The 57,671-nt window shown below is 58.8% G+C and carries 51 protein-coding genes and 2 pseudogenes (1 of these 53 cut by a window edge); 33 read left to right on the top strand and 20 right to left on the bottom strand.

Annotated features, from left to right (window positions below; genetic code table 11):
- Window positions 1-113 precede the first annotated feature (113 nt).
- The 6 genes and pseudogenes from ahcY to HB630_RS03610 form a co-directional block, all read right to left on the bottom strand.
- On the bottom strand, window positions 114-1,544 hold the full coding sequence (gene ahcY / locus HB630_RS03635; protein ID WP_213770100.1) for an adenosylhomocysteinase: 1,431 nt from the start codon (window positions 1,542-1,544) through the stop codon (window positions 114-116).
- Window positions 1,545-1,668: 124 nt separating this feature from the next.
- Window positions 1,669-2,865, bottom strand: a complete 1,197-nt coding sequence (gene metK / locus HB630_RS03630; protein WP_213770099.1) for a methionine adenosyltransferase — start codon at window positions 2,863-2,865, stop codon at window positions 1,669-1,671.
- Window positions 2,866-2,921: 56 nt separating this feature from the next.
- Window positions 2,922-4,277: a hypothetical protein gene (locus HB630_RS03625; RefSeq protein WP_213770726.1), complete on the bottom strand. Its 1,356-nt coding sequence runs from the start codon at window positions 4,275-4,277 to the stop codon at window positions 2,922-2,924.
- Between the two features lie 175 nt (window positions 4,278-4,452).
- Complete coding sequence (locus HB630_RS03620; RefSeq protein WP_213770098.1) at window positions 4,453-4,830, bottom strand: curlin repeat-containing protein; 378 nt, start codon at window positions 4,828-4,830, stop codon at window positions 4,453-4,455.
- 64 nt (window positions 4,831-4,894) lie between these two features.
- Entirely contained in the window at window positions 4,895-6,013 is a 1,119-nt protein-coding gene (locus HB630_RS03615) for a cobalamin-independent methionine synthase II family protein (protein WP_213770097.1), read from the bottom strand.
- Window positions 6,014-6,072: 59 nt separating this feature from the next.
- Window positions 6,073-6,387, bottom strand: a pseudogene (locus HB630_RS03610) (ABC transporter ATP-binding protein); the annotation flags it as partial.
- A gap of 127 nt (window positions 6,388-6,514) precedes the next feature.
- Here HB630_RS03610 and HB630_RS03605 point away from each other — a divergent pair.
- Window positions 6,515-6,802 carry a hypothetical protein gene (locus HB630_RS03605; protein WP_249780623.1) on the top strand — a complete coding sequence of 96 codons (288 nt, stop codon included), beginning with the start codon at window positions 6,515-6,517 and terminating at the stop codon, window positions 6,800-6,802.
- Between the two features lie 54 nt (window positions 6,803-6,856).
- Here the strand turns inward: HB630_RS03605 and purU are convergent, their stop codons facing one another.
- Complete coding sequence (purU, locus tag HB630_RS03600) at window positions 6,857-7,720, bottom strand: formyltetrahydrofolate deformylase (RefSeq protein ID WP_213770096.1); 864 nt, start codon at window positions 7,718-7,720, stop codon at window positions 6,857-6,859.
- 224 nt (window positions 7,721-7,944) lie between these two features.
- Here purU and HB630_RS03595 point away from each other — a divergent pair, with 224 nt between their 5' ends.
- Window positions 7,945-8,796 (top strand): uroporphyrinogen-III synthase, encoded by an 852-nt coding sequence (locus HB630_RS03595; protein ID WP_213770094.1) that lies wholly within the window; start codon window positions 7,945-7,947, stop codon window positions 8,794-8,796.
- Between the two features lie 130 nt (window positions 8,797-8,926).
- Here the strand turns inward: HB630_RS03595 and HB630_RS03590 are convergent, their stop codons facing one another.
- From HB630_RS03590 to HB630_RS03580, 3 genes are all read right to left on the bottom strand, one after another.
- Entirely contained in the window at window positions 8,927-9,883 is a 957-nt protein-coding gene (locus tag HB630_RS03590) for a GDP-L-fucose synthase (RefSeq protein ID WP_276571578.1), read from the bottom strand.
- On the bottom strand, window positions 9,864-10,949 hold the full coding sequence (gmd, locus tag HB630_RS03585; protein ID WP_213770722.1) for a GDP-mannose 4,6-dehydratase: 1,086 nt from the start codon (window positions 10,947-10,949) through the stop codon (window positions 9,864-9,866). The genes HB630_RS03590 and gmd overlap by 20 nt, the downstream gene beginning before the upstream one ends.
- 249 nt (window positions 10,950-11,198) lie before the next feature.
- Window positions 11,199-12,359, bottom strand: coding sequence for an AGE family epimerase/isomerase (locus HB630_RS03580; protein WP_213770092.1), 1,161 nt, complete (start codon window positions 12,357-12,359; stop codon window positions 11,199-11,201).
- A gap of 322 nt (window positions 12,360-12,681) precedes the next feature.
- On the opposite strand from HB630_RS03580, the gene HB630_RS03575 reads away from it, so the two are divergent.
- From HB630_RS03575 to HB630_RS03540, 8 genes are all read left to right on the top strand, one after another.
- Window positions 12,682-13,590, top strand: coding sequence for an NAD-dependent epimerase/dehydratase family protein (locus HB630_RS03575; RefSeq protein ID WP_213770090.1), 909 nt, complete (start codon window positions 12,682-12,684; stop codon window positions 13,588-13,590).
- A 200-nt stretch (window positions 13,591-13,790) separates the two neighbouring features.
- Window positions 13,791-15,185: a CBS domain-containing protein gene (locus HB630_RS03570; protein ID WP_346656027.1), complete on the top strand. Its 1,395-nt coding sequence runs from the start codon at window positions 13,791-13,793 to the stop codon at window positions 15,183-15,185.
- A 19-nt stretch (window positions 15,186-15,204) separates the two neighbouring features.
- Window positions 15,205-17,124 (top strand): N-acetylneuraminate synthase family protein, encoded by a 1,920-nt coding sequence (locus HB630_RS03565; RefSeq protein WP_213770088.1) that lies wholly within the window; start codon window positions 15,205-15,207, stop codon window positions 17,122-17,124.
- A complete protein-coding gene (locus tag HB630_RS03560; RefSeq protein WP_213770086.1) occupies window positions 17,121-17,822 on the top strand; it encodes an acylneuraminate cytidylyltransferase family protein in 702 nt (233 codons plus the stop codon). Before HB630_RS03565 ends, HB630_RS03560 begins: the two co-directional genes overlap by 4 nt.
- A complete protein-coding gene (locus tag HB630_RS03555) occupies window positions 17,809-18,579 on the top strand; it encodes an SDR family oxidoreductase (protein WP_249780622.1) in 771 nt (256 codons plus the stop codon). The genes HB630_RS03560 and HB630_RS03555 overlap by 14 nt, the downstream gene beginning before the upstream one ends.
- A complete protein-coding gene (locus HB630_RS03550; RefSeq protein ID WP_346656026.1) occupies window positions 18,576-19,424 on the top strand; it encodes a TIM barrel protein in 849 nt (282 codons plus the stop codon). The genes HB630_RS03555 and HB630_RS03550 overlap by 4 nt, the downstream gene beginning before the upstream one ends.
- The gene (locus HB630_RS03545) at window positions 19,421-20,182 is read left to right on the top strand and encodes an SDR family NAD(P)-dependent oxidoreductase (protein WP_213770084.1); all 762 of its coding nucleotides are present in this window, start codon (window positions 19,421-19,423) and stop codon (window positions 20,180-20,182) included. The genes HB630_RS03550 and HB630_RS03545 overlap by 4 nt, the downstream gene beginning before the upstream one ends.
- A 13-nt stretch (window positions 20,183-20,195) precedes the next feature.
- On the top strand, window positions 20,196-21,035 hold the full coding sequence (locus HB630_RS03540; protein WP_213770082.1) for an SDR family oxidoreductase: 840 nt from the start codon (window positions 20,196-20,198) through the stop codon (window positions 21,033-21,035).
- A gap of 11 nt (window positions 21,036-21,046) precedes the next feature.
- On the opposite strand, the gene HB630_RS03535 is transcribed toward HB630_RS03540, so the two are convergent.
- The 4 genes from HB630_RS03535 to rfbF all read right to left on the bottom strand — a co-directional run bounded on the left by HB630_RS03535 (window position 21,047) and on the right by rfbF (window position 25,133).
- Window positions 21,047-22,012, bottom strand: coding sequence for a hypothetical protein (locus tag HB630_RS03535; RefSeq protein ID WP_218625991.1), 966 nt, complete (start codon window positions 22,010-22,012; stop codon window positions 21,047-21,049).
- Window positions 21,996-23,222: a class I SAM-dependent methyltransferase gene (locus HB630_RS03530; protein ID WP_249780621.1), complete on the bottom strand. Its 1,227-nt coding sequence runs from the start codon at window positions 23,220-23,222 to the stop codon at window positions 21,996-21,998. Before HB630_RS03530 ends, HB630_RS03535 begins: the two co-directional genes overlap by 17 nt.
- 79 nt (window positions 23,223-23,301) lie before the next feature.
- The gene (rfbG, locus tag HB630_RS03525; RefSeq protein WP_213770079.1) at window positions 23,302-24,381 is read right to left on the bottom strand and encodes a CDP-glucose 4,6-dehydratase; all 1,080 of its coding nucleotides are present in this window, start codon (window positions 24,379-24,381) and stop codon (window positions 23,302-23,304) included.
- On the bottom strand, window positions 24,363-25,133 hold the full coding sequence (rfbF, locus tag HB630_RS03520; protein WP_213770077.1) for a glucose-1-phosphate cytidylyltransferase: 771 nt from the start codon (window positions 25,131-25,133) through the stop codon (window positions 24,363-24,365). Before rfbF ends, rfbG begins: the two co-directional genes overlap by 19 nt.
- A 263-nt stretch (window positions 25,134-25,396) precedes the next feature.
- Here rfbF and HB630_RS03515 point away from each other — a divergent pair, with 263 nt between their 5' ends.
- The 5 genes from HB630_RS03515 (at window position 25,397) to HB630_RS03500 (ending at window position 30,578) form a co-directional block, all read left to right on the top strand.
- Window positions 25,397-26,338: a glycosyltransferase family 2 protein gene (locus tag HB630_RS03515; protein WP_213770075.1), complete on the top strand. Its 942-nt coding sequence runs from the start codon at window positions 25,397-25,399 to the stop codon at window positions 26,336-26,338.
- 147 nt (window positions 26,339-26,485) lie between these two features.
- Window positions 26,486-27,556: an MBOAT family O-acyltransferase gene (locus HB630_RS03510; protein WP_249780620.1), complete on the top strand. Its 1,071-nt coding sequence runs from the start codon at window positions 26,486-26,488 to the stop codon at window positions 27,554-27,556.
- Window positions 27,557-27,565: 9 nt separating this feature from the next.
- A complete protein-coding gene (locus HB630_RS28255; protein ID WP_249780619.1) occupies window positions 27,566-27,895 on the top strand; it encodes a hypothetical protein in 330 nt (109 codons plus the stop codon).
- Between the two features lie 2 nt (window positions 27,896-27,897).
- A complete protein-coding gene (locus tag HB630_RS03505) occupies window positions 27,898-28,899 on the top strand; it encodes a hypothetical protein (RefSeq protein ID WP_213770074.1) in 1,002 nt (333 codons plus the stop codon).
- Complete coding sequence (locus HB630_RS03500) at window positions 28,896-30,578, top strand: hypothetical protein (RefSeq protein ID WP_213770073.1); 1,683 nt, start codon at window positions 28,896-28,898, stop codon at window positions 30,576-30,578. Before HB630_RS03505 ends, HB630_RS03500 begins: the two co-directional genes overlap by 4 nt.
- Before the next feature lie 360 nt (window positions 30,579-30,938).
- Here the strand turns inward: HB630_RS03500 and HB630_RS03495 are convergent, their stop codons facing one another.
- The 4 genes from HB630_RS03495 to HB630_RS03480 all read right to left on the bottom strand — a co-directional run bounded on the left by HB630_RS03495 (window position 30,939) and on the right by HB630_RS03480 (window position 35,065).
- Window positions 30,939-32,057 carry an acyltransferase gene (locus tag HB630_RS03495; RefSeq protein WP_213770072.1) on the bottom strand — a complete coding sequence of 373 codons (1,119 nt, stop codon included), beginning with the start codon at window positions 32,055-32,057 and terminating at the stop codon, window positions 30,939-30,941.
- Window positions 32,058-32,070: 13 nt separating this feature from the next.
- Window positions 32,071-33,243: a hypothetical protein gene (locus tag HB630_RS03490; RefSeq protein WP_213770071.1), complete on the bottom strand. Its 1,173-nt coding sequence runs from the start codon at window positions 33,241-33,243 to the stop codon at window positions 32,071-32,073.
- A 144-nt stretch (window positions 33,244-33,387) separates the two neighbouring features.
- The gene (locus HB630_RS03485) at window positions 33,388-34,230 is read right to left on the bottom strand and encodes a hypothetical protein (protein WP_249780618.1); all 843 of its coding nucleotides are present in this window, start codon (window positions 34,228-34,230) and stop codon (window positions 33,388-33,390) included.
- Between the two features lie 94 nt (window positions 34,231-34,324).
- Window positions 34,325-35,065: a hypothetical protein gene (locus HB630_RS03480; protein WP_213770070.1), complete on the bottom strand. Its 741-nt coding sequence runs from the start codon at window positions 35,063-35,065 to the stop codon at window positions 34,325-34,327.
- A gap of 563 nt (window positions 35,066-35,628) precedes the next feature.
- Between HB630_RS03480 and HB630_RS03475 the strand changes: the two genes are divergently transcribed.
- From HB630_RS03475 to neuB, 8 genes are all read left to right on the top strand, one after another.
- Window positions 35,629-38,163, top strand: a complete 2,535-nt coding sequence (locus HB630_RS03475; RefSeq protein WP_213770069.1) for a hypothetical protein — start codon at window positions 35,629-35,631, stop codon at window positions 38,161-38,163.
- 79 nt (window positions 38,164-38,242) lie between these two features.
- Entirely contained in the window at window positions 38,243-38,830 is a 588-nt protein-coding gene (locus HB630_RS03470; RefSeq protein WP_213770067.1) for a hypothetical protein, read from the top strand.
- Between the two features lie 334 nt (window positions 38,831-39,164).
- Window positions 39,165-39,929, top strand: a complete 765-nt coding sequence (locus HB630_RS28595) for a DUF6418 domain-containing protein (RefSeq protein WP_213770066.1) — start codon at window positions 39,165-39,167, stop codon at window positions 39,927-39,929.
- Window positions 39,930-40,002: 73 nt separating this feature from the next.
- Entirely contained in the window at window positions 40,003-41,214 is a 1,212-nt protein-coding gene (locus HB630_RS03460; RefSeq protein ID WP_213770065.1) for an HAD-IIIA family hydrolase, read from the top strand.
- A gap of 157 nt (window positions 41,215-41,371) precedes the next feature.
- Complete coding sequence (locus tag HB630_RS03455) at window positions 41,372-42,391, top strand: NAD-dependent 4,6-dehydratase LegB (RefSeq protein ID WP_213770064.1); 1,020 nt, start codon at window positions 41,372-41,374, stop codon at window positions 42,389-42,391.
- Window positions 42,392-42,398: 7 nt separating this feature from the next.
- Window positions 42,399-43,598 carry a LegC family aminotransferase gene (locus HB630_RS03450; RefSeq protein ID WP_213770063.1) on the top strand — a complete coding sequence of 400 codons (1,200 nt, stop codon included), beginning with the start codon at window positions 42,399-42,401 and terminating at the stop codon, window positions 43,596-43,598.
- Window positions 43,591-44,769 (top strand): UDP-N-acetylglucosamine 2-epimerase, encoded by a 1,179-nt coding sequence (gene neuC, locus HB630_RS03445; protein ID WP_213770062.1) that lies wholly within the window; start codon window positions 43,591-43,593, stop codon window positions 44,767-44,769. Before HB630_RS03450 ends, neuC begins: the two co-directional genes overlap by 8 nt.
- A complete protein-coding gene (gene neuB / locus HB630_RS03440; RefSeq protein WP_213770061.1) occupies window positions 44,766-45,839 on the top strand; it encodes an N-acetylneuraminate synthase in 1,074 nt (357 codons plus the stop codon). Before neuC ends, neuB begins: the two co-directional genes overlap by 4 nt.
- On the opposite strand, the gene HB630_RS03435 is transcribed toward neuB, so the two are convergent.
- A complete protein-coding gene (locus HB630_RS03435) occupies window positions 45,830-46,456 on the bottom strand; it encodes an acetyltransferase (RefSeq protein WP_213770059.1) in 627 nt (208 codons plus the stop codon). The genes neuB and HB630_RS03435 overlap by 10 nt on opposite strands.
- 258 nt (window positions 46,457-46,714) lie before the next feature.
- On the opposite strand from HB630_RS03435, the gene HB630_RS03430 reads away from it, so the two are divergent.
- The 10 genes and pseudogenes from HB630_RS03430 to HB630_RS03385 all read left to right on the top strand — a co-directional run bounded on the left by HB630_RS03430 (window position 46,715) and on the right by HB630_RS03385 (window position 57,323).
- On the top strand, window positions 46,715-47,764 hold the full coding sequence (locus tag HB630_RS03430) for a nucleotidyltransferase family protein (protein ID WP_213770057.1): 1,050 nt from the start codon (window positions 46,715-46,717) through the stop codon (window positions 47,762-47,764).
- Window positions 47,761-48,669 carry a Gfo/Idh/MocA family oxidoreductase gene (locus HB630_RS03425; protein ID WP_213770055.1) on the top strand — a complete coding sequence of 303 codons (909 nt, stop codon included), beginning with the start codon at window positions 47,761-47,763 and terminating at the stop codon, window positions 48,667-48,669. The genes HB630_RS03430 and HB630_RS03425 overlap by 4 nt, the downstream gene beginning before the upstream one ends.
- Entirely contained in the window at window positions 48,666-49,382 is a 717-nt protein-coding gene (locus HB630_RS03420; RefSeq protein WP_213770053.1) for an acylneuraminate cytidylyltransferase family protein, read from the top strand. Before HB630_RS03425 ends, HB630_RS03420 begins: the two co-directional genes overlap by 4 nt.
- On the top strand, window positions 49,379-50,197 hold the full coding sequence (locus tag HB630_RS03415) for an SDR family oxidoreductase (protein ID WP_213770051.1): 819 nt from the start codon (window positions 49,379-49,381) through the stop codon (window positions 50,195-50,197). The genes HB630_RS03420 and HB630_RS03415 overlap by 4 nt, the downstream gene beginning before the upstream one ends.
- A 10-nt stretch (window positions 50,198-50,207) precedes the next feature.
- Window positions 50,208-51,731, top strand: a complete 1,524-nt coding sequence (locus tag HB630_RS03410; RefSeq protein ID WP_213770049.1) for an oligosaccharide flippase family protein — start codon at window positions 50,208-50,210, stop codon at window positions 51,729-51,731.
- A 91-nt stretch (window positions 51,732-51,822) separates the two neighbouring features.
- Window positions 51,823-53,220 carry a surface carbohydrate biosynthesis protein gene (locus HB630_RS03405; RefSeq protein WP_346656025.1) on the top strand — a complete coding sequence of 466 codons (1,398 nt, stop codon included), beginning with the start codon at window positions 51,823-51,825 and terminating at the stop codon, window positions 53,218-53,220.
- The gene (locus HB630_RS03400) at window positions 53,217-54,614 is read left to right on the top strand and encodes a capsule biosynthesis protein (RefSeq protein ID WP_213770048.1); all 1,398 of its coding nucleotides are present in this window, start codon (window positions 53,217-53,219) and stop codon (window positions 54,612-54,614) included. The genes HB630_RS03405 and HB630_RS03400 overlap by 4 nt, the downstream gene beginning before the upstream one ends.
- A gap of 10 nt (window positions 54,615-54,624) precedes the next feature.
- Window positions 54,625-55,374 carry a glycosyltransferase family 2 protein gene (locus HB630_RS03395; protein WP_213770046.1) on the top strand — a complete coding sequence of 250 codons (750 nt, stop codon included), beginning with the start codon at window positions 54,625-54,627 and terminating at the stop codon, window positions 55,372-55,374.
- A 118-nt stretch (window positions 55,375-55,492) separates the two neighbouring features.
- Window positions 55,493-55,807, top strand: a pseudogene (locus tag HB630_RS03390) (NAD-dependent epimerase/dehydratase family protein); the annotation flags it as partial.
- Window positions 55,808-56,012: 205 nt separating this feature from the next.
- Window positions 56,013-57,323, top strand: coding sequence for a hypothetical protein (locus HB630_RS03385; protein WP_213770042.1), 1,311 nt, complete (start codon window positions 56,013-56,015; stop codon window positions 57,321-57,323).
- 92 nt (window positions 57,324-57,415) lie between these two features.
- Here HB630_RS03385 and HB630_RS03380 read toward each other — a convergent pair whose 3' ends face one another.
- Window positions 57,416-57,671: the 3' end of an acyltransferase gene (locus tag HB630_RS03380; protein WP_213770040.1), read on the bottom strand. The gene runs 407 nt beyond the window's last position; the window shows 256 of its 663 coding nt (coding positions 408-663); its start codon lies beyond the right edge, outside the window; its stop codon occupies window positions 57,416-57,418.

The raw sequence follows: 57,671 nt of genomic DNA, 5'->3' as shown, positions 1-57,671 counted from the left end.
GCGTGAACGCCGATAGGCAAGAGAATGTCGACCGCAGGCGCGCAACACCGCCGGAGCGGCGCCAAACGCCGCCCCCGGGGTGGGACCATCCGGAAATAACGATCGAGAGAAACTCAGTACCGGTAGTGATCGGCCTTGAACGGGCCCTCCGGCTTGACGCCGATATAGTCGGCCTGGTCGGACCGCAGCGTGGTCAGCTTGACGCCGATCTTGGCGAGATGCAGCCGCGCCACCTTCTCGTCCAGCGACTTCGGCAGCACATAGACCTTCTTGCCGTATTTGCTGTCCGCATTGTTGGCGAACAGTTCGATCTGCGCCAGCGTCTGGTTGGTGAAGGAAGCCGACATCACGAAGCTCGGATGACCCATGGCGTTGCCGAGATTCACCAGACGGCCTTCCGACAGCAGGATGATGCGGTGCTTGTCGGGGAATTCGATCTCGTCGACCTGCGGCTTGACGTTGGTCCATTTCAGGTTGCGCAGGCCCGCGATCTGGATCTCGTTATCGAAATGGCCGATGTTGCAGACGATGGCGCGGTCCTTCATCGCCCGCATATGGTCGATGGTGATGATGTCCTTGTTGCCGGTCGCGGTGACGAAGATGTCGGCGCGCGGCGCGGCCTCTTCCATGGTAACGACTTCATAGCCTTCCATCGCCGCCTGCAACGCGCAGATCGGATCGATTTCCGACACCATCACGCGGCAGCCGGCCTGGCGCAGCGAAGCGGCCGACCCCTTGCCGACGTCGCCGAAGCCCGCAACCATCGCCACCTTGCCCGACATCATGACGTCGGTGCCGCGGCGGATGCCGTCGACCAGCGATTCACGGCAGCCATAGAGGTTGTCGAATTTCGACTTGGTGACGCTGTCGTTGACGTTGATCGCCGGGAACAGCAGCGTGCCCTTCTTCTCCATCTCATAGAGACGATGCACGCCCGTCGTGGTCTCTTCGGAGACGCCCTTGATGTTTTTAGCGATCTCGGCGAACCAGCCCTTCGGCTTTTCTTTCAACAGCCGCTTGATCAGCGCGAAGAAGACTTCCTCTTCTTCCGATCCCGGCTTGTCGAGGAACGCCACATCGCCCTGCTCGGCGCGCAGGCCGTGATGCACCAGCATGGTGGCGTCGCCGCCGTCATCGAGGATCATGTTGGGCGTGCCGCCGCCATGCCACTCGAACAGCTTGGCGGTGTAGTCCCAGTAATCCTTCAGCGTCTCGCCCTTGACCGCGAACACCGGAATGCCGGCTGCGGCGATCGCGGCGGCGGCGTGGTCCTGGGTCGAATAGATGTTGCAGGAGACCCAGCGGATGTCGGCTCCCAACGCCGCCAGGGTCTCGATCAGGACCGCGGTCTGGATCGTCATGTGCAGCGAGCCCGCGATACGCGCGCCCTTCAGCGGCTGCTTCGGGCCGTATTCCTCGCGGGTGGCCATCAGGCCGGGCATTTCGGTCTCGGCCAGCGAGATTTCCTTGCGGCCGAACTCGGCGAGCGAGATGTCCTTGACGATGTAATCGGTGAAGCCGGGCTTCGTGGCGGTGGCGGTCATGTAAGAAATCCTGTTCCTGAGCACGTCATTTCCGGTCGCAAGCCAAACCAGCGAACCCGGAATCCAAAATGTTCGAGATTCCGGGGCTGCGCCTCACGGCGCATCCCGGAACAGCATCGAGAGATCACATCGCGCGCTTGAGCGACTCGGCAAGATCGGTCTTCTCCCAGGAGAAGCCGCCCTCATTGTCCGGCGTACGGCCGAAATGACCATAGGCCGAGGTGCGCGCGTAGATCGGCCGGTTGAGGTCGAGATGGGTACGGATGCCGCGCGGCGTGAGGTCCATGACCTCGGACACCGCCCGCTCGAGCTTGTCCTCCGGCACCTTGCCGGTGCCGTGGGTGTCGATATAGATCGACAGCGGCCGCGCCACGCCGATGGCGTAGGCGAGTTGCAGCGTGCAGCGGTCCGCCAGCCCCGCGGCCACGATGTTCTTGGCGACGTAGCGCGCGGCATAGGCCGCGGAACGATCGACCTTGGTCGGATCCTTGCCGGAGAACGCACCGCCGCCATGCGGCGCCGCACCGCCATAGGTGTCGACGATGATCTTGCGCCCGGTGAGACCGGAATCGCCATCCGGACCGCCGATGAAGAATTTGCCGGTCGGGTTGATGTGCCAGATGGTCTTGCCGTTGATCCAGTCCTTCGGCAGCGCCTCGCGTACATAAGGCTCGACGCGCTCGCGCACCTGGCTGGAGCTCATGTCCTCGATCAGGTGCTGGTGCGAGACCACGATCTCGCGAACGCCGACCGGCTTGCCGTTCTCATATTGCACGGTAACCTGGCTCTTGGAGTCCGGGCCCAGCACCGTCTCGCGGCCGGCATGGCGGGCTTCCGAGATCAGCCGCAGGATCTTGTGGGCGTAGAAGATCGGGGCCGGCATCAGGTCCGGCGTCTCGTTACAGGCATAGCCGAACATGATGCCCTGGTCGCCGGCGCCCTCTTCCTTGTTGGTGCCGGGCTGCAAGGCGTCCACGCCCTGCGCGATGTCGGCTGACTGCGGATGCAACAGGATCTCGATGTCGCATTTCTGCCAGTGGAAACCTTCCTGCTCGTAGCCGATGCTCTTGATCGCCTCGCGGACCACGCCTTCGATGCGGTCGTTGGTGACCGATAACGGACCGCGGGTTTCGCCCGCGATCACCACCTTGTTCGTCGTCGCCAGGGTCTCACAGGCGGCACGGATCGCCCACGGGTCGATACCCGCCTTTGGACCCTCGCGGTAGAACAGGTCGACGATCTCGTCCGATATCCGATCGCAAACCTTGTCCGGGTGACCTTCCGAAACTGACTCGCTGGTGAAGAGATAAGACTCGCGCATCAACTAACCCCTGTTATCCGCCTCCGTTCGGCGGCCCGTTCCTGTGTCCCGAAATGTCAGTCTCGACGGCGCGAGATGACGTAGGATTCATCGTAAAACCAGAGCCCGTTATGCTTGCGCAAAACCTCTCTGGCGGCATCGAGAGTACGGCCGCTTTGGGCCGTTTCCGTCAACCGGTCATCCTCAATCTGGGCGACATACACTGCCGCATTCCACGCTGCAAAGGCCGTCGAGGTCCCGATCGAGCCCGTGACCTCGTTGGGCAGCGCCTCCATATCATAGCGAAAGACCGAACGGTTGTCGGCATAAGCGTTAAAATTAAGGTCGCGGCCGGCCGCCCCCAGTTCATATTTCACTGCGCGCAATAGCTCATGACGGCTGACTGAGAAAGGATTTTCTCCCGGCCATACGGTCTGGATCATCTCCAGGCCCGGATCCTGCCCGTGGGAGTGAATTCCAATCAAACGGCCCCCGGCCCGGAGCGCCCGCGCCAATGGCGCAATAATCCGCTTGGCGCGAAAATTCACAGAAGATTTTGCCCGATAGGGCTGGGACGCGATGATCAGGTCGAAATTGGCCTCGGAACGGCCGGCGCGCGGGATGATCGAATCCAGCAGGAACCGGTGGTCCTCCCGGTACAGCACGATCGCCACCGGCCGCTCATAGACCGGCATGCCGGAACGCGGGCTGACATTGGCCCGCCAGTTCTGCTCAAGAAATGGGCCAAGCTCGGCGATCTGGGCCTCGAACTCGCCCGATGAAGCCCCGCGCAGCGCCACCTCATGCCAGATCATCCCCGCGGCGGCCGCGGGCGAGGCCGGCGTCAGCCACGGCGCCTCGGCGTAATACATGTTGGTGAGCACAAAGACGGTCGCCGGATGCTCGAACAGCCGGTCCGGCACCTTGTCCAGCGTCAGCCGGACATCCTCCAGGCTGAGCTCCTTGCCGACAATGTAGAACGGCATATGCGGAAACCGGCCGTGCATCGAGCGCATCACCCGCGCCAGCACGGTGCCGTCGCCGCAGCCGGCGTCGAACACGCGCAGCGCCGGTGGCCGCGGATGGATACTGGACAATTCCAGCGCCACACGCTCCGCGATCACCCGCTTCTCGCTGCAGGTGTGGACGAACAGCAGGTATTTCTGCCGGTTCTCGAAAAAGCGGAAATTGCCCCTGGGGTCGCGCTTCTCCGGCGGCACGTCGAGGCCGCGCAGCGGCGCTACCCCGCCCGGCATCGAGGCCGCGATATAGGCCTGGATACGGTCCAGCGTATCGATGGTGATGCGCTTGCCCTCGCGCAAACGATTCACCAGCTTGCCGTCGTTGACGGCACGGCGGCCGAAGGTCGATTCCGCCATATCCATCTGGCGGCAGAATTCCGAGATCTGGCTGAGGATCTGGTCGTTCTTCATCGGATCCGGGGATTGGGAAGTCTGGGTGGGCAGCGGCAACTGTCCCAATTTTCCTATCACCGCTTGCCCAACAAGGGAATGAGCATCGTGGCCGGCAGGCGGCCCGGTCCGCTCGCCGTCACCCACTCCCGGCTTGGCTTGTTTGGCTTGGGCTGGATCTAGGCTGGGGTCTCGCTCAGCGCACGCCCTGGCGCTGCGTCACGATCGCCTGGTTGCCCGAGCCGTGTTGAACCACGGCAGACATATTGCCAGCGCCACTGCCGCTTTGAGCCACCGTCGCGAGGTTGTTGGTACCGGACTGCATCACGTAGGAGGCGTTGCTGACAGACCCCGGCGCAAACGGTGCCAGGGATTGAAGCCCGCGTAGCGGAGACGCCAGGGTCGAAGCTGACACCGCATTGGCATAGGACGACGCCGTCGTTTCGGTCGCGGCGACTTGATGCGCAACCTGCGAGATAAAGGCCTCGCTGGCCGAAGCGGGATTGGCCGCCAACATCAGAAACATCGTGAATCCGGTTGCAATGCGCATCGCCTGTCCCTTTCGATGCGGCATTGTCGGGACATCCGATTAACGCCCGGTAACGAAAAGGATCCAGCGTATTTCGCGGCTGGGGCGCCTACCGGCCCCAGACCTCTCTCGCCACTTCGACCACAAGGCGCAATTTCGCCCACTGCTCCTCCTCGGTGAGGATGTTGCCTTCCTCCGTCGAGGCGAAACCGCATTGCGGCGACAGAGCGAGTTGATCGAGCGGCACGAATTTCGCGGCCTCTTCCAGCCGGCGCTTGACGTCGTCTTTTTTCTCGAGCGCGCCGGTCTTGGAGGTGACAAGGCCGACCACAACGATCTTGTTGCCCTTCGGCAAGTAGCGCAGCGGCTCGAAGCCGCCGGCACGATCGGAATCATATTCGAGGAAATAGCCGTCGTAATTGGTGCCGGCCAGCATGGTCTGCGCCACCGGCTCGTAGCCGCCGGAGGAAATCCAGGTCGAGCGGAAATTGCCGCGGCAGACATGCGTCGTGATCGCCATGTCGGCCGGCCGTTCCGCGATCGCATAATTGATGATGCGGGCGTAGATTTCCTGCAAGCCATCGGGATTGTCGCCGCGCTCGCGCGCTTTCTTCAGTTCGTCCTGCGAGCAGAGATAGGCCCACACCGTGTCGTCGAATTGCAGATAGCGGCAGCCGGCGTCATAGAAGGCCTTGACCGCCTTGCGGTAGGTCTTGGCGAGATCCTCGAAAAACCCGTCGAGCTCGGGATATATCTCCTTCGAGATCAGCTTGCGGCCGCCGCGGAAATGCAGCACCGCGGGCGACGGGATCGTCATCTTCGCCGTGACATGGGCGATGTCGCACTGCCGCTTCAGGAACTTGAAATGATCCAGCATCGGGTGATTGTCCGGGAAATCCAGTTTGCCGATCACGCGGATGGCCTCATGCCGGGTCTGCACGCCCGCGAACTGGATGCCTTCGTCGGGGTGGAACAGTTCGCAGCCGGTGAGACCTTTCAGAAAATCGAAATGCCACCATGAGCGGCGAAACTCGCCGTCGGTCGCGAGCTTCAGCCCAGTCGAGGCCTGCCGATGCACGACCTTCTCGATCTCCATGTCCTCGGCCTTGCGCAGATCGGCGGCCGTGATCTCGCCCTTCTCCAGCCTGGCGCGCGCTTCCTTGATGCGCGGCGGCCGCAACAGGCTGCCGACTTCATCGGCGCGGAACGGGGGTTTGGTTCGCTGCATGGGTTTTTGCTCCCGAAATCAATCGTCTCTCATGCAATGACGGCAGACGTCCGGCATGGTCAGGACTTTCCCGCTACACCCAGATAGCGCTCGAGCGCTGCAGGATCGGCCTTCAGGTCAGCGCTCGCGGCATCATGCACGATCGCGCCGCGTTCCAATATCACAACGCGATCGGCAAGCCTGAGAATCTTTTGTGCATTTTACTCGACAATGATCGAACAGCTGCGACCGGAGCGGGTGATGCCGGGCACTTTTAACAATTCATCAACGATGATCGGCGCCAGCCCCTCGGTCGGCTCCTCCAAAAGCAACAGTTTCGGATTAAGCGTGAATACGCGGCCGATCGCCAGCATCCGCTGCTCGATGCCGGACAATACCATTTGCTTCGTTTAGCAGCAGGTTGCAATTTCACCGCATTCTTGTCCGACCACACGCTGGCTGTGCCTCACCGCGCCAACGCGTCAGAAGGCAACCCACTCCGTCAGGCCAACCCATAGCTCAATGCCGATCCGTAACCGCCCCGTCGCCATCCTGCTCGCCATCACCCTTTCAGCCTGCGTGCTGAGCGGATGCGGGACCATCAACGAGAAGCTCTCGGCCGGAATGGGCGATTACGTCCCGCAATGGCTCGGCGGCCTGCCTGCCGACGCGCCGCCCCGGCCCGGCACGCCAAAGTATGATGAATGGATGAAGGAGCGCGACCGCCAGCGGCTCGAGCCCGCGCCGCCGGCCGACACCACCAATCCGCAAGCGTCTTCGAGGCCCTCCGGGTCCAATCCCGCCCACTGAGTGCGCGCTCTTCCTTGCGCAAACCGGGCATGCCGGTTCGCGAAAAAACGGGCGTCAGCCCATGAACACGATGGTCTTGCGGCCGTTGAGGAGCACGCGGTCCTCCAGATGATGGCGCATCGCGCGCGCCAGCACACGGCGTTCGATATCGCGTCCCTTGCGGACGAGATCGTCGGGGGTGTCACGGTGGCTGATACGCTCGACGTCCTGATCGATGATCGGGCCTTCGTCGAGATCGCGGGTGACGTAATGGGCGGTGGCGCCGATCAGTTTGACGCCACGTTCATGCGCCTGATGATACGGCCGCGCGCCCTTGAATCCCGGCAGGAACGAGTGATGGATGTTGATGCAGCGGCCGGACAGCTTTGCCGAGAACTCATCCGACAGGATCTGCATGTAGCGCGCCAGCACCACGAGATCGGTCCCGGTTTTTTCAACCAGATCCCAGATCGCCGTCTCCTGCTCGCGTTTGGTCTCTTTCGTCACGGGCAGGAAGTGAAACGGGATATCGCCGAAATCGAGACCGCCATAGGTCTCGCGCGGATGGTTGGAGACGATCGCGGTCGGGATCATTTCCAGTTCGCCGGTGCGCCAGCGATAGAGAATGTCAACGAGGCAGTGATCGGATTTCGAGACCAGCAGCATCACCCGGCGGCGCGTGGCACGGTCGCGCATCTGCCAGGCCATGTTGAAACGTTCGGCGATCGCCGCAAACCCGGTTTGCAGCGCCGCCAACTCAACCGAGAGATCGGCGGCGGCAAAGACCACACGCATGAAGAAATGGTTGGTTTCGACATCGCCGAACTGCTGCGCATCGAGGATGTTCTGCCCGTTATGGGCGAGGAACGTCGACACCGCGGAAACGATGCCGGGGCGATCCGGGCAGGAGAGCGTCAGGACAAATTGAGAATCGGGCATGGGTCACTTGACCGGAATTCGGGGAGGGGAACAAACGCAAATTCGCGGTCCTGCTCTACCACTGCCAGCGCCCTTGCGCCAATCCCGGTAACGGCGCGAAGATAACAAACCACGGATAATATCAGGTAGAGAGCGTTTACGAGCGAAAGCCTGCCCTGGACTTGGATAGCGGGGTGGCGTCCGGTTCGCGTGGAGAAAACGCCTCAAAACAACAGAGCAAGATCATGGCTGACAGGCTCACTGGCTACCGCATCCTGATCCTGGAAACGCGCGAGGAAGCGCAATTCTCCCGCCTGCTCGCCGAGCAGGGCGCCGAGGTGGTGCAGTGCCCGATGTTCACGATCCACGACGCGCCCGATCCTGCGCCGGTCGAGGCCTGGATCAGGCGGTTCATCGACAAGCCTTGCGACGATCTGGTGCTGATGACCGGCGAAGGCCTGCGCCGGCTGATGAAGGGCGCGCGGCGGATCGGGGTCGAGAACGCCTTCATTGCCGCGCTCGGCCAGTCGCGAAAATTCACCCGCGGACCCAAGCCCGGCCGGGCGCTGCGCGAGATCGGCCTGGAACCGCAGGTCACGACGGAAAAGCCGACCTCCGAGGGCATCGCCGAGATGCTGTCGCGCTTCGACCTCAAGGGACATCGCTTGGGCTTGCAGCTTTATCCGGACAAGGACCATAGCCGGCTGACCGGCGCCATCACGGCCCAGGGCGCGCAGGTCGATGCCGTCCTGCCTTACGTCTACGACCCGCAGGCGGCCGAAACCAACATCATCACCGCGATCGACGAGATGGCCGAAGGCCGCATCGACGCCATCGCATTGACCAGTTCCGGGCAGATTCGCCGCCTGTTCGAGGTGGCCCAGGCCCGCCGCTGCGCGACACGGTTGCGCGAGGGACTGGCGCGCACGCCGATCGCGTCGGTCGGTCCGGTGGTCTCCGACGAGCTTGAAACGCTGGGCTTGCGCGCCAGCATCTCGCCGGCCGACGGGGCCTATTTCATGAAGCCGCTGATATCGGCAATGGCAGTGGAACTGGCGAAAAATCCGCCGCGGGCGGCAGTGAGTAATGAGAGTTGAAGTCATTCCGGGACGATACGAAGCATCGAACTACGATGTACAATCGCACATCGGAGAATCTCGAGATTCCCCGATGCGCAATTGCGCATCTGAGGTCTGGTGCTGGCGCACCATCCCGGAATGACAACAATTACTCGGCCGCCTGCCGATGCTCGCTCAAATACGCCTGATAGGCGAGCCTGATGCCCTCTTTTAGCGATGTGCTTGCACGCCAGCCCAGCCCGGCGAGACGGCTGACATCGAGCAGCTTGCGCGGCGTGCCGTCGGGACGCGATGGATCGAAGCTGATCGTGCCGCTATAGCCGACGGCCGCGGCGACCACGCGCGCGAATTCGGCGATGGTGATGTCCTCGCCGGTGCCGATATTGACCAGTTCGTCGCTGGAATAGGTCTTCATCAGGTGAATGCAGGCGTCGGCGAGGTCGTCGACATAGAGGAATTCGCGCCGCGGCGTGCCGGTGCCCCAGACCGCGACATTCGCGGCGCCGGAAACCCTGGCCTCATGAAACCTGCGGATCAGGGCGGCGACGACGTGGCTGTATTCAGGATGATAATTGTCGCCGGGCCCATATAGATTGGTCGGCATCACGCTGATGAAATCGGAGCCATACTGGCTGCGATAGGCCTCCGCCATCTTGATGCCGGCGATCTTGGCGATCGCATAGGGCTCGTTGGTCGGCTCCAGCGGTCCGGTCAGCATCGAATCCTCGCGCAGCGGCTGCGGCGCCAGCCGGGGATAGATGCAGGACGAGCCGAAAAACATCAGCTTCTCGGCACCGTTGATATGGGCGGCCTGGATCACATTGGCGGCGATCGCTAGGTTGTCGTAGAGAAATTCGGCACGCAGCGTGTTGTTGGCGACGATGCCGCCGACCTTGGCCGCGGCCAGGAACACCGCCTGCGGGCGCTTTTTGGCGAACCAGCCGAACACGGAGGCCTGATCGCGCAGATCGACCTCGGTGCGCCCGACCGTCAGCAGTTCGACGCCTTCGCGCACCAGCCGGCGCACCAGCGCCGCTCCGACCATGCCGCGATGGCCCGCGACAAAGACCGTCTTGCCTTTCAGCTCAAACGGAGTTCTTGCCATTGGCTGCCTCTTGCCTTGCGATCGCCAGATCGCCCGCCATCATTTCCTTGACGAGCGCGCTGAATGTCGTCCTCGGTTTCCAACCGAGCTTTTCGCGCGCCTTGGAAGCATCGCCGATCAAGAGATCGACTTCGGTGGGACGGAAATAAGTGGGGTCGATACGCACGATGGTCTTGCCGGATTTCTTGTCGACGCCGGTTTCATCGACGCCCTTGCCGCGCCATTCGATAGTGCGGCCGACCTCGGCAAAGGCCAGTTCGACGAATTCGCGGACCGACCGGGTCTCGCCGGTTGCCAGCACGAAATCGTCCGGCGCAGCCGCCTGCAGGATCAGGTGCATCCCCTCGACGTAATCCTTGGCATGGCCCCAGTCGCGCTTGGCTTCGAGGTTTCCGAGATAAAGCGTGTCTTCGAGACCGGTCTCGATGCGGGCGACGCTGCGGGTGATCTTGCGGGTCACGAAGGTCTCGCCGCGGATCGGGCTTTCATGGTTGAACAGAATCCCGTTCGAGGCATAAATGCCGTAAGCCTCGCGGTAATTCACCGTGATCCAGTAGCCATAGAGCTTGGCCACGCCGTAAGGCGAACGCGGATAGAATGGCGTGGTCTCCTTCTGCGGGATCTCCTGGACCAGGCCATAGAGTTCGGACGTCGAAGCCTGATAGAACCGCGTCTCCTTTTCCATGCCGAGAATCCGGATCGCTTCCAACAGCCTGAGCACGCCGAGCGCGTCGGCATTGGCGGTATATTCCGGGCTCTCAAAACTCACGCCGACATGGCTTTGGGCGGCAAGGTTATAGATTTCGGTGGGACGGATCTGCTGCATCAACCGGATCAGATTGGTCGAATCCGTCATGTCGCCATAATGCAGCAGGAACGGCACATTGCCGGCATGGCGATCTTCATAGAGATGATCGATCCGCGCGGTATTGAAGGAAGAAGAGCGCCGCTTGATGCCATGCACCGTGTAGCCAAGGCCGAGCAGATATTCGGCAAGATAAGCGCCATCCTGGCCGGTGACGCCGGTGATCAGCGCGACACGCCGCTTTGAATCCTGAACCGCCATGTCTTTGACCCCCATGTCTTCTCCAATAACGCACAGGGACAGCCCTGGGAATAACCGCCGCAAAAGCAGATAAAAATGCCGCTAAATCGCGCCCAGCCCGCTGGAGCCTCCGCGGCGACGGATACGGCCCTCGACCATGTCCAATTCCGGCCTCAAAGTCGATTCCAATCCGGCCCCTGAAGCGGCCGCGGCGAACGCCACGGTTAACATCCCGGCATCAGGTGAACAGGACCGATCGGTCCGAGTTGATCACCCCAGCACCTGTTCCGCTTCCACGCAGGCGCATAGCACGTGATAGAACGACGACGCTGGGATGGTGGCGATCAGCGACTTTCCTTCGCGGTCGAACTGATCATACCAGCCGCCGGCGACGGGATGGCTGAGATAATGCCGGTCGAGGCGCGACAATGCGGCGCGCGCTTCCTCCGCGGCCCCCGCCTCGCCCGACTCCGCCTGCGCGATCCATGCTTTTGCCATTTCGGTTTGCGGCCAGCAGCGCCGGCTGTGACGCTTGATGTGGCCGCCGGAATCGCCCTCATCGATCAGGCAGCCTGTTGCCTCGTCGCGATAGCGCTGCGCCGAGGCCAGCAGTTCGGCGCGGTAACGTCCGGTCGGGCAGCCGGTGATGCGCTCGAAGCCTTTCAGCAGCCAGACCCATTCCGCCTGATGTCCGGGCTCGACGCTGACCGGTTCGATCCTCGACCAATCGTCCTCGAAATATTCGCCGAGCACCTGTTTCTGCTTGTCGTAGAGATTGGCCAGAAACAGCGCGAAGAACTCTCCGGCGCGGTTTTGAAACGCCGGCTCGTGGGTCGCATCGAAGGCGGCGATCATCGATTCGAACAGATGCATTTGCGGGTTCTGCCGGCGCGGCATCGCCGCCGGCCATCCCTCGAGAAAGCCACCGTTCGGGGAGCGCAATTGGGTGTCCAGGAACGACAGCAAATTGTCGATTTCAGCGCGGACCTGCGCATCCCGATCGAGTGCATAGACGCTCGCGAGAGCCAGCAGCACGAAAGCATGGTCGTAGGTGTCGCGCAGCGGATCCAGGATCGAACCGTCATGCGCCAGGGTGTGGACGTAGCCTGGCCGTCCGTCAGGGCTTTTGGCCCTGGCCAGGAGATGCTCCAGGCCCTTCAGCGCGATCTCGCGACCCTCTGGATACCAGCCGATCTGCGCCACCTTGGCGAAGCAATAGATCTGCCGCGCCTGCACGAACACCCGCCGCGGCGCCAGACGGTCGGCGCGGCCCTCCGGCGTGAGCCGGTCGATGAAGCCGCCGCTGGTCCGGTCCCAGCCTTCCGTCGACCACAGCGGCAGCGAATGCTCGAGGATGCGGCGCTTCAATTTCCCGACGATATCGCCGGAACCAGACCGATCGGTCGCCGCGCCGGCATTTGTCTCAGTCATTGCGTCCCCTGAAAGGCTCCCAGCACCGCGAGAGACCGTCTGATATCATGTAAAAATCCGGGCGCAACCGGACCGGGTGGGCAGCCGCTCACGGTCAAACATGGCAAGGCCCGCGAAATGCGGGATTCCGTCAAATGCGAGGCGGAGCTGCCTTCGCGTCTGCCCAGCACCTTGAGCAAGCCGGCCGCCGGATGGCTTCCCTGACCGATAAACCCTGATTGCCGTGAAAAACCGGCGCGGGTATGAGGTGGTGAAGTGCCATTAAATTGACGATCTTCTGGCAACCTTCGCCGTCGGCTTCACTTCCAAGGTATTGTCCCAGATGAGCGACCAAAGCAGAGTTCTGGTGACGGGCGCCGATGGTTTCGTGGGTCGTCATCTGGTGCCGTTTCTCGCGAAGCGAGGCTACAGGGTAGTCGCAGCCTCGCGAGCGGCCGTCAGGTTCGATGAACCTACCGTCGTTAATGTCGAGCTTCCGGATCTATCCAAGCCCTTCAACTGGCAACCGTTGCTTGGGCAATGCGACATCGTGATTCATCTCGCCGGAATCGCGCACAAATTTGCGGTGGACGAACTCTATGATCGCGTCAATCATCAGGCGACGGCGACGCTGGCGTGCGCCGCTTCCAGTTGCGGCATCAAACATCTGATCTTCATTTCATCGATTGCAGCCCAGTCCGGGTCGTTCTCGGAACATGATCTGACCGAGACAGACCCCCCAAGGCCGAATAACGCCTATGGCAGGTCAAAGCTCGCGGCGGAAAAGGCGGTGCGGACCGCCGGAGTGCCGTTCACGATCCTGCGTCCGGTGGTAATCTACGGCACGGGAGAAAAAGGAAATTTCGCGACCGTCCACAGGATCTCGCGGCTGCCGATTCCATTACCTTTCGGCGCCTTGAAGGCGCAGCGGTCCGTACTGTCGATCGAGAATTTCAACTCGGCCATCGAAACCGCCCTGATCAATCCCGGCGCGCGCGGCGAAACGTTCATTATCGCGGATCCAACGCCCGTGACCGTTGCCGATCTCATTGCACGCTACCGCGTTAGCCTGGGAAGGGAATCGCAACTGCTGCCGGTTCCAGAGCGATGGCTTGAGCTATCCCTCAAAGCGATCGGCCAAGGCGCGACGTGGGAACGGCTCGGCCGCCCGCTGGTCGCCTCACCTTCCAAGTTTCTCGCAATCGGCTGGAATCCAACCCAGCCTTCGTCAGTTCGTTCGGCGGTTTCGTAACCAGCAAGTTGGGCCGTGGAGAGGCATTCAATCCAGCGGAGCAGCTCTCTACCGTCGACGCAAAAAGCAGGACGAATGAGCAACTTGCGCGCTTCTGATGGCTGCCGTATTCAATTGTCGGCGACGGGCCCATGGCTTCCCGAACGCGGCTATTTACCCCTCAACCGAGGCCGGATCGGCCCTTTTGGACCCGAAAACTGGTGGATCGCACCCTCCTCACCATCTCCGAAACTGAGACGATCGAAGAGGCGTTTCGGCGGCTCAATCTCAATATGCTCGGTATCCTGTTTGCGCAGGACGCCGGCGGTCGCGTGATCGGCGCGGTCACGGATGGAGACATCCGCAGGAAGCTGCTCGGCGGACTATCGATCCGCGACCAGGTCGCGGCCTGCGTCAACCGCGATTTCGTCTGGGCGCGGGCCGGCGCACCGCGCGAGCAGATTCTCAAGCTGCTCGACCAACGCGTGCATATCGTCCCTATCCTGGATCCTGAGCGGCGCTTGGTCGACGTTTTCAGCCGCGATCTGTTCCAGATCGGCGAGGAGAGCGAAGTATTCGCGCGGGCGCGCTCGCCGGTGCGGATCAGCTTCTCCGGCGGCGGCACCGATCTCACCCATTATTTCGTCGACCATGATGGCGGGGCCGTCATCAATGCGACGATTGCGATGTATGCCCATGCGACCTTGCGGCGGCGGAGCGACGGCCGGATCCGGATCTATTCGCATGATTTCCGCCGGACGGTTGAAGCCAAAAATCTCGAGGAGCTCGGCAGCGACGGCGAACTGGCCTTGATCAAATCGGTGATCCGCCTGATTAAGCCGTCTTATGGGTTCGATCTCGATGTCTCTGCGGACTTCCCGGTCGGTTCCGGCCTCGGCGGCTCTGCGGTGGTGTCATCGGCTATCATCGGCTGCTTCAATGAATTCCGTTCCGATCAATGGGACCGCCATGAGATCGCGGAAATGGCGTTCCAGGCCGAGCGATTGATGCTGAACATTCCCGGCGGCTGGCAGGATCAATACGCCACCGTGTTCGGCGGCTTCAACCACATGGAATTTTCGTCGGAGCACAATACGATCGTTCCGCTCCGGCTCGATCCCAACATCGTCGCCGAACTCGAGGAGAGCCTGGTTCTTTGTTACACTGGGTTCAATCACGACTCCGGCGACGTCCATCGGGACCAGAAATCGCAACATCGGAAGGCTGATGCTATGGCCGCGGCGGCCCGGCAAAAGGAAATGACGCGCGAAATCCGGCACCATCTGCTGCGCGGTCAGCTTTTGGATTGCGGACGACTGATCGACGAAGCCTGGCACGCCAAGCGCCGGATGAGTTCCAAGATCAGTTCAACCGAACTGGATGCGATTTACGACCATGCGAAAGCGAATGGCGCGGTCGGCGGCAAGCTACTGGGCGCCGGCGGCGGCGGCTATTTCGTCTTTTTTGTTCGTCCGTTCGAGCGATATCCGCTCATCAGGGCGTTGGAAGATAAGGGCCTGCGCTGCTCGCGCATCACGTTTGAGGAAAACGGTTTGCGCACCTGGAAGTCGCGAATCCCCGCAACACCGGCTCGGAATGCCGCCGCGTCCAATTGATTAGATCGAGAAGACGAGAATGAATTCAACCAACCAGGCAATTTCCACCCGGATCGGCGACCGTTTGATCGGCGACGGCCAACCCTGCTTCGTCATCGCCGAAGTCGGCAACAACCACAATGGCGACTACGATCGCGCGATTGCGCTGGTTGATGCCGCGGTTGCAGCCGGCGCCGATTGCGCCAAGTTCCAGATGCGCAAGCTGGACGAGGTCTATCGCGCCTCCAGCCTGTCCGGAAAAGATGACGATCTCGCCGTCGAATACACACTCGACCTGCTGCGCCGTTTCGAACTAACGACTGAGCAGCAATGCCGCATCGCGGCCTACTGCGCCTCGAAAGGCATTCGGTATCTCTGCACCCCCTGGGATGCGTCCAGCGTCGCGACGCTGGAGACGTTCGGGGTTCAGGCCTACAAGGTCGCGTCGGCCGACCTGACCAATCTGCCGCTGCTGGCGAAACTTGCCGCGACCGGAAAGACGCTGATTGTCTCCACCGGCATGAGCACGACCGAGGAGATCAAGGCTGCCGCCAAATTCCTCGACGATCGTTCCGTCGCTTACGTGCTGCTGCATTGCCAGAGCACCTATCCGGCCGCGCTCCACAACATCCACCTGCGTTTCATGGAAACGCTGCGAACCATCCACCCACTCGCCGGCTATTCCGGCCATGAACGCGGCATCGCGGTTTCGATCGGCGCGGTGGCGCTGGGCGCTGTGGTGATCGAGCGCCACATCACGCTTGATCGCGAGATGGAAGGCCCGGACCATGCCGCGAGCCTCGAACCGGACGAATTCAAGGCGCTGATCAGCGGCATTCGCGAGGTCGAGGCCGCACGCGGCGAACCATTGGCCGAGCGCGCGCTGAGCCAGGGCGAATTGATCAATCGCGAAAATCTAGCAAAAAGCCTCGTTGCCGCTCGCAATATCGCGGCCGGTACCGTCGTGACCGAGAACGATATTGCGGTGAAGAGTCCGGGTCAGGGCCTGTCGCCACTCAAAATGCCCGAACTGATCGGCAAGCGGATCGGACGGGCGATGGCGGCGGATGATTATTTCTTCCCGAGCGATCTCAGCGAAGGCGCTAGCAAGGCGCGGCGCTATCGCTTCGGCCGTCCCTGGGGCGTGCCTGTGCGCTATCACGACACCGAGCGGTTCCTCGACATCTGCCAGCCCGATCTCATCGAGTTCCACCTCAGCTACAATGATATGGAACGCGATCCGGCCGCCTATCTCTCTGGTACCTACGATCTCGGCTTCGTGGTGCATGCGCCCGAGCTTTTTGCCGGCAGCAAGCTGATGGATCTCGCCACGCCCGACGAGGCTCTGCGCCGCTATTCGCTGGAGCAGACCCAGGCCGTGATCGACATTACGCGGAGGCTAAAGAAATTCTTCCCCAAGACAAAGCGCCCGCCGATCGTCGCCAATATCGGTGGTTTCACGATGGACGAGCCGCTACCGCCGGATCAGAAAGCAGAACGGTATCGTATCTTCGCCGCTAGTCTCAGTGAACTCGATCTCGACGGCGTCGAACTGATCCCGCAGACGATGGCGCCCTTCCCCTGGCATTTCGGCGGCCAGCGTCACCAGAACATCTTCATCTTTCCGGAAGAATCCGCTGCGTTCTGCGCCGAGCATGATTTGAGGATGTGCGTCGATATCTCGCACACCAAGCTTGCGGCCAATCATTTCGGCTTCGACTTTGCCGAGGGCCTGGCGAAACTCGGCCCGCATACGGCGCATCTGCATTTCGGCGACGCCAAGGGGCTCGACGGCGAAGGCTTGCAGGTCGGCGAAGGCGAGATCGATTTTGACGAGGTCGGCGCCGTACTGCGCAAACATGCGCCCGGCTCCTCCTTCATTCCGGAGATCTGGCAGGGCCACAAGAACATGGGCGAAGGTTTCTGGACCGCGCTGGAGCGCCTTGAGGGCCGCATATGAGCACGCCTGCCCCCGAACGCACGCTGGCCGTGATCGCGGCGCGCGGCGGCTCCAAGGGAATTCCGCACAAGAACCTGATCGACCTCTGCGGCAAGCCGCTTATCGCCTGGACGGTGATGCAGGCCGCTGCCGCCCGTGGCGTCGATGTGGTTGCGGTTTCCTCCGATAGCGATGCCATCCTTTCGGCGGCTGAAGCCGCCGGCGCGGTCGGGGTGCGCCGCCCCGACAGGCTTTCGGGCGACCTGGCATCGTCGGAGGCCGCCTGGCTGCACGCGCTGGACCAAATCGATGGTCGGCTGGGCCCCTTCACGCGCATCGTCGCCCTGCAGGCGACCTCCCCGATCCGCGAGGCCAGCGATATCGACAACGCGCTGGAGGCCTTCGAGCGGGACAAGCTCGACAGCCTGCTCTCGGTTTGCGAGGTCGAGGATTATTTCAACTGGCGCATCGGCAAGGATGGTCCGGAAGCCATCAATTACAACTATCATGACCGGCGCATGCGCCAGCAGATCGAAAAGCGATACCTCGAAAATGGCTCGTTCTACGTATTCATTCCGCGCCTTTTGCGCGAAAAGAACAACCGGCTCGGCGGCAGGATCGGTTTCCATGTGATGGAGCGCCACAAGATGTTCCAGATCGATCGCCCTGAAGACATCAAACTGTGTGCCGCCATCATGCGCAGCTATGGCTATGCGTAGTCTCGATCCATTTTCGCTACAGGGACGGCTTGCCATCGTCACCGGTGCATCGCGCGGAATTGGCGCCGCAATCGCAACCGGCCTCGCCGGGGCCGGCGCCCGGGTGGTCGGCTTCAGCCGGTCCGGCACGGCACCGGCCGGTGTCGAGCCGATCTCCTGCGATCTGTCCGATGATACCGCGGTGTGCCGCGTGTTCGAAGAACTCGCAAAACACCACGACCGGCTCGACGTGCTGGTCAATGCCGCCGGCATCAGCCTGCCCGCCTCCGACGCGGCAAGCGAACTCGACAGGTTCCGGCAGACCATCGCCACCGACCTCACAGGGGTCTACGCGACGATTCTTGCCGCCTATCCCCTGCTCAGGAAGGCCGGAAGCGGCTCGATCATCAATGTCACCAGCATCAATTCGGTACGCGGCTTTCCCGGCAATCCGGGTTATGTCGCCGCCAAGGCGGGCCTTGCCGGCTTGACCCGCGCGCTGGCGGCCGACTTCGCCGCCGACGGCATCCGGGTCAACGCGCTGGCGCCCGGCTATGTCGCGACCGCCATGACGGCCAAAAGTTTTGCCGATCCCGCGATGCATGAGGAACGCCGGCGCCATACCATGCTCGGGCGCTGGGGCGATCCGGACGACATGATCGGTGCAGCCATCTTCCTGGCATCATCCGCTTCAACCTATATGACCGGGCAGGAACTGTTCGTGGACGGAGGCTGGACCACCAAGGGGCTCGCCGTCAGCACAGGTGAGAAACCGTGAAAACACCCAACGAGCGCCTTGGTTTCATGCAGGGACGGCTGTCGGCGCTGGTCGATGGCAAGATCCAGGCGTTCCCCTGGAACGAATGGCGCGAGGAGTTTCCCCGAGCGAAGGCGCTCGGCCTTTCCCGGATGGAATGGACGATCGACCAGGATCGGTTCCGCGAAAACCCGCTGACGACCGAAGCCGGCCGTAGCGAGATCCAGCGTCTTGCGCGCGATAACGCGATCGCCATTCCAAGCCTGACCGGCGACTGCTTCATGCAGGCGCCGTTCTGGAAAGCGGCCGGCGACGCGCGTGAGGCTCTGGTAGCCGATCTCGATCTGGTGATCGCCTCCTGTGCCGCACTCGGAGTCGAATTCGTGGTGATTCCGCTGGTCGATAACGGCAAGATCGAGACGCCGGAACAAACGGAGCTGCTGCTGCGCACGCTGCTCGATCGTTCCGCGTCGCTGTCAAGGCAAAACGTCAAGATCGTTTTCGAATCCGATCTGCCGCCGGCCGATCTCGCACAATTCATCGCCAAATTTCCACACGAGGTTTTCGGCATCAATTACGATATCGGCAATAGCGCCGCTCTTGGGTTTGATTGCGGTGAAGAAATTGCCGCCTATGCGCCCCGCATCCTCAACGTGCATGTCAAGGATCGCCTGCGCGGGGGGACCACCGTACCGCCCGGCACCGGCGCGGCCGAACTGGCAAAGGCAATCCGGCTGATCGAAAATAGCGGCTATGCCGGCCAATATATCCTTCAGACTGCTCGCGCCGCAGATGGCGACCATTCAGGCGCGCTGGCGATATATCGCGACATGACGGTGCGCTGGATCGAGGACGCGGCCCGATGAAACTGGAACTGGAGGGGCGTGTCGCTCTCGTCGCCGGCGCCAGCCGCGGCATTGGACTGGCGATCGCGCGGATGCTTGCTGCGGAAGGGGCGCACGTCGCGCTTGCCGCGCGCGGTCGCGACGATCTCGACGCCGCCCGCGCCAAAATCGGCGATAACGCTTCGTCCCACACCGCCGACGTCACCGATCCGGCCGCGGCGCTTGCGATGGCGCGCGAAGTGGAGAGGCAATGGGGCCGAATCGACATCCTGATCTGCAATGTAGGCAGCGGCGCTTCCGTGCCCCCCGGACAGGAGACATCGGCAGAATGGCGCCGCGTCATGGACGTCAATCTGTTTGCGGCAACCAACATGATCGAGGCGGTGCGGCCGATCATGCAGCGCGGCAACGGGGATCGCGCCATCGTCTGCATTTCCTCGATTTGCGGCCTGGCCGCGCTCGGCGCGCCTGTGACCTACTCCGCGGCTAAAGCCGCGCTCAACGCCACCGTGCGCGGCCTCACCCGCCCGCTGGCGCTCGAGGGCATCCGTATCAACGCAGTGGCGCCCGGTAATATCCTGTTCAATGGCGGCACCTGGGCGCGCAAGCTTGCCGAGAACAAAGCCGGCGTCGAAGACATGCTGGCGCGCGAAGTCCCACTGCGCCGGCTCGGCTCGCCCGAGGAAATCGCAGACGTCGTAGGCTTTCTCGCTTCACCCCGGGCGGCATTCATCACCGGCACCGTAATCGTGGCTGACGGCGGACAGTTACGCGCTTGAAGAGGAACCGTTGATGACATCTCTCTCCTCTCGTTACGATCTGAAGGGCCGCACCGCGCTGGTGACCGGCGCCGGCGGCCTGCTTGGGCAACAACACACCGCGGCCTTGGCCGATGCCGGCGCACGCGTGGTGGTCACGGATATCGGACTGGCGCCGTGCGAGGCGGCAATCGCCAAGATCCGGGAGATCATCCCTTCAGCCAATCTTGTTCCCGTCGCGATCGATGTCACGTCGCAAGAATCGGTTCATGCGGCCGTGATCGATCTGGCCGGCCGCGGAATTCAAATCGACATTCTCGTCAACAACGCGGCGATCGACCCCAAGGTAACTTCGACGCCCGGCGTGATGCATTCGTCCCGCTTCGAGGCATTCCCGATCCCGCAATGGCAGATGGAAATCGCAGTCGGCCTCACCGGTGCGATGCTGTGCTCGCAGGTGTTCGGCGGCGCCATGGCCAAGCGCGGCAACGGCGTGATCCTAAACATCGCCTCCGATCTCGGCGTGATCGCACCGGACCAGCGGCTCTACCGGCAGCCCACTATCACGCGCAACGAAGAGCAGCCGGTCAAGCCGGTAACCTATTCGGTGATCAAACACGGCCTGATCGGCCTCACCAAATATCTCGCGACCTACTGGGCCGACCGCGGCGTCCGCGTCAACGCCATCTCACCTGGCGGCGTTTTCAATAACCAGGATCCTGCTTTTGTCGAAAAGCTGACACGCCTGATCCCGATGGGCCGCATGGCGAAGGTCGACGAATATCGCGCCGCGATCCAGTTTCTGTGTTCGGACGCGTCGAGCTATATGACCGGCCAGAACCTTGTGATGGACGGCGGCAGGAGCGTGTGGTAGCCGGCTTGCTACTATTTCCAGGCGATCGACGGCACCAGCAGACGGTGGGATTTTCGCTCGACACATGCCCAGAGCGCCAAAATAGATTTTTGACGCTCCGCATGATCTTCGTCTGGCTCTCCCAGCGACCGGCATAATTGTTCAAGCACGCCGACCCGCGAATCCTGGATATGTCGAGCATCGGAACGGTCTGAGGCAAACGGATCGGACTGATCGACGAGCGTCAGCTCTGTTTTCTCCGGCCGGCGTGCGACAATCCTGAAGGAGGTACTCTCCGCACCACTGTTGATTTTCAATTCAAACGGGCAAAGACCGCGTCCGGTAAATGTGGCTTCCCACCGCGCCGTCTCGGCCTCCGCAGGGCCCCATATCGTCGAAACGGATACATCGTCGTAGCCCAGTTCCGCGAGCAAGGCGATTGCGTGGATACCGTAAAATCGAACGGCGCCCCCGCCTGCAGGATCGGATCTTTTCCAGTTCGCAAGGCCGGCACGGTAGTGGTGTGCCAGAAAATTCCAATCCAGACGGATGCTGTTCCGAGGCTCGGCAAGCGCCGCTCTGAGTTGGTGTGCCCAGGGTGTAAAGCGAAACGTATAGCCTACCCGATAGCGCCTTCCAGCCTCCTCGACAGCCGCGAGCAGAGACGCCGCCAACTCGGGAGTTGGTGCTATCGGCTTTTCCAGGATGAACTGGCGGATGTTCGGCATCCGCACCAGACGAGGAATCCAAAGTGCTTGATCGTCGGGACGAAGCGCGACGATCACCCCGCTCGATCTGGCCAAAGCGCCCTCCACATCGGCACACCAGATAATTTTTTTGACAAATTCAGAGAGTTCGGGCCGTGCCGCCAAAGTCGATTGATAGCGAAATGGCAACACCACTTCCAAACCCAGTTGCATAAGCGCCGGCAAATATCCATACATCCCGAAGCCGGAACCGAGGACCGTAAATACGGCGGCCTCAGGCACGGAAGTCATCGGCACTCAGGACGTCGATAACCGGTCCCTTGTAGCCGTGTTCGGAAAGATATTGCCGGATCTCACCCGATATATGCCATGCGAGATTGAGCAGCGGCTTGGTCTGGGGCTCGAGCGCGAATAACGCGTCGTCCGACACGATGGGAATGCGGGTACCGGGTACGTAATGACCAACCTTGATCGAACCCGGCTTCTCGTGAACCGCAACGATCTCTTTTTCGGTCAACCCAAGAAGTTTGACCAGGATTGCCGCCCGGCCTGGAAACGCCTTGGCGCGAATGGGCCCGTGCTGCGCGAATATCTGCTTCAGTTCACGTCCCTTGCTGCCTTTCCAGAGATCGACATCGCGGGCCAATTGGCGGAAATCCTGGAAAAAATTCTTTTCCCGGGCAGCAACATCGGCGGCCACCGCGCCTCCCTTTATGCTCTGCGCACCACAGCCGAGAACGATGCGAATATTGCCGCCGTAGCGGGCAGGAAATTCGACGTCGACGATGTCCAGGCCAAGGGACTTGGCGATGAAGTCGAATGATCGATACGAATAGGTTCTGGGATGCTCGTGGTAAAAGGTGTCGAACTGGTGCCGATCCAGCACTGCGCCCAGATAGTGATTCTCGATCACGATAGACGTTTGGGGTCCAAGAAGGGATTTCAGGGCCGACAGCACACCTGACAAATCCTCGATATGCGCAAAGACGTTAGTGAACGTGATAATATCCGGTATGCCCACACCGCTGCTGATCGCGCTGGCGGCCTGATGGCTGAGATAATCCTGCACCACGAAATGGCCTTTCGCGGCAGCATCCCGGCCCGCACCGGTAGGCTCGATGCCTGCGGTCACCGCTCCTGCCTCGCGAAAGAAGTCGAGCAAGCTTCCGTCATTGCAGCCGACATCGAGCACAATCTTGTTCGCCAGCGAACCCAAGCGTTCCTCGCAGGAGGCAACGAGGCCCCGCATCCCTGACAAGACGTCCGCGGTAAAGCGCGAACGATAATGATAGTCTTCCGGAAAGAGATTTTCCTTCGGAACCTGAAAATGTTGGTGCGCCGTGACGCAGGTCGGACAAAAATCGATGTTGATCGGATATTCAGGACATCGACGCGGATTACCAACCGGAACGAGATCGTCGCAAAGTGGGTGCTTTCCGAGATCGAGGACCGGCACCAGCCGATCGTTGCCGCAGACTTCGCAGCTTTTGATCTCCGACATCGGCTTTCCCGCCGGTTCGCTTGCTGAAGTAACCACCATGTCAATGTATCCGATTTTTCATCTGGGGAGCTGGGAAGAGCTAACTATCCCGCTTTGTGTTCATGAAAGCGGCGATCTGGTCAGACATAACGGGTCTGACAGGAGCACCGCGGTCAAACGCCTTATACCAATCCACGACGGCCGCGGCAGCACGATCCAGATTCCATCGCGGCAACCACCCCATATGAGCGCGAGCTTTGGCGCTATCCAGCGCCAGCAACCGCGCTTCGTGTGGATGTTGACCGGGTTGCACCATCCACCGCGTGGTTACTCCCCAATGACCTGCAATACGGTCTACCAGCTGTTGAACGGAACAAACACTATCCGGATCGGGGCCGAAATTCCATTCGCTTGAAAAGCCTTTCGGATCCTCCCATAAACGCTGCGCAAGCAGCAGATAGCCAGCCAGCGGTTCGAGCACATGCTGCCATGGCCGGACCGCATCGGGATTTCGAATCGGCACCTGCTGGCCGCTGCGTAGCGCGTTGATGACATCAGGAATCAGACGGTCCTGTGCCCAGTCGCCCCCCCCGATGACATTACCCGCCCTGGCGCTGGCGATCCCGATCTGATCGGAGCCGCCGAAATACGAAGCCCGGTAGGCCGCGGTCACAAATTCCGCACAGGCCTTGCTGCTCGAATAAGGATCCTTTCCGCCGAGCGGGTCCGTTTCGCGGTAACCCCAGACCCATTCCTTGTTGTCGTAGCACTTGTCGCTCGTAATATTGACCAGCGCACGTACCCCAGAGGTGCGGGCGGCTTCGAGAACATGAACCGTCCCCATTACGTTGGTCGCATAGGTTCCTACCGGATCCTGATAGGAGGCTCGGACGATCGCCTGCGCGGCAAGGTGAAAGACGATTTCGGGACGAAATTGCTTGAACGCAGCGTCAACGGTTGACAGATCGCGGATGTCGCCAATCATCGAGACGATGCCGTCTCCGCCCTGCGCCAAATCGAACAGGCTGGGCGTAGTGGAAGGCGGGAGTGCCAGGCCGGCCACTTCGGCCCCGAGCTGGCGCAGCCATATCGTCAACCAATTGCCCTTGAAACCAGTGTGCCCGGTGACGAGTACACGCTTGCCACGCCAGAAGGCCGCATTCATTCCCAGCGCTTCCATGGTGCCTGCCCGGTCTCCCAGAGGTGCTCGAGGTGTAGCTTGTCGCGAAGCGTGTCCATCGCCTCCCAAAAGCCAGTGTGGCGATAAGCAGCCAGTTGCCCATCCTGCGACAGGCGCTTGAGCGGCTCCTGCTCCCAGACGGTCGTATCGTCGCTCAGGTAGTCGAAAATCGCCGGTTCGAGGATAAAGAAACCGCCGTTGATCCAGCGGCCATCACCGCGCGGCTTCTCTTCGAAATTCAGCACCATATGCTGATCGATATCCAGAGCGCCGAAACGCGCCGGGGGCTGGATCGCGGTTACCGTCGCATACCGTCCATGAACGCGGTGGAATGCCTTGAGCTGCCCGATGTCCACGTCCGACAACCCGTCTCCGTATGTCATACAAAACGTGTCGTTTCCGACGTATTTCTTTACACGCCGCAGCCGGCCGCCGGTCATGGTGTTGAGGCCGGTATCGATCAGCGTCACCTTCCAGTGTTCGGCGGACTTGTTGAGAACTTCCATGGAATTGGTTTCGAAATCGAAGGTGACGTCCGCCATATGCAAAAAGTAATTCGCGAAATATTCCTTGATCACATACGATTTGTATCCACAGCAGACGATGAACTCGTTGATACCGTGCGAGGAGAAATTCTTCATGATATGCCACAAGATCGGCTTGCCGCCGATCTCGATCATGGGCTTTGGCTTGACGTGACTTTCTTCGGTGATGCGCGTCCCGAAACCGCCTGCCAGAATAACCGCTTTCATGATCCACACCGGAAATATGCCTGGAGCCGCGGACACCATGGATAACGATTGCTCTTTCTTGTCAAGATGATACGGCAGCAATCGATCAATTCCGCCAGTTGAACTTATAGGCCTGCCTGATAGAGATAACACCATCCAGGGAAGAACCTCCTTCAGCCGCGCCGCCCTTCCCGATCGCCGGAAACACGACCGGAAACCGACTTCCCACAGGCGCGTGGGCGGATCTTTTGCCCATCAATTCCCAAGCGTTTCGGAGCCACTCAATGCGAAAAAAAATCAGCCTTGTGACCCCCTGCTACAACGAAGAGAGGGGCATTCGCGAGTGCTACGAAACGGTCAAAGCCATCATGGACGCGGAATTGCCGGATTATGATCGCGAGCACATTTTTTGCGACAACGCTTCTTCGGACCAGACCGTCAATATCCTGAAGGAAATCGCGGCAGCCGATCCGTCCGTCAAGATCATCATCAATGCCCGAAATTTCGGCGTCTTGAGAAACACCTATAACGGCGTCATGGCCGCGACCGGCGACGCCACCATCCTTTTCATGCCAGCCGACTTGCAAGACCCGCCGTCGCTGATCCCGACCTTCGTCAAGCACTGGGAGGACGGATATGAAATCGTATTCGGCATCCGGGCGCGGCGCGAGGAGCCCTTCCTGTCGCGCTCGGCGCGTCATTTATATTATCGCATCATCAGCCGGATGTCTTATGTCGACTACCCAGCCGACGTCGGCGATTATCAGTTGGTCGACCGCAAAGTCCTGAACGCCATGAAGCTGTTCGAGGACGTTCAACCGTTCATGCGCATGATGCCGTTCGAATGCGGGTTCAAATCGATCGGCGTGCCCTACACATGGCAGTCGCGTAAATACGGGTTCTCCCAAAACCGCATTTCAAGCCTGATCGATCAGGGGCTATTGGGCGCGATCAGCTTCAGCACCGTCCCGCTTCGAACTGCTTTCTTTTTTGGGCTATTCATATCCTCGATCAGCTTCGCATACGCGCTTCTCGTCTTCCTGCTTAAGGTTTTTGGCTTCGATCTCGGACCGCACGGCATTCCAACCATCATCGTCGGCCTTTTCTTCTTTGGCGGCGTTCAACTATTCTTTCTGGGCGTGCTCGGCGAATACATCGTTGCGATTTTCAATCAGGTACGCCGCCGGCCCATTGTCGTGGAACGCGAAAGGGTCAATTTCGAGTAAGCGCCAGATGGCCAGTGGCGATCAAACGTGACAACTTCGCCCCCCGTCGGCAGGCCACTTCATCACGCACGGTATTTTGCGTCAGCTCGCGCGCTGTGTTAATCATCATGCAAACGAAGTGCCCGAACGAAAATAAAGCGAAAGCTGATGCTGTTCAACTCCACAGATTTTCTCTTTATTTTCTTTCCAATTATCTTCCTGGTCTTTTTTATACTTGGCGGAATTGGCCTTCACAGACTGGCATCGGCCTGGCTGTTTGTTGCGTCGCTCGCCTTTTACGGCTGGGACGACCCCTATTTTCTTATCCCGCTCATACTCGCTTCCATCACCTTCAACTACTTCGTCGGCCGTGCGATCGGGGCAACGCACAAAGGCTCGACACTCGCCTTCGGGATCGTCGTAGATCTTGGATTGCTGGCATATTTCAAATATGCAAATTTCATCGCTGAAAACCTTGCATTCCTGGGCGCACCGCCGCTCCACATCGCGCTGCCGATCGGCATCTCGTTCTTCACATTTACCCAGATCGCTTTTCTTGTGGACTGCTATCGCGATCAGACAAACGAATATAACCCTCTGCACTACGGGCTCTTCGTGTCGTTCTTCCCGCACCTGATCGCGGGCCCAATACTTCATCACAAGGAGATGATGCCGCAATTCGCGCGCCCGGAAACCTACATTCTCAACTCGGCCTCATTGCTGACCGGCCTCTGCTGGTTTGCTGTCGGCCTTTTCAAAAAGGTCGTCCTCGCGGATGGCATCGAGCCACACGCCAGCGCCGTCTTCAGTGCGATCGATCACGGTCAAATATTGAATTTCGTGGAAGCATGGTTAGGAGCGCTGGCCTATGCTCTTCAACTTTATTTCGACTTCTCAGGCTACTCCGATATGGCCATCGGTTTGGCCCTGATGTTCGGCGTCGTTTTTCCCGTCAACTTCAACAGCCCGTATAAGGCCGTATCCCTGATCGACTTTTGGCGCCGATGGCACATGACCCTGTCGCGCTTCCTTCGCGACTATCTCTATATCCCATTGGGCGGAAACCGGCTGGGCCCATTGCGACGTTATCTAAATCTTTTCGTGACCATGCTTCTCGGCGGCATCTGGCATGGCGCAGCATGGACGTTCGTGGCATGGGGCGCCCTTCACGGGCTTGGACTTCTAGTCAATCACGCTTGGCGCTCTACCCGGCTTCAGCTTACCCCCATCATCGGATGAGCTATAACCATGATTTTCGTCGTCTTCGCGTGGGTGCCGTTCCGGGCCTCCAGCCTGAAGTCAGCCGTGGCGCTCTGGAAGGCGATGCTCAGATTCCACGGCGGCGGTCTCGCCGCCCACGCAGTCGGCTTGACCTGGGTAATCGCACTCATCGCAATAGCGCTCGCGCTTCCCAATACGATGGAGATTTTCACGCACAAGGGCGAGATGACTCCTCCAGCTCGGTACACGTGGAAACCAACCGCACAATGGGCAGTATTCGGAGGCTTAGCTTTCGGCGCGAGTCTGGCCGCCATTCTCGGTGGACAGCCCACGACATTTCTATATTTTCGCTTCTAGCAATGCGCAATTTCCGTCTCTTCCTGTTGTTCACCACGACAGCCCTGCTGGCTCTCGCAGTAAGCCCATTTTTGTTCTGGGCTCCGAAAGTGCTGGCATGCCGGGTCGATTTCGATCCATCAACTTTCCTGGCTTATTGCAATGGCAATGGCTACGGCGACTACGAACACGGCGCACTCTTCTGGAATCTTGAGCCCGACGCGGTAAAATCTCTACGGGCCGCTCGTATTCTCTTTCTTGGAAACAGCCGCGTGCAATTTGCGTTTTCGACTGACGCTACCCGAGCTTACTTCCGGGACAAGAATATCCCCTATTATCTCGCCGGGTTCACCTATTATGAGAACATGATGTTCATGCTCCGGCTTATGGACAAATATCGGCTGCACCCTGACGCCGTTGTAATCAATTCCGACACCACGTTCTTCGATGAGAAATTGATGTCGACCCCCGCGGCAATGTTCAGACCGAGAACGGAATTGTTGTTCTGGACGACATTTTACGGCTATTTATTGAAGGGTGGTTTTACACGGATTGTGCGACCAATTTGCTCGCAGTTGCCCTTCGTATGCTCGGAGACGCTGCAAACGCTTTGGCGCAAACGAGAAACGGGCGAGTGGATGTGGCGCGATACATTTGCTGAAGCGAATAGGTCACTTCCAATCAATCCAGCCGCCCGCTCACCAGCGCCCGACGAATCAGCGATGCAAGACTATGAAAAGGCCGCCCAATTATTCATCGGGAGCCTTGGCCTACCTCGTCATTGCATCATCCTTACAGCTATCCCGAATAGCTTGACCACAGACGAACCTATTGCAGATCGCCTGGGAGCCCGCTTGCAACTTCCGGTGATCATACCGCACGTAAATGACCTTGCGACAATAGACAACAGCCATTTGAACGGGCCGAGCGCCGACCGCTGGTCGGATGCTTTTCTGCGTGAATCTGCTCCTGCGCTCGACCGTTGCCTCGCAGAAAGTAACAATCAGACGGGTGGTAGAAATTGACGCAGGCAGACGCAAAAGAAGACCGCGCAACCGAGAATTTTTCTCATTGGCGCGATGTGACCCTCTTGGTGTCCGCGCTTGCCGTCGTCCACATTCCTCTGCTGCTGAACGACGGCCTGTTTGGCGAAGACTGGCTTCTTTTTGAGATCAAGCCAGGATATCCAACACAACTGGATTTTCTGCTCCATGGCGCAGGCCATCCATTTCTCTATGCCTATTGTGCAATTGCCAATCTATCGGGCCATCCAATTGCATTCATGAAAGCCCTCGCGTTGACTGGCATCTTGGTCGGTGCCGCAAGCCTACGGAGCTTTCTGCTGCACCTGCGCTGGTTTTCCGGCTTTGAAGCTACCGTCTTCGCGTTTTTGGTATGGAGTTACGCCGGATACGAAGATTGGGCGACCAAGCTTACAGCTACCTACATCTTCAGCATGGCGTTGCTTTGCCTGGGACTTAATATCCTCTCCATTCTGATACGAAACAAACGTCCAAACCTACTAATGCGTTTATGTGGTCTTGCTTCAATTTTTTGCAGCTTTTCACTTAATTCCATGATTTTCGCATATGGGCTTGGGTTTGTCGCTCTCCTCCTCGGAGAGCGGTCCGATCTCGGTAACAAAAGGAGCGGAAAATGGAGCAGACCTACAACGATAGCATTGCGTTTCGGCGATTTTCTTGCCGTACCCATCGTTTACTGGATCTCGATCAATTATTTCTTTCCGAAGATTGGTCCGTATCAGCAATACTATTTGATCAGGATTCCGACCGGCGCAGAACTTCTCTCAAGGCTAAGAGATTTTTGGCAATGGGGTTACGTTCACCTAGTAACATCAGGCCTCTTTATTATAAGAACGATGCCGAAATTGCTGCTGATTTCGTTTTCAGGTGCAGGAGCGATCGTATTATTTGCAAGCGGGACAGTGAAGCGTGATTCCGATGGGATATCCGAGCTAAGGTCTGCTGCCTGGTTGCCCCTCTTCGCTATAGTGGCGTTTGTCGTGTTGGCGGCCCCCTATATCGTTTCCGGCATAAGTCCCACCGGGCAGTTCTACGAGTCGCGTCACCTCGTACTTTTTGGTATACCGCTGGGACTAGTATCGATAGCTGGATATCGCATTGTAGCCGCCGTCTCAGCTAAAGATGCTGTTGGTCGCGCCGCAATAGGTTTAGTGATCGCCCTGAACCTCTGCGCACTATGGAATAATTACCTCTTTCAGCAGGCAAGATGGCTTCGCCAAGCGGCGCTTATCGATGACCTTCGGCGAAAATATCCAGAACCGCCCGCAGCCGTATTCAACTTGGTTGACGGTTTTGCCGATCACGGCCATGCCCTCTTTGGAATGACGGAGATAACCGGCGCCTTGCATACAGCATGGGATGCAAGGCCGCTTTTTGGCTTCTGCCGCAGAGCTGAACGTTCCACCATCCTGCAGGAAATGGAGCCGCTTGTGAACAAGGAAGGAAGCGCGTTCCGTGACATGGATATCTGGGGTCCGCAAGCCACGATCGACTTCGTTCCAAATCCACCAATTTTGACCTATTATGCGCTTTCCCTCGCCTACTATCGCGACCTAGTTAGCGTTAGCGCACACGACACCGAGTCGCTTATCGATACATTAGCTAAAGTAAACGTACAGGTAAGCCCGATCACCAACTTGGCGCCGCGAAGCGCCCAATAAGGGTCTCCTCGCCCCCACAGCTTCCCGGGGAGACGATGGGCTAAATGAACCAAGCGCAGAGCGTTGGTCTGGCGCGTTTTGCAAGATGCCGCCCAGCTACTCGACCGCTGCCTGACCGAGGAGCATCGTCATAAGCCGGACGATCAAGGAAATTGACGAAGGCGCAAAATAAGATTCTGCAGCGATAAGACAACGAGACTTTGGGTGCCTACCGCATTCTCTGCCAAAACGATCATCCTATCAGGAGAGGAGTTGCGTCTCTTCCGGGGATCAAGTTCAAACTACGCCGCCTTCGCTTCATCACCGATCCATTGATCAGCCCCACCCGGTATCACAGGCAAACTCCGGGATCTTCGGTATTTAAGAAATACCTGTAACAGCGTCCTGACGGCCGGTGTCGACCGCATCATGATCCAGCTTGGACGAAATTCTCTTGCCGGATCTTCCAAGAAGAACTTTTATTGCTGATGCAACCTGACGATACCGACGTTCAAAAACGAAGGCGAAGACAATTGCCAAAACGTTCGACACAACAATGCCGATCAACGTTCGCGCCACCGATGCCTGAGGGAAAAGAGCATAGATAACCCTAAGGATCGTCAGATGAATCAGAAACAGCGAAAAAGAATAATCAGCAACCAAGGTGATCAGCTTACCGAGCCGCTCCGGAATCAATCTGACCGCCTGTGAAACAACAACGATGCTGAAAAATGAAAATATCAGCATCGGATATTGCCTAATGTTCCAATCGTCACCAGGCGTCCGTTGACGTATCCAGACGATAAGACAAACCAGAAATGCAAACACGAAAAACGGAGCGCACTCTCTATAGCCGCTCATTGACCTCACCGTGAAATACGACGCGAAGCCGAGCAGCCAAAGAACAAATAACGCATGATCGGATTGGGCAATACCTGCGAAGTATGCCAATGGCATCGTTGAAAAAAGAACTGCGACGAGAAAGCAAAGAACCATATTCTTTCGCCGAAGCAAAAAATAAATCGCTCCTACAAAAAAATAGATATGAAACTCGACAGCGACCGACGTCAAATGACCAGCCGTTCCGAAGGTTGAAACCCTCCAGCAGCACGGCACGTTTTGCAGCATCACCAGGTTGCCGAGGTATGTTCGCAAATTTGTCGGGTCACCCCGCATCTCTATGCCGTATCGTTCGGCAAGAACCGTAACGGCACCGATGAGAAGCAATGCGGGGAGGTATGCCGTGTATATTCTCGCGACACGTTCAATACCAAAATCGATAAGACCGTAAGATTCCAATCCTGATTTTGTATCCAGCGTGTACGCAATCAGAAACCCCGACAAAATAAAGAACAGAAGAACGCCATCATTCGGAACAAACGTGTAACCTGTACGGCCGAAATTCATCGCATGCCCAACACAAACCATTTGAGCAGCCATCGCACGCAATAAATCAAGCGTTACTGACGTATCATTCTTTGATCTGTCGAGGCTAAACACAGAATCTCGCCCCTTACACTGCTGACTTAGGATTAATTTCGCTATTGGGCGGCGACTGCAGAACATTCGCCAGACGCTCGGCGCATAAAAGTCCTAACCCACCCAAAAATGGACCGAGAAGACGTGTCTCAGTGAAATCAGCGATCAAGAATACGATCGACAGGTGGACTATAGCAGGCAGTAGAGCAATCGCTGTTGTGCGCGAAACCCCGAGCGGCCGGGTAACAGCAAGAATCATAAATAGCGGAGATGCCAAGCCTATGGCCGTCGTGAGCCCTGAAATATTACCCCACGGTTTCGCAAGGTAATCTCCATGAGTTATTAGGAATGATGAAAAATCCGGAGGAACAGGATTTAAGGAGATCAACATCTGCGGGACAACGATTGAAATGATGATCAACGACGCGAATGTCGTCCATTCCTTGGGCGATGGCCATCGTTTCTCTATCCACGAGATTCCCAGGACGGCAAACGCCGTTGCAAACACCAGGTCGGTCCGCATAAAGCTCATAACAATGCCAGAGATAATCGCGGCAACAAGACGTCCGGACGCTAACAGGAAGAGTTGCCACAAAAAACCACCGGCGAGGAACATTCCGCCCATCCGGCCGCCCCCCAATACAAATGATGCCTGCCCGAAGAATGCGACGGTAAACATATAGAGCCACGCGCCGACAGGCGACACAACAACCGTAGCCAATGCAAACGCCGATATTAGCGTCGCTGAATCGAACATATAATTGATGGCAATGTGCGTGACATAGGTCGATCCTCCTGTTTTGTCATCTCCGAGGATCCAGACATATACTTGGACGATCCAGGCGATCATCGGCCGAATTACACCCTCGACAACATTGTCCGTCAGATAGGAAATTTCGTGATCGAGACTAAATTGCATTTTCTCACGAAGAAAATTTGCCTCGTTGCTAGCAATGGACAAGGCCAAGCCGCAGCAGACCAACAGGCCGGCCATCATCGGTTTAAGAAAATACCTTCGAAAGAAAAACAAAATTGCAAACGGAAGAAGCCAGTCAATCACATCTATTGTTCTATTTATGACGATCCACGAGATGCCAGTCAGTTCATGAATGCGTCCTGACTGACGATCGGCGGTAAACCACAGAATTACTGCGATGTTCGATACGATCCAAAAGCCGAACAAAAGCTTGAGCGTAGGCGTTCGCAAATCAGTATCCTCAACAATCAGACGTCGCCGTATCCATGCTTGCGGGGTAGTTGTACTTCAAGGGTGTACAACGTCAAGGCTTGTCGGTAGCTGCGATCCGCTCGATGCGGGATGTCGCTTGAGGGCACCAGCAAAGCCCAACCATCAATGCTGCAGAATGCCCGCAAGGTTCATGTGCGCTGGACGAGAGTGTTCGATGCCCAAGAGCGTTCTGTGATTGTCGTTGGAGCGCTGCAGGTGAAGGCTCCCTAACGTAACCCCCTGGCAGGTCGTGACGGTGGTCGCCCTGCCGCCAAACGGTTTCAGGAAATCGAAAACCCTGCTCCCGAAAATGTCCACAACAGACATCTCTCGCGCACCGAGCGCAGGGATTTCGCCAAACTCCCTTTCGAGTTGCTCCCCATCCTCTCGTATCAAGATGGAAGCGGGATGCGCCGTTACCGCATATTCGGGATCGGACGAATGGTTGATCAGCATGAGGCTGCTCACGACATCCCTCGTCGCAATTATCTTCGGATTGATGCCCGTGAATCCGACGTGAGCCTTGAGTCTGCCCTCGTTCAACGGCCGGGCGAATGCACCAGTACGATAGATTGCGACGTTATCCTGATCGATGTAAGTCATCGAGAAGCTTGCCGGCGACGAGCGATAACCGTCCATCCGGCCTCGCGACATCACAGCGACGACGAGATAATCCTCGACCGGCAACTTCAGGTCTTTCAGAAGCTTGGTGAAGTCGACGTCAACGGAGGCACCTGGCTTGTAGCTCAAGGGAAGCTCATAGCTCGCACGATACTCGCCATCACGCGAGAGAATATGAAGCCTGAAACGCAGGTTCTTGCTTAAGCCAGACATCGCCAGACTGCCCAGCTCCGGGACCAGATCCTTCACCGTTTCGAGAAAGTTTTTTCTCAGGCTGCCCGCGACAAGGCTTCGGAGATACTTGATATCGACCGGTCGATACCAGGCGGGGATGGAAAATCCCATCCGGCATTCAAGCCCCGAAAATGTCGGGAATATGAATCTCGGCTCATAGGGCCGCCAGGGGCTTGAAGGAAATCGGCTCACCGGACCACCCCTCCTAAAAATGATGCAGGCTAAACTTGCCGTTGGCAAATTCGTAATAGCTGAACGGGCTTGCGATATTTGTGCCCTTGAATTCCATCGCAAAACTGTCGGCATGGCCAACGAGACGCCGCGCATCGGGAAACAAATCCAGGGTACTTATACGGCAAGCTCCCATCGGTGAAATGCGGGGAAGCGTCCGCTCGGCTAAAACCGTGCCGTCCAATGCAACAAGCGCTGCCGTTCCCACGGCCGCTCCATCCAGAGCTAGGCACGGGTTGACAAGCACAACACCGGACCATTCCAAGAAGCGGGCCAGATAGGTTTGAACCCACGCGGAGGTTGGAAAAGACTCTGCCGCAACCGGCTCGCGCTCATGCGACAACGTAATCGCGCCGTGCCGCGAATAATATTGTGCATAGTAGCCGGTGGTAACCTTTTTGCCCGACCGGACCTTCGCCTCGTGCTTCGGCATCAAGGTCATTGCCACCGTGCCCGAAACGTTCGAACTGAGGTCAGAAGTGTTCAATTGCAACTGCCCATTCAGCCCTAGATCTTTGTGAAAATAACCTGTCTGGTTACCCGCACCATCGAACAACCAAACATGGGCAGCCGCTTCAGGGTGCTCTTTCAGGAAAATCGAGAAATAATTGAAGGCGCATACTTCCGTCGTGACGATTTCATCGTTCCGGAGGTAAAGCACCGCAGGAGGATACCCACGGGTGACCGCTTCATCGATCGTCAAATCACCGGACATTCAGAAAACCCCGCATAGGAAGGTGCCGGCGCTTATCCGATTCCATTCCATATCCGCGCAGACACCCACGGCAAAGCCGATCTTCGGCATTCATCAAGACGTTGAAGTCCCGCAGCAGAAGGCCTCCTTACGCTCAGACACATCGAGAATCAACCGGGAACGACGGACCATTGCTTGCCTGTCTAAAGCGGGGCGTGACAGGTCCGTTGACAGCGAATATCCAACGGCGGAGATCAGTCCAAAGAGACCAAAAACGCAATACTACCGGCCAATTTGGGATTCCAGAAGCCGGGGGCAACGGAACTCTGCGCGTCCCCTCATCGGCGTCGCTACAACGGCCGTCAACATACGGCTGACCGCCTTGGCGGCTTAACAAGCTTTGGGGTAATTCCGGGACGAAAAAAGTGCCTTTAGGGATAACCACCACAAGAGCGGAATCACGTGAATACTTTATAACACAGATAGCGTTGCGACGACGGCATCCAAACCCGCCATCGGGCGAAATCTGAACCTTGCGGCTCTGGGCAATTCGCGTGCCTGTCAGCCCTCTCGGGATCATGGATATGTGGATCGGCACGATTTTGTTGACGTTGCTTTTCTTCCTGATCTGTCTGGGGTTCGGATTGTTCATCCTGGCGATGTCATCAATCGCCGTGATCGAAAAGTCCCACCTGACGAAGCTCGAGATGATCGTGCTGGGGCTTACCATTGGTGGCCCCGGCACCAGCATCTTCCTGCAACTGCTTTCTCTCATTTATGAGAATCTGTATGCCGATCTCGGCATTCTTCTGCTCATTTCATTGGCGGGGTTCGCGGCAACCACAAACATTTGGCTTCCGCGCCGAGAAGATCGCGACGAACTCGCGCTATGGGCTACGCTCTCGATCTCGGCAGCATTGATAACTTGGTGGTGGTCGTTTGGCGCCTTTTCCGACTTCCCCTTCGGCGACATCGGCGCGGACGTCCACTGGATAAAGACCGCCCAGGAATATGCCGACACTGGAATAATAAATCCTTATGCAAGCCAATCCTACCCTGACCTTCGCTCAGCGCTCGCTGGCGCCCTCTCCGGCACGTTCGGCCTCGACCTGTTGCAATTCAACTGGTCCTATCGTTACTTTTCGATCCTTTGTCTGATGATTTTTTTCTATTCGATCGCCGATGGACTGTTCCTCGATCGTCACAGGAAGTGGTTTGCTTTCTCTTTTGCGGCCGCAACCAACACACTCGGGCTATTGACCAATGGCAGTCTGGCGGTGGCAAGCAGCTTCGTCTTTCTGAGCGCGCTGATCAAAACCGGCGCGAAGACGGATCGATCGAAGGTTCTCTCCGTGTCCACCTTGACTGCCGCCGGCGGCGCATTCTTATCCATCCTATCCGCTTTTCTCCTCAACAATAATGCGCTGATGCTGGCGCTGATGGCCGCGGCCGCGCTGGCCTTTAACGTTCTGAACCGGAGCGGAAACATCGCGAAGAAGATCGCTTCTAACGCGTTTGTAAGCGTCATGTGGTCCATGGCGCTAATGCTCGCTCATCGCGGGGCTTACCTGTTTGTTCCGATCTCAATCTTCGGGTGGCTTTTTTACATTGGCGTCGTCAATGTTATTTCCGGTTCGTTCTTACGATCGAAAAAAGCTCTCTGGATTCTGTCACTGGCACTTCCATCCATTTGTATGTTGGTGCTGGCCAACGTCGTGGCCACACGTCTCGGCTATATTCCCGCGGTGCGAGGCGACGAGTTCTTCTCACACATCACACTCCTCGTGTTCGGAAAGCCGATCGAGCCCGGGGACGATATGGTGCTCGGGGCCGGATCAGACGTCGCAGCGATAGAAATCAGCCGGGCAATCGGGCCGCTCTTTGCTGCGGGAATCGGATTGATGATTGCTTGGTGGTGTGCCACCCATCGGCCTGCGCGTTTGGCGCAATCGATAAACTCGCAATCCCAGGGCAGAAACATTGCCCTACTGTTTTGGTCGTGGATCTCTGGTTGCGTTCTTTGTATGGTCGCCCTCTCCGGCTTCCCATTTCTGTATCGCATCGCTTTCATCATATCCGGCCTTTTCACAGTCACAGCGACCGAGTTATTTTTTCAATTATTCAAGGATCCGATCGCTGCTAATTCGAGCGGACGACGGATCGTCGCTGTAATTACCGCGGCTGTTGTGGCGGCACTTGTCATCGGCGTTTACTCGTTTAGCTGGACACCAAACTTGGGATATAGCGGATATCAGGCGATGCTGCGGCCCTTGGAGATGACCGGCGTCGCCTTGGTTCTGCTTTCCGCCACCCTCACATTCGCACCGGTTCGCCGGCTCCAGATCTTCGGTCTCGCCGTGGTCATCGGCCTCAGCGTCGTCGTTGATCGATCGGGAATTTCTGCGCTTTTCAAGGTTTATAGCTACGGCCAGCTTCCGGACCATGCGACAGCGGTTTCGCATTACGACGCAAGCGATCTGAAAACGGCCCTCTGGCTGCATAACAACATCCGCGATTTCGTCATTGTTTCGGACCCGTACACCCTGGGGTTCGCGGAGGCCATCACCGGCGCACCTGGAATCTACCTCTTCTCGAATCTCGATACCGTCAATGAAATGACCGCAAGCCGGGTCAAACGTGTCATTTCAGCGATCACGGAGACCACCAGCGACACGGGGGGTCAAGCACTCCGGGCCTGCAAGTCGCTGTTCCCACTCCTGGCAAGCCTGAACGAGGAAATTCGGGCGCAAATATCTGGCAAAAATCTCGCTCAAGGCGTTCTCAAGCCGGTCAAGCCCACGGAATCCATCGATGAAAGGCAGCTACTGGAAAAAGACATCCCGCACAGCGGGGCCGACATCCTGCGCCAAATGCAAGTCCTCAATGGCGCAGAGAAGAAATGGAATATAGTAACGATCGTCAATCCCCGAACCATTCAATGGCTCCATTTGAACAACAGCGAACGGCTATCCTATTTTCCGATCGACGAACCGCTCAAAGAAGTCTCGAAGGCGTTGGGCGGCGGACCTTTCCGCACGCTTTTCTCGGATAACCAAAATGCGGTCATCCTGATTGAATGTACCAAGGACACGATCGGTTCATACGGCAAGGCGTTCTAGCTATTGCCTAACGTAGTTGGGGATAGCAATAAAATGACTCCACAGCACGTAGGAGGAACCCAATCGCGCTGTCATAGCCTTGATCTCTACTCCTCTGTTCCGGCAAACGATCGTCGACACCAGCCAATTCGAACACGACAGCGCCGCACTGTCCAAACGATTGGTTTTTGATATGCCTCGGACACACGCTCTAACTGACGACAACATCGAGATTGAGCTGACTGCTGCGTCGGCTGCCGACTGCCGCGCGGCGTATTGCGCTATCGCCGATCGAATAGAACAGCGGCACAACGTTCTGTTCGACCAAAACGCAAAGGTGTTGCAAGCAGCTATTGACGATTACCGGGAGCGATCTATCCAGCTCAAGAAATGGGAAGACGGAGACTTACAATTGGGTTCTCAGTCGTCCGCCGGAAAAGATTCGAAATCTGGGCTTGGCATAGCCTGGAACGATACCAAGGAGCGGCTGCGTCGCCTTGAGGCAGTCAAGCTTCTCGTAACAAGAACTATGTTCCCTGCAGAATCCGAAGTTTATATGAACGGGCCTCTGTCACACAACACGGTTCGGCTATCCGCTCTCGCGGGGCTCGCCGTCGTTCTTTCCTCGTTGCTGCTTCTGCTGGGCCTAGAGCTACGCCGATCGACCGCAAGGAAACCGGAGATATGATCTCGACAGCGGAGCACATCGCCGTTTTGTGCTCGGGCCTCGCGTTTTTACTTCTATTATTTTACATCGTTAGCTGGCGGCCTGTAATATTCGTCAGTTTCTTTTTCATCATCTTTACCTTGGCGTGGCGAACGTTGGCCACGATCTATACTGGCGGCTCGCGCACCATCTCATCTCCGAGTATGGAGTCCTTTTTTTCATTTTGGATCGGATTGATGTTTGCTGCCGGATATCTCCGCGAACATAGATTTCACGTCCGCATGGTTGCTCTCTTGTGCGCCATGCTGGCATATTCATTCCTGACTGGAAGCCGATTTTCGGCGTCCTATAGTTTGTGCAGTTTTTTCATTTTACCTTGGGCAGCCGTGCTCGCCGCACAGCCGCGACTTGCGGATCGTTCGTTTTCCTGATTGGTCAGACCTTTGTCTCACACAGATCGCGCCTCGTTGGCGTCGGTTTCGTTATCTCCCTGACGATGGTGATCTCTTTCGCGCTGTACAACAACCTTACCAATGTCAGAGGTTACGTAGGCGACCAAGTCTGGCACGAACTCTTTGAACGGGTATTGATTCAGCCAAGCGAGATCGGGTGGGCATCATTCGAACGGGTTTTCGAGAGCGGACAATTCGAACCCTCGGTAGCCTTCAACTTCCTGTTTCAAGATCCAATCGATCCGAACCGAAATACGACAATTCAGTATTTAATGTTCGCAACCATTGGCGAACCTCGGACCACCGATCAGGTGTTGACGGGGTTTCAACTGGCGGGCGGCTTTCCCGAAATCTTCTTCGAACTGTTTGGGTCATATCTGGCGTGGCCCTTCTTGCTTGGCGCCGGTTGCATTGCAGCAGCCCTGACCGGCTACGTTATCAGGGGAACAATGCTTGGCCACTATGCTTCGGCCCTCTTGGGCGTCTATGTCTTATACGGGTTCTATGTGATGTATATCGAAGGCATGCTGAATTTTGTAATGCCGTGGACCTATTGGGTGAAGGTGGCAGCATTTGCCCTGGTCTTGGCTATCGAGCATAGCCTGACCAATGGAAGGCTATCCCTGGCGCCCGAGAATTTGCTTACAAAATTGAGATCAAAGGCTTGACTTCAATGGGTCCGCAACCCTTTGGTAAAATACAAACCATCGGGCCCAGGCCTGACGGCGGCAAGGACATACTGTGCTGAGACAAGCCGTCATTCTGGTCGGAGGACTCGGCACGCGGCTCGGGGAGCGGACCAAAACAGCGCCGAAGCCGATGCTGCATATCGGCGGACGGCCGTTTCTCGATACGCTGATCGATGAACTGGTACGCTACGACCTGTTCGATCAAATCCTGCTGCTTGCCGGTCATAAGGCCGAGAGCATTCGAGCGAGGTACGAAGGTGCCGTCAGGGGGCGTGCATGTCTTACCGTTTCGTTGGAGCAGACCCCGCTGGGAACCGGCGGCGCACTACTTCACGCGAGAGAGTTGCTGCAAGATCGCTTCCTGCTTCTCAACGGCGATTCGTTTTTCGACTTCAACATTCTCGATCTTATTTCGCGCGCAGGCTCCAGTCTCGTCCACATGGCGCTGCGCGCCGATGTCGCCGGTGACCGGTATGGCCGCGTTGTGCTCGACAACGGCATGATCCGTGCGTTCATCGCACCGGGTCAGGGTGCAGCCGGCCCCGTCAACGCCGGCATCTACGTCATCGACCGGTCGATCATTACCGAGATCAAACAGCTCCCGGCCTCGCTTGAGCAAGACGTTTTCCCCGCGCTTGCCGCCAGGGGCGCCATGAGCGGGACAGCCTATCGCGGCTATTTCATCGATATTGGCATCCCCGAGGATTTTGCGCGCGCCGACAGCGAATTGAATGCACGATTGAGAAGGCCAGCGGTGTTTTTCGACCGCGATGGCGTGCTCAACCATGATTCAGGCTACACCTTCGAACCAAACAAGCTGCAATGGATCGAGGGGGCCAGGGAAGCGGTGAAGGCGGTCAATGACGCCGGATATTTTGCCTTCGTCGTCACCAACCAGTCAGGCGTCGCCCGGGGCTTTTATCAAGAAAGCCACGTGCAAGCCCTGCACCGCTGGATGGCGGACGAAATGGCCGTGATCGGGGCTCATATCGACGCCTTCGAATATTGCCCGGATCATCCCGACGGAACGGTAGAGCGGTATCGCCGCGTCAGCAAGCGGCGCAAGCCCGCCCCAGGGATGATCACGGATCTGATGGCCCGCTTTCCCGTCAACACAGCCGACAGCCTTCTGATCGGTGACAAGGAAGGCGACCTGCAGGCGGCGCGGGCGGCGGGTGTGCTAGGCTATCTCTTTTCCGGCGGTAATCTTGAGGTCTTTGTGAAACGACACTTGCCCATCAGGCCCGATTCCAAGCCAAAATAGCTTCTCCGACCCGCCTCGCTGGCTCCCTCAGGATGCGGGACAGCCCCGAACTGGCCAGATTTCAGCAACTGATCAAGGCTTGGTTGCGCCCGGCAACCGATGTGCTATAGCGCCATCGCATTGCGAACACTTGAATAATCGCCTTTTGGGGTCCGATATGAACGATCTGAAGGACGCCCGGGTACTCGTCACCGGCAGCGACGGATTCATCGGCTCGCACGTGGTCGAAGAACTGGTCAGAGCAGGCGCGACGGTCAAAGCCATCGCCTATTACAACTCTTTCAACTCCTGGGGCTGGCTCGACACCGTTCCCACCGACGTCATGAAATCGGTTGAAGTCGTCGCCGGCGACATTCGCGATCCCCATTTCATGATCGCGGCGGCGGCCGGATGCACCGACGTCATGCATTTGGCGGCACTGATCGCGATTCCATTTTCCTACATCGCTCCCGACTCCTATGTCGAAACCAACGTCCGCGGCACGGTGAATGTGCTGCAAGCCGCCCGCCATGCCGGCGTGCGCCGCTTCGTGCAGACATCGACCAGCGAAGTCTATGGCACCGCGCAGTTCGTACCGATCAAGGAGAGCCATCCACTGGTCGGACAATCACCCTATTCGGCCTCGAAGATCGCCTCGGACCAGATGGCGCTATCGTTTCACGCCTCCTTCGACATGCCAGTGGTCGTCATCCGGCCGTTCAACACCTACGGGCCGCGGCAATCGGCGCGCGCCGTCATCCCGACGATCATCAGCCAGCTTGCGTCGGGCAAGCGCAAGATCCGCCTTGGCGCGGTCGGCCCGACCCGCGACTTCTCGTTTGCGACCGATACCGCGCGTGGCTTGATTGCAGGGCTCACGGCGCCCGCCGACCAGACCGTCGGCCAGACCATCAATCTCGGCAGCGGCTTCGAGATATCGGTCGGCGACACCGCCAGCATGATCGCCGAAGTCATGGGAACCGAACTCGAGATCGAGACCGACGAGGCGCGGCTTCGACCCGGCAACAGCGAAGTGGAGCGCCTTTGGGCCGACAATTCCAAGGCCCGCCAGCAATTGGGCTGGTCGCCTGAATTCGGCGGGATCGACGGCCTGCGGCGCGGACTGGAAAAGACCGCGCAATGGTTTATGGACCCGGCAAATCTCGCGCGCTACAAAGCTGACGTCTACAACGTATGAGGAGACGGTGAGCATTCCGACAGCGAAATCCGACCGTTTTGACGTGCGAGCGGTCGTTGCCGCCGTCCAGCGCGCCGTGGGAACGCCGAATGGCACCCTTGCTCTGCACGAGCCGGTATTCGCGGGAAACGAACTTGCCTATCTCGATGAATGCATCAAGAGCACATTCGTATCGTCGGTCGGCAAATTCGTCGACCGCTTCGAGGACATGCTCGCGGAATATACCGGCGCCAAGCGCGCGATCGCGGTCGTCAACGGCACCGCCGCCCTGCACACCTGCTTCAGGCTGGCCGGCGTTGAGCCGGGCAACGAAGTCATTTCGCCGGCGCTGACCTTCATTGCCACCACGAATGCGATCGCCTATTGCGGCGCGACACCGCATTTCATCGATAGTTCGCTCAAGACACTCGGCATGGATGCGCAGGCGCTCGGCACTCGCCTTGATGCGATCGCGCAGCGAAAGCCTGAGGGCACGATCAATCGCGAAACCGGCCGCCGAATCGCTGCGATCGTTCCGATGCACACGTTCGGTCATCCGGTCGATATGGACGAGATCTCGGCGATCGCGCGGCAGTGGGAAATTCCTCTGGTCGAAGACGCCGCTGAATCGTTGGGATCGACCTACAAGGGCCGTGCGGTCGGCTCACGGGCACAGTTCGCCGCGCTAAGCTTCAACGGCAACAAGATCGTAACCACCGGAGGCGGCGGCGCCATCCTCACCAATGACGAGGAACTCGGCCGCCGGGCCAAACATATTACGACCACAGCAAAGCTGCCGCACAAATGGGCGTTCGTGCATGACGAAATTGGCTTCAATTACCGATTGCCCAATCTGAATGCGGCGCTCGGCTGTGCCCAGCTCGAACAGCTCGACGGCTTCCTCAAAAACAAGCGCCGGCTTGCCGACGCCTATGATCGCGCTTTTGCAAACATTCCCGGCGTTCAATTCGCGCGCGAGCCGGAAGGAACCAGCAGCAATTACTGGCTGAATGCCATCCTGCTTGATGAAGCGCATGCTTCCCTCCGCGACGAAGCGCTGACCGAATTGAATGCCGCAGGTTTCGGAGCACGCCCGGCATGGACACTGATGCACCGGCTTCCCATGTTCAGCGAAAGCCCGCGCGGCGACCTCAGCGTCTCGGAATCGATCGAACGGCGGCTGATCAATCTGCCGAGTAGCGCCAGTATACAGGCCCGCGATGACTAATACTTCCCGCAAGATCTGCTTTGTGACCGGCAGCCGGGCCGATTTCGGCCTGCTGGTCTGGCCGATGCGGGCGATCCGTCAGACAGCCGGGCTGACACTGCAACTCGCAGCCACCGGCATGCATCTCTCGCCCGAATTCGGCTATACTGTCAGCAATATCCGCGATGAGGGGTTCAACGTCGATGAAACCGTCGAAACCCTGCTCAGCAGTGATTCCGGTGTAGGCGTCGCCAAGTCGGTCGGGCTTGGCGTCATCGGCTTTGCCGATGCGTTCGCGCGGCTAAAGCCGGATCTCGTCGTCGTGCTGGGCGATCGCTACGAAACACTGGCCGCGGCACAGGCGGCGATGTTCATGCGGCTGCCGATGGCGCATCTGTTTGGCGGCGACGTCACCGAAGGCGTGGTCGATGAATCGACCCGCCACACCATCAGCAAGATGGCGCATTTGCATTTCACCAGCAACAAGGATTCGACACGGCGGCTGATGCAGCTTGGCGAGCACCCGTCGCGCATCCATACCATCGGCTCGCCTGGGATCGACGCCATCAAGCGCTTGGAGCTGATGGACCGCGAGACCATCGGACGCGAAGCCGGAATGGCGCTCGGTCCGCGCAATGCGCTCGTTACCTTCCATCCGCTGACGATCGAGGCCGGCCGCTCCGTCAGCGCTCTGGACGAACTGTTCGCGGCGCTATCGACGCTCGATCCGGAGTTCCGTCTCTTCTTCACGCTCTCCAATGCCGACGCCGAAGGCCGCGCGCTGAACGGACGGATCGAAGCATTCGCGGCAAGCCGCCCGAACACCGCCGCGGTGGCTTCGCTCGGGCAGCTTCGCTACATCAGCCTGATGAACCAGGTCGATATGGTGATCGGCAACTCCTCCAGCGGTGTGCTGGAAACACCCTCACTCAACGTCCCCACGGTCGATATCGGCGACAGGCAAAAGGGGCGCGAGCGCGCGGCTTCGGTTTTCAATACACCGCCCGAGCAAAAGGCGATCGCCGCGGCGATCTCGAAGGCGCTGCTCCGCGGCCGGCAGCCCACCGTCAGCCCCTATGGCGACGGCGAATCCAGCAAGCGCTTTGCCGATGTAATCGCCGCCATTCCGGACTTCCGCCAGTTGCTGAAAAAAGGTTTTTACGACATGCCGCCTGGCGGGGATGTTTCATGACAACGCCCCGCACGCTGATCATCGCCGAAGCCGGCGTCAATCATTCCGGCAGCCTGGAAACCGCGCTCGCGCTGGTCGACGCGGCCGCGGATGCCGGCGCTGACGTCGTCAAATTCCAGACCTTCAATGCCAGTGCGCTGGCCGGACGTTCGGCGCAAAAGGCTGATTACCAGCAGCGCGCGACCGGTTCGTCGGAAAGCCAGTTCGCGATGCTGCAACGGCTGGAATTGCCGCAATCCGCGCACCATGCGCTGATCGCACATGCCGGGAAACGCGGCATCGAGTTCCTCTCGACGCCGTTCGATCATCCATCGCTCGAATTTCTGCTTTCGCTGAAACTGCCACGCATCAAGATCGGATCGGGGGATCTGACCAATGCGCCGCTGTTGCATGCGGTTGCCGGGGCCGGCATGACGCTGATCCTATCGACCGGCATGGCGACGCTGGGAGAGATCGAGGAGGCGCTGGGCGTGCTCGCCCACGGCTATTCAGGCAGTGGCGGAACGCCGGGTATCGCGGCATTCCGAGCGGCATGGCGCGATCCGGCAGCGCGTCAGCACCTGGCCCGGCATGTCAGCCTGCTGCATTGCACGACCGAATATCCCTGCCCGACCGCTGACGTGAACCTTGCGGCCATGGCGGCGATGCGCGGCGCGTTCCAGTTGCCGGTCGGCTATTCCGACCACACCGATGGCTTCGAGATATCGCTGGCGGCCGTCGCGCTCGGCGCCGGCATCATCGAAAAGCACCTCACCCTCGACCGCAACGCCGAGGGACCGGATCATGCGGCGTCGCTGGAACCTGACCACTTCAAACGCATGGTATCGGCCATCCGCAATATCGAAGGTGCGCTGGGCGACGGCGTCAAGGCGCCAAAGGCTTCCGAGGTCGGAAATATTCCGGTGGCACGAAAAAGCGTCGTCGCGGCTCGGCCGCTCAAAGCCGGCGAAATCATCGGCCCCGCCGATATCACGATGAAACGGCCCGGCTCAGGCCGTCCGCCGATTGATTATTGGTCGCTGATCGGGACGGCTGCGGCGCGGCCCTATGACACGGACGATCAGCTATGAATTGGCACGGCCGCCGGCTTGGCGGGGAATCCGCTCAGCGCGGACGCCTCCGGACATGAGGCCGTGACAAGCGCGCCCATCGCCACAAACGAATCCCTACCGATCGAGATATGATCGCGCACGCGGCTGCCGAGGCCGATGAAGCAGTTCTCGCCGATGATGGATGCGCCACCGATGACACTTCCAGGGCAGATATGGGTGTAGCTATCGATCCTGACATCGTGTTCGACGACTGCGCCGGAATTGATGATGCAGTGATCTCCGATCGTGGTTCGCGCATTCACGATGGCCCCGGGGAGCACGGCGGTACCGACACCGAGCTTCGCGAAAGACGAGACGATCGCGCGCGGATGCACCAGCGATGCCCATTTGGTAATTCCCAGCCGACTCACGAGGGTCTTGCGCGCGCCGCCCGCCCGCATGGCGCCGACCCCCAGGATGAAATGCGCGTCGGGATATTTATTGATGACGGCATCCGTTCCGAGATAGTCAGCCTCACCAAGCTCACCGGGTTGCCTGTCGATGAAACCGACGAGGCGGAATTTGTCGGATTGCATCGCCAGTTCATAGACCATGAACGCGTGCTCGCCGCCGCCAATGATGATCAGATCGTCCATTCGTGCTCCCTGCAAAGATGGAGTTTAGCCGCGAAAGGCTTGGCGTTCAAACGGCTGGCCCAAGGGAGCGAAAAGGCCAACGCCGCCCGCTCCAAAGGCTGAAAAAAAGGCGATCTCAAACCAAAACCGGCATTAACGGACGGGGGTCATGAGGCAACGTCCCGCCATTTGGGATTGACGCCGCCATTTGCAGCCGCGATATACCGGAATCCACCGTCGAACGCCGTCAATATCTGGCGATTACGAGGCGAAATAGCCATGAACTCCTGGCGCAAAGCCATCGTTGGAACGCAGGCGACTGTAGGCGAGGCGATTGCTGCGATCGAGAGCGGCAGCATCCAGGTCGCTCTGGTGCTGGATGGCTCGAATCGCCTGCTCGGCGTCGTCACCGACGGCGACGTCAGGCGCGGCTTGCTGCGCGGAATTACGCTATCGAGCCTCGCCATCGAGGTGATGAATCCCAGGCCCGTGTCGGCATCCGCGACGCTGACGCGGGAGGAACGGCTGCATCTGATGCGGCAAAAATCCATCAAGCAGCTTCCGTTGCTTGATGACAGCGGTCAGTTGGTCGACGTCGAGACGTTCGATGAGTTGCTCGAAGCGCCGAACTATCCGAACCCGGTTCTCATCATGGCGGGCGGACTCGGCGAACGGTTGGGCGCGCTGACGCGCGACCGTCCCAAACCGATGCTCGATGTCGGCGGACGACCATTGTTGGAAACCATCGTCCGCAATGTCGTCCAGCAGGGCTTCAGGAACGTCTTTATATCGGTGAACTACAAGGCCGAGATGATCGTGGATCATTTCGGCGACGGCTCGGCGCTGGGCGCCGCGATCCAGTATATTCATGAAACGGAGCGGCTCGGAACCGCGGGCGCGCTGGGGCTATTGCCGGAGCCTCCCGGTCTGCCGATGGTCGTCACCAATGGCGACATTCTCAGCACCATCAACTACAGCGCCCTGCTCGACTTCCATAACGGCACGCCTGCAGACGCCACCATGGCCGTGCGCGAGCACAAGGTTCATGTTCCCTACGGCGTCGTCTCCGCGTCCGATGGCTATCTTCAGACCATCCGGGAAAAACCGACCGAGTCCTGGTTCGTGAGCGCCGGCATTTACGTGCTCGGGCGCGCGGCGTTCGATTATGTCGACCGCGGCGTGCGGATCGATATGCCGGCGGTGCTGGAACGCATCGTCGCCAACAACGGCCGTGTCGCTGTCTATCCGATCCGGGAATACTGGCTCGATATCGGCCGGATGGAAGATTTCGAACAGGCTCACGCAGAGTTCAACGAGGTCTTCCCGTGACCCTGCCGGATACCGTCGTCATCGGTCTCGGTTCGATCGGGCAACGGCATGCGCGCGTGCTGCAAGAGCTTGGATGCCGCGTCGCGACCGTGAGCCGTCGCGGCGTCGGTGACTATCCTACGATCGCCAGCGCCATTGCTGCGAGCCGCCCGGAATATGCGGTGATCGCCACCGAGACAGCGTGCCATGCCGACTCGCTTCGCGAACTCGCCGATGCCGGCTTTCGCGGATCGGTGCTGGTCGAGAAGCCGATTTTCGCGCATGCCGGGCCGGTTGCCGATTATCCGTTTGCCAGCCTCTCCATCGGCTACAATCTGCGTTTCCATCCGGTGATGACGGCATTGGCCGAACGGGTGCGCGGACGGCGGGCAATCACGGTCTCAGCCTATGTCGGCCAGGACATCCGCGACTGGCGGCCGGGGCGCGACCATCGCACGACGGCGTCCTCAACGGAGGAAGCCGGTGGCGGTGTGCTACGGGATCTCAGCCATGAACTGGATTACCTGATATGGCTGTTTGGGCCGTGGCGCCGGGTGGCCGCGCTTGGCGGCGCATCGGGCGCCCGGCAGATCGCCGTGGACGATCACGTTAGTCTGCTGCTTGAGATGAGCCATTCGCAGGCCGTGCAGGTACACATGGACTATCTGGATCGGCCCGGCATCCGAACGATACGGGTCAATCTGGAAGACGAGACAATTGAAGCTGATATCGCTGGCGGACGGCTCACCATCAATGGTGAGCCTCGTGATTATCCGAGTGAACGCGATCGGAGCTACAAAGAGATGCACCTTGCCGCGATCAAGGGCCTTGAGCCGACCTGTTCCTTGCTGGAAGGGCTCGCGGTGGTGGATCTGATCGATGCCAGCGAACGTGCGCTACGTGCGCAAGCCTGGATATCGGCATGACCCTGCTCTGCACGATATGCGCGCGCGGCGGCTCCAAGGGCGTGGTCGGCAAGAACAGCCGCGATCTCCTGGGCAAGCCGTTGCTGGCATGGACCATCGGGCAGGCTCGGGAGACCGGTCTTTTCGAGGCGATTGCCTTCAGCAGCGATTCCGACTTTCTGCTCGATGCCGCCTTGAAAGCCGGCGCGGATATCGCGATCAAGCGTCCCGACGAGATGGCGACGGACGCCGCCCCCAAACTTCCCGCGATACGCCATTGTCTCGAGCAGGCCATCGCCCGCACCGGAAAGCTCCCCGAGATCTTTGTCGACCTCGACGTCACCTCGCCGCTGCGGCTGCCCTCCGACATCACCGGCACGGTCGAACTCTTGAAGTCATCCGGCGCGCGCAACGTCATCACCGGCGCGCCCGCGCATCGTTCGCCCTATTTCAATCTGGTGGAAGCGCGCGCCGACGGCACGGTAGGCCTGTCCAAGGTCGCCGATCCGCCAATCGTACGCCGCCAGAATGCGCCACGCTGTTTCGACATGAACGCCTCGATCTACGCCTGGCGCGTCGGCACATTCCTGGAACATCCGGCCGTATTCTATCCGGACACACGGTTGTTCGAGATGCCACAAGAACGCTCCGTCGATATCGATTCCGACCTCGATTTTACGCTGGTGGAACTCCTGCTCCGGAAACGGCTGGCGTCCACGGGGATCAAGCCATGACTGGATTCAAGAATCTGTTCGACCTCAGCGGACGTACTGCTGTTATCACCGGCGGATGCGGAATTCTGGGACGCCGTTTTGCCGAAGGCCTCGCCGAGTTCGGCGCCAAGGTGGCTCTTCTCGATCTGGACGGGCCCGCGGTTCAGACCGCCGCATCCGAACTGTCGGCGCCCTTCGCCGGCCAAGCGAAGGGCTATGCCTGCGATATCACGCAGCCCGACGCCATTCGCCGTGTTGCAGGGGCGGTCGAAGCCGATCTTGGGCCGGTCTCGATCCTGCTCAACAACGCCGCCAGCAAGACCCGCGACATCGACGCCTTCTTCGCACCAATCGCAACCTTTTCGCTGGAAACCTGGCGCGAGATCATGGCGGTCAATCTCGACGGCATGTTCAATGTCGCCCAGGTTTTTGGGACCCTGATGGCCGAGCGCGGCTATGGCAGTATCGTGCAGACCGCCTCGATTTACGGGCTGATGGCGCCGGATCAGCGCATTTACGAGGGCTCCGAATATCTGGGGCGCGCGATCAACACACCGGCGGTCTATACGGCTTCAAAAGCCGGCGTCATTGGACTGACGAAGCATCTCGCCACCTATTGGGGCGCCCAAGGCGTGCGGGTCAACACGCTGACACCTGGCGGCGTCGAGAGCGGACAGAACGACACCTTCAAGCAGCGCTATGGCGCACGCGTTCCGCTCGGCCGGATGGCGCGCGCCGACGAGATGGTCGGCGCGGTGCTGTTCCTCGTGTCCGACGCGGCGTCCTATGTCACCGGTCAGAACATCGCGGTCGATGGCGGCCTGAGCGCGTGGTAATGCAGCCACGATGATAAAACGCCTGATCCAGAACACCATCATCTCGACCGTCGCATTTGGCATCGCCGCACTGCTCGGCCTGATCGTCATTCCGGTGATCATCCGCACCTGGGGCGTGACGGAATTCGGCCTCATTGTCCTCGCGCGCTTGCTGCTGCCGACCGGCATGATGGGCTTACTGGACCTTGGCCTGTCGGAGGTGACGACCCAGGTGGTCGCGCGCGCGAGGGAGCATCGCAACTGGAACCTTGCTGGCCGTCAGCTTTCGTTTCTGACAGTGCTATCGATTCTGCTCGCATTGGTCTTGAGCACTGCGATCTGGCTGGCCGCACCGTACCTTACCATCATTATGAGGGTTGATGCCGATCACGCCGAGAAATTTACGGAAATTCTGCACTATACGGCAATCGGAAATCTAATTCTGATTCCGGCGCTAGTGTGGGAAGGCGTCATCAAGGGATTCGAGCGCTATAACCTGTTGCGATTTTCGGAACTTTCATCAACCGTTACTTATGTTGTATTGACCATCTGGGCTTCGAAAGCTTCGGCATCGTTCGACATTGTCGCTTATATCTATCTCGCTACTACCGTAATGCGCGCCCTTATGATACTCGCGGCTGCCATCACTGCCCTTGCTGGAAAGATCAGGTTGTCGGCCTGGACCGAAGAAATCCAGCGCGAATTGTTACACCGGTGTTGGCTGTTTGCTCAAGGCAAGCTCATCGGCGGCATCGCATTGCCCATTCAACCTTTTGTCGTCGGCCTACTATTCGGACCTAAAGGAGTTGGCGTTTACGACGCATTAGTCCGCCTTTCGCGAGTGTCAAAAGTTGTTGTTGGACTTTTGACGTCCGCCTTGCTGCCGGTTGCGAGCCGTCTTGAGGAGCGCGGTAGCTCAACAGTGTTCCAGCGGCTTGGTGAATTTGGCCTGATCATGCTGCCGATGTTCACCGTGCCGCCGCTGGTTGCAGCTGCGGTGTTGTCACCGAACATCATGCAGGTCTGGATCGGCCCACAACTGACCCCATACGCCTTCTGGATGGGCTTGAGTTTTATTGTTCCGATCTGCGCTCAATATCTCGCTTTCGGGAACGTTATTTTTCTTACACGAACAGAAATTCAGGCCCGTCTGAACAAACTGATGGTGTGTCAGCTGCTGGTTTGGGCAATAGTAGCGTACCCAACGCTGGGGCTGTTTGGCGAGCGAGCCCTCATTCTCGGACAGGTGATCGGAAATGTAGTGGTATTACCCTGGCAGATCGTCGCCATGAGTCGCGCCTTGGAGCTGGATCAATATCGCGTTCTGAGGGCACTCGGAGCTCAAGTGTTGCTCCTGTTGTGTTGCGGCCTGCTGCTATCTATCTTCGCGGATTACATTCAGCTGGACAGTGTGGTAAGGCTCGCGCTCATTATTGGCGCGTTTAGCTTCATGAGCTGGCTGGTGCAGTATTTCTTTGTGCTCGAACGAAGACATCGCACGATCTTTCTCGAGGTTGGACGCAGTCTGGGATGGGCTAGCAAAGCGATGGGTTGACGTTTGGCGGTACCATGAAGGGCATGAAATATGCTCAGGCCTCTTCACTGCTGCTGCGCGCTTCTGACCCGTCTTTCCCTAGGAGTGCATTGTGCGTATCGGATGGGTGGTCGACCACCCCAAACGTGACTTGGCGGGAAGCGTTCTTGCCGCCTATCAACTCGCCTCGCGCGGCGTGTCGGCGGCGATCATCCCGATGTACGAACAGGGTATCGATGTGCCGCGCCTTGGGCTCGATGCGCTGGTCGTCAATTATGCGCGCGCCGCCAATCTCGACCTGATGCGGAGTTTTGCCAAGGCCGGCCTAGCGCTCTACGTTCTCGACACCGAAGGCGGCGTGCTCGCGGAAAAAGGCGGCAATTCACCGCCGGCCATGGCGGCCTATATGCGCAACAGCGGCTATGCCGACATCCTGTCGGGTTATTTCTTCTGGGGCGGCAAGCTTCACGCGGCATTCAACGACAACAAGACGATGAAGTCGGATCAGCTTCATTTGACCGGATGTCCGCGGTTTGATTTCGCGGCTCCCCGCTGGCGGACACTGCTTAACGGCCAGCGACGCGGCTATCTGCTGGTGAACGCCAACTTCCCGCTGGTGAACTCCCGCTTTTCCAGTAAGCCCGGCGCCGAGCGCGAATCCATGATCCGCGCTGGATGGGATGCCGCCTATATCGACCGTTTCCTTCCCGATCTGAAGCAGGTCTTCGCCAATTACCTCGTCGAGATCGGTCGCCTTGCGGAGCGGCGGCCGGACCGCCCGATTTTGCTGCGTCCACACCCCTTTGAGAGCGAAGAAGTGTATCGCACCGCGCTGGCGCGCTATCCGAACGTCGTGGTAGACGGCACGGGAAGCGTGCTCGATATGATCCAGAATGCGCAAGCTGTCATTCACTTAAACTGCGGCACCGCGGTCGAAGCGGTCCTGCTCGAAAAGCTGCCGATCCAGCTCGAATACCTCAACACGCCGACAACGGCGGCACATGCCCGGTTACCTGCAAGCGTGAGCCGCCCCGTCACATCGTTTGACGAGTTGCTGAAAGTCATCGACCATCTCGATGAGGAGGCGAGCAAGTTCGATTTTGCCGGCACACATGCCGTCAATATCGATGCGTTCTTTTACAGGAACGACGGTGCGGCCGGCGAACGCATCGCCGACGTTCTGATCGATGCGAAGAATCCCCGGCGGCCATTCATTTCGCTTTCCAGTGCGCTGAGGGGCACACGACCAAATCCGAGTACCGGGCAGATCGCCAAGGGAGCGGCCAGCCTCGTACTTGGATCGGCCGTAACCGAAAAGCTGCGCACCTGGATCAGCCCGGCGCGCCGCGACAAACGGATCGGCCCGGCCGACGTGGGAGCGCTTCTCGCGCGGATCGCCGCACACGACAAACGCGACCCATCCCTGTTCACCGCGATGCGCGCGCGATGTGTGAAGACCGGCTTACCGCTGGCCAGCATCGTCGTAGAACAACGGGCCGCCCGCGCATGACAACTCCGTCCGAAATCATTCTGATCAGCACGCTTGCGGAATACCAGACGCGGTTCTGGATTCCGGTGGCGCGGCGATTGCACGATGCGGGGCGCGAAGTCCAGTTGTTGGCCTTCGACGATCGCAGTGCGGAGATGGCAACCGCTCAGGGCATTCCCGTCGTCAATATGTATCGTACGGGACTACGAGATGCACCGATCGAAGACCAGGGCGTCTTTGCCGCCCGCGTTACGGGGTACGGCCTGGACGGAACGAATTTCCTGTTCAGCCACGAGCGCGTGACCTTCGGAATTCGCGATAGCGCCGCGATGCGCCGCCGCTTCATGATCTACAGCAACGCCATGGAAACCGTGCTTGACCGGATCGCTTCACTCGGAAAGCGCGCTGTCGTGGTCCAGGAGCTCGGAGGATTCCTCTCGGTTATCGCGAGCTTCTACGCGGCGAAAAAGCATGGCATTCGCAACTGGTTTATCGAGCCGTCGTTCTTTCGCGGCCGGCTCTACTACACCCCTGACAGCTTTGCCGCGCCCGACACGATGGCCACGCCGGCAGAGATGGTTTCCCCCGAGGTGCATAGCTATCTCGACCAGACGCTGAGCCAGCGGTCGATCGTCATTCCCCAGAAGGACCGCCATCAATATGCGGCGGCGTTCAACAAGATCGCCAATGCGCGCAACGCCCGCCGTCTGGCCGAGAAGCTCTGGGACCAGTTTGCACTCGGCAAGCACCAGGAGTTCGGGCACAATTTGCGACATGCGCGAGCGCATGCCGCAATGGCCCTCGGCGCCACCCGGCTCAAAAAGCTTTATCAACCGATGCCAGAGACACCCTTCATCTACTACCCGCTCCATGTGCCCGCCGACATGGCGCTGACCTTGCGCTCGCCGGAATATCTCGATCAGGTCGCGACCATCGATTTCCTGCTGCGCACGATTCCGGACACGCACGTCCTCGTCGTAAAGGAGCATCCGGCGCAGATCGGAGCGGTCCCGGCCGGCCGCCTGTTTGAGCTGGCGCGGCGCTTCGATAATTTCATGCTGTTGCCGCCGCAGACCAATAATTATGCCGTGCTTGGACGCGCCGACGCCGTGGTGTCGGTCAACAGCAAGTCCGGCGCTGAAGCGGTGTTGCTCGGCAAGCCCGTGGTGGTCATGGGCGACGCTTTCTATCGCTCCTGCCCACTCGTCTTCGCCGCAGAACGCCTCAAGGACGTCCCGCGTCGGCTGCGCGAGGCGCTCCACTCGCGGGGCTTCGATCCTGCTGCGGCGGCGCCTTATTTCGAAACGGCGTGGCGCCAGTCATTTCCGGGCGAGCTCTATATCGACAATCCACAGCAACTCGACACTTTCTCAGCCTCCCTGTTGTCGGCAACCACCGAACCGTCAGCCTCCTGAGGATTGTTGCATGCCACTGGTTTCGATCATCACTCCCTCGTGGAACGTTGAGGGTTTGATAGGAGAAACGATCGAGTCGGTACAGTCGCAGACCTTGGGCGACTGGGAGCTCTTGATCGCGGACGATTGCTCGACGGACAACACGGCCGCCGTGATCGAGGGCTATGCGGCGAAAGACCCACGGGTCAAGCTGATCCGGCAGCCGCGCAACGGCGGACCGGCGCTGGCCCGTCAAGCGGCGATCGAACAGGCCCAGGGCCGCTTCATCGCATTTCTCGACAGCGACGATCTCTGGCTGCCCACAAAGCTTGAACGGCAGATCGACTTTGCGCGCGGGCAGCGGGCGGCGCTTAGCTTCACAGCATTTCGCCGCATCAACGAGATCGGCTCGACCACCGGGCGGCTGATTCCGGTGCCGGATTCCCTGACCTACGAGCAATTGCTCAAGAACACCTCGATCGCCACGCTCACCGCGCTGGTCGACCGCGACATCGCCGGCAACATCGCGATGAAGAACGAGCCCTATGACGATTTCTGCCTATGGCTGAGCATTCTCAAACCCGGGCATGTCGCCTACGGCCTCAACGAAGACCTTGCGCGCTATCGCGTCAGGGGCGTCTCGGTCTCGAGCCGGCCGCGGCGATCCGCAGGCTGGGTCTGGCATATCTACCGCGACGTCGAACGGCTCTCGCTGATCAAATCAGCCTTGTGTTTTGCCCATTGGAGCGCGCGGGCGTGGTTGAAACGGCGGCAATTTTGATTATTAGGTATTAAAATACCTAAACGATTAGAGTTGGCGGAGTTTCTTATTGCCGATACCAATCCGCACGAAACTTCGCAGCCACGCAACGGCCAGATAACGGTTTTTGGAAACGACGATGCTGCTTGAGCGAACCTATGCAAATAACAGAATTCTCGTCACGGCTGGCGCGGGATTCATCGGGTCCCATTTATGCAAGCGGCTGCTAGCCGAAGGCACCGACATGATTTGCGTCGATAGCTACTTTACCGGTAGCCGACGCAATATCACAAACCTCGCATCCAACGCGCTGTTCGAGGCGACGCGTCAAGACGTTGCGTTTCCGCTCCATCTCGAAGTGAACGCGATCTTCAATCTCGCCTGCCCGGCTTCCCCAATCCATTACCGGCGCGGTCCCGTGCAAACGACCAAAACCAGCATCCACCGCGCGATGATCCATAAGCCACTTCCACAGGACGGTCCGCGGCAGCGCCAGCCGGACCTTTCCAAGGCCAAGACCCAACTGACCTGCAGCCCAAAATCGCGCTCAACGACGGCCTGACAGAGACCATCGCCGACTTCAAACATTCGCTAGATGTCGCTTGATTCGGTCCGCCTGAACGATCTTTATCATTACTCACAAGGACGATATTTCCACGATGAATTCACACGTAGGCATCGTCGAGCGGGCTTGCTCGAAAATCCGGGCGAATTTGAATCTGATCGCTCTGCTCCTTCTTCACACTGTAGTTTGTTGCGTATCGCTGGCCGAAGTTTCGAGATATCAAAGCTATATTCCATACAATAATAGCGGGCTGTTTACGGCAGCCATCATTGCAGTGGCCCTTTCTTCCATTTCATTGTTGTTTGCTGCTGCCCGATTCAGCTTCGGCTATTTCGTAGGATTCTATTTCTATACACTGATCCTCGGCTTTTTGTGGATCGAGAATTTTACAATCTATCCCTATAAGCACGTACTGGCCGGCGTATCGGCCGCAGCTTCACTGCTGCTGTTCCTGCTGCCTGCCCTTTTGATGACACGACCTCTACCGCGAAATTTTGAAATCTCGTCCCGGTCGTTGGAGTACGTACTGAAGTCAATCCTGGTACTGGCCATCACGACGATTGTCGCGGCCTCCAGCTATAATTTCAGATTCACCTCCCTCGAACATATTTACGAGTTCCGCAACGAACTCGCGTTTCCCGCTCCAATCCGCTACCTTATTGGTATCGTCTTGAGCGTGCTGTTACCGTTCGCTTTTGCTTGTTATTGGGCTCTTAATCGACGTTGGTCGGCTGGGGCGACCCTCCTTTTAATGTTGCTCTTTTATCCGATCACGCTAAGCAAATTTTCGTTCTTTGCGCCGGCCTGGATCATCTCCCTGCTCGTCCTTTCGAAAATCTTCGAACCGCGACCAACGGCGGTCTTGTCGCTCTTTCTGCCGCTCCTGCTTGGTCTTTTCTTCGTTGTACCTTTTCCAAACAAGGACATGACGCCATTCTATTTCAACCTCGTCAATATTCGCATGGTTGCGACGCCATCGAGCGCTATGGATATCTACAACCACTTCTTTTCAACTCGCCCCCTCACCTATTTCTGCCAGATATCATTCCTGAAAACGCTCACGCATTGCCCGTACCAGGACCCGCTCTCGGTGGTGATGGAGCACACCTATGGCTTCGGCAACATCAACGCATCGCTGTTCGCAACGGAAGGCATCGCGTCGGTAGGCCTGATTTTCGCGCCGCTGTCGGCCTTGGTCTGCGGGCTTGTGATAGCTTTCGGCAACCGATTGTCAGCCGGCCTGTCGCCGCGCTTTGTCCTGATCTCGGGAGCGTTGCTGCCCCAGGCGCTTCTTAACGTACCGCTTACGACTGTATTGTTGACGCACGGCGCAGCGATACTTTTCTTGCTGTGGTACGTTACGCCACGCGCGATTTTTCGGGACAGCGAAGAAATGGAAGCGTAAGCGGCATAAGGCCCAGCCGGTTCACGCGGACCGTGCTCTGCTACCGCATCCTCAAAACACCGTCGCGATAGCGAGCGATACCACGCCGTCTCTCAGACAACTTTCATTCTCTCAAGCCGTTCGCCGCGAATATATGTTAAAATATCTTTCGGGCCGGGATGCCTGATGAGTTTGGAGCCGCTCAGAACATAGACATCGCCGGTATGCTGACAGCGCCACTCGCCCGTCCCCGACAGCGGCAAGTCGATTTTTTCACCAAAAGCGCTTACCCAACCGACCTGCCGGGCTGGCGTTCCCACCATCATCGACCAGTCCTTTGAGCTTTTGGTGAGGGTCGCTCCCGCCGCA

The organism is Bradyrhizobium sp. dw_78 (assembly GCF_018449525.1).
Lineage (GTDB): Bacteria > Pseudomonadota > Alphaproteobacteria > Rhizobiales > Xanthobacteraceae > Bradyrhizobium.
The sequence above is the reverse complement of the archived record's forward strand: the minus strand, read 5'-3'. Positions and strand labels throughout refer to the sequence as shown.

Bases quoted from the DNA above. Each gene is read 5' to 3' on its own strand.
- HB630_RS03455 (WP_213770064.1), top strand. From the start codon at position 41,372: ATGAACGATCTGAAGGACGCCCGGGTACTCGTCACCGGCAGCGACGGA.
- HB630_RS03395 (WP_213770046.1), top strand. From the start codon at position 54,625: ATGCCACTGGTTTCGATCATCACTCCCTCGTGGAACGTTGAGGGTTTG.
- metK (WP_213770099.1), bottom strand. From the start codon at position 2,865: ATGCGCGAGTCTTATCTCTTCACCAGCGAGTCAGTTTCGGAAGGTCAC.
- HB630_RS03515 (WP_213770075.1), top strand. From the start codon at position 25,397: ATGCGAAAAAAAATCAGCCTTGTGACCCCCTGCTACAACGAAGAGAGG.
- neuC (WP_213770062.1), top strand. From the start codon at position 43,591: ATGACTAATACTTCCCGCAAGATCTGCTTTGTGACCGGCAGCCGGGCC.
- ahcY (WP_213770100.1), bottom strand. From the start codon at position 1,544: ATGACCGCCACCGCCACGAAGCCCGGCTTCACCGATTACATCGTCAAG.
- HB630_RS03475 (WP_213770069.1), top strand. From the start codon at position 35,629: ATGTGGATCGGCACGATTTTGTTGACGTTGCTTTTCTTCCTGATCTGT.
- neuB (WP_213770061.1), top strand. From the start codon at position 44,766: ATGACAACGCCCCGCACGCTGATCATCGCCGAAGCCGGCGTCAATCAT.
- HB630_RS03545 (WP_213770084.1), top strand. From the start codon at position 19,421: ATGAAACTGGAACTGGAGGGGCGTGTCGCTCTCGTCGCCGGCGCCAGC.
- HB630_RS03605 (WP_249780623.1), top strand. From the start codon at position 6,515: ATGCCGATCCGTAACCGCCCCGTCGCCATCCTGCTCGCCATCACCCTT.
- purU (WP_213770096.1), bottom strand. From the start codon at position 7,720: ATGCCCGATTCTCAATTTGTCCTGACGCTCTCCTGCCCGGATCGCCCC.
- HB630_RS03625 (WP_213770726.1), bottom strand. From the start codon at position 4,277: ATGAAGAACGACCAGATCCTCAGCCAGATCTCGGAATTCTGCCGCCAG.
- HB630_RS03415 (WP_213770051.1), top strand. From the start codon at position 49,379: ATGACTGGATTCAAGAATCTGTTCGACCTCAGCGGACGTACTGCTGTT.
- HB630_RS03580 (WP_213770092.1), bottom strand. From the start codon at position 12,359: ATGACTGAGACAAATGCCGGCGCGGCGACCGATCGGTCTGGTTCCGGC.
- rfbG (WP_213770079.1), bottom strand. From the start codon at position 24,381: ATGGAAGCGCTGGGAATGAATGCGGCCTTCTGGCGTGGCAAGCGTGTA.
- HB630_RS03505 (WP_213770074.1), top strand. From the start codon at position 27,898: ATGCGCAATTTCCGTCTCTTCCTGTTGTTCACCACGACAGCCCTGCTG.
- HB630_RS03410 (WP_213770049.1), top strand. From the start codon at position 50,208: ATGATAAAACGCCTGATCCAGAACACCATCATCTCGACCGTCGCATTT.
- HB630_RS03535 (WP_218625991.1), bottom strand. From the start codon at position 22,012: ATGACTTCCGTGCCTGAGGCCGCCGTATTTACGGTCCTCGGTTCCGGC.
- HB630_RS03420 (WP_213770053.1), top strand. From the start codon at position 48,666: ATGACCCTGCTCTGCACGATATGCGCGCGCGGCGGCTCCAAGGGCGTG.
- HB630_RS03555 (WP_249780622.1), top strand. From the start codon at position 17,809: ATGGCTATGCGTAGTCTCGATCCATTTTCGCTACAGGGACGGCTTGCC.
- HB630_RS03400 (WP_213770048.1), top strand. From the start codon at position 53,217: ATGACAACTCCGTCCGAAATCATTCTGATCAGCACGCTTGCGGAATAC.
- HB630_RS03595 (WP_213770094.1), top strand. From the start codon at position 7,945: ATGGCTGACAGGCTCACTGGCTACCGCATCCTGATCCTGGAAACGCGC.
- HB630_RS03620 (WP_213770098.1), bottom strand. From the start codon at position 4,830: ATGCCGCATCGAAAGGGACAGGCGATGCGCATTGCAACCGGATTCACG.
- HB630_RS03430 (WP_213770057.1), top strand. From the start codon at position 46,715: ATGAACTCCTGGCGCAAAGCCATCGTTGGAACGCAGGCGACTGTAGGC.
- HB630_RS28255 (WP_249780619.1), top strand. From the start codon at position 27,566: ATGATTTTCGTCGTCTTCGCGTGGGTGCCGTTCCGGGCCTCCAGCCTG.
- HB630_RS03435 (WP_213770059.1), bottom strand. From the start codon at position 46,456: ATGGACGATCTGATCATCATTGGCGGCGGCGAGCACGCGTTCATGGTC.
- rfbF (WP_213770077.1), bottom strand. From the start codon at position 25,133: ATGAAAGCGGTTATTCTGGCAGGCGGTTTCGGGACGCGCATCACCGAA.
- HB630_RS03565 (WP_213770088.1), top strand. From the start codon at position 15,205: ATGAATTCAACCAACCAGGCAATTTCCACCCGGATCGGCGACCGTTTG.
- HB630_RS03615 (WP_213770097.1), bottom strand. From the start codon at position 6,013: ATGCAGCGAACCAAACCCCCGTTCCGCGCCGATGAAGTCGGCAGCCTG.
- HB630_RS03480 (WP_213770070.1), bottom strand. From the start codon at position 35,065: ATGTCCGGTGATTTGACGATCGATGAAGCGGTCACCCGTGGGTATCCT.
- HB630_RS03385 (WP_213770042.1), top strand. From the start codon at position 56,013: ATGAATTCACACGTAGGCATCGTCGAGCGGGCTTGCTCGAAAATCCGG.
- gmd (WP_213770722.1), bottom strand. From the start codon at position 10,949: ATGGCGGTTCAGGATTCAAAGCGGCGTGTCGCGCTGATCACCGGCGTC.
- HB630_RS03540 (WP_213770082.1), top strand. From the start codon at position 20,196: ATGACATCTCTCTCCTCTCGTTACGATCTGAAGGGCCGCACCGCGCTG.
- HB630_RS03560 (WP_213770086.1), top strand. From the start codon at position 17,121: ATGAGCACGCCTGCCCCCGAACGCACGCTGGCCGTGATCGCGGCGCGC.
- HB630_RS03575 (WP_213770090.1), top strand. From the start codon at position 12,682: ATGAGCGACCAAAGCAGAGTTCTGGTGACGGGCGCCGATGGTTTCGTG.
- HB630_RS03485 (WP_249780618.1), bottom strand. From the start codon at position 34,230: ATGGGATTTTCCATCCCCGCCTGGTATCGACCGGTCGATATCAAGTAT.
- HB630_RS03510 (WP_249780620.1), top strand. From the start codon at position 26,486: ATGCTGTTCAACTCCACAGATTTTCTCTTTATTTTCTTTCCAATTATC.
- HB630_RS03530 (WP_249780621.1), bottom strand. From the start codon at position 23,222: ATGTCGGAGATCAAAAGCTGCGAAGTCTGCGGCAACGATCGGCTGGTG.
- HB630_RS03590 (WP_276571578.1), bottom strand. From the start codon at position 9,883: ATGGCAAGAACTCCGTTTGAGCTGAAAGGCAAGACGGTCTTTGTCGCG.